This window comes from Synechocystis sp. FACHB-908 (assembly GCF_014698595.1).
In the GTDB taxonomy this organism is placed as follows: domain Bacteria; phylum Cyanobacteriota; class Cyanobacteriia; order Cyanobacteriales; family Microcystaceae; genus Synechocystis.
In genome coordinates this window covers 1-42,217 of record NZ_JACJTH010000014.1, presented here as the reverse complement: position 1 = coordinate 42,217, position 42,217 = coordinate 1, and the positions used below count along the sequence as shown (strand labels likewise).

Below are 42,217 nucleotides of genomic sequence, written 5' to 3'. Positions count from 1 at the left end.
CTTTTTTTGCCGAAATATTCTCCTGATTTAAATGATATTGAGCATGACTTTAGTGCCTTGAAACGAGCTAGAATGTACGCTCCTATTGACACGTCTCTTGATGAAATTATCCGTTCTTACTGTGGCGTTTAGCGTCTCAGCCTTATTTGAAACTACTATATGTGTCTAAATCAGGTTCATATTCAGAAAATATCAATCTAATTTTTAAGAATATATAGGACTAAAGAATTAAAATTTAAATAAAAACTATGCCTAGAAACCTCAAAGTTCACCTTTGGTTGCCTAATATTTTCCAGTTTAAAGGAGGAATTCAAGTTTATTGTGCTTTTTTGATCGAAGCTTTACAGGAAGTCTATCCAAATGCCTTCTATGATGTCTTTTTAAAACATGATACCCATTACACGCCTAATGTAAGAGTTTTGCCTGAAACTAAATTTCATTATGGAGGAAATATTCCTCTAAAATTGAGAACTTTTTATTTTGCTCTCTTATTATTTATCAGTAGCTTCCAAAAAAGACCAGATTTAATTATTTGCGGCCATGCTAATTTCACTCCTGTAGCTCATTTGGTTCAACGATTAATGGGTATTTCTTACTGGACAGTGGCCCATGGAGTAGATGCCTGGAACCTCCAAAATCCGCATATCATTCAAGCTTTGCGCCATGCTGACCGAATTCTGGCCGTTAGTCACTACACCCGCGATCGCCTCCTCCAGGAACAAGCTCTTGATCCAGAGAAAGTTGTTGTTCTTCCTAATACCTTTGATACTTCACGCTTTCAAATTGCCCCGAAACCCCAATCTTTACTCGAAAAATATAATCTCACCCCAGATCAGCAGGTTATTTTGACCATTGCCAGATTAGCTGGGGAAGAACGTTATAAAGGCTATGACCAAATTATCCGTGCTTTACCAGAGATTATTAAAACTATTCCCAATATCCATTACCTAATCGGCGGTAAAGGAGGCGATCGCCCTAGAATCGAAAAACTAATTCAAGATCTAGACTTAGAAGATTACGTTACCCTAGCAGGATTCATCCCCGACGAAGAACTAGCCGATCACTATAACCTCTGTGATGTTTTCGCCATGCCTAGTAAAGGGGAAGGTTTTGGTATTGTGTATCTAGAAGCCATGGCCTGCGGAAAACCCACCATTGGTGGTAATCAAGATGGGGCGATCGATGCTCTATGCAATGGCGAACTGGGAGTGTTAGTGAATCCCGATGATCTGGACGAAATTAGCACAGTAATTACCCAAATCCTAGAAAAGACCTATCCCTTACCAATTCTCTATCAACCAGAAACTCTCCGGCAAAAAGTGATTGAAATTTATGGATTTGAGCAGTTTAAACAAAATTTAGCTCAACTTTTATCTGCTCAATTCAACCAGTAATATGAGAATTTCACACATAATTGCAGACTTGGCCCCTGAAGCAGGGGGGCCATCCATAACTGTTACCAATTTGACTGATGCCCTTTCCCACCAGAACTTCACCGAAGTTACTCTTTTGAGCCAATGCTTAACAGATAGCTCAGTTGTTGCTCCTGCTCCAAACTCTAAAGTTAATCGAATCATTGTAAACAGCTCTCACAGAATTGCCCTATCCCTAGGATTGCCATTAAATAACCTACTCCGCTCCCGTTTAAGCTCTTACCCGTCCGACATTATCCATGGCCATGGCCTGTGGCATCCGATTAGCTATTGGAGGAGTCAAACTGCCAAGCAATATAACATTCCCCTAGTTATCCATCCTAGAGGCATGCTCGAACCCTGGGCCCTCAACTACCGTAAATTCAAAAAACGGATTGCCCTATGGCTCTATCAAAATCGTGATCTACAACGGGCTCAAATACTGTTTGCCACAGCCAACCAGGAAGCCCAGAGTCTTCGTCATTTTGGTCTGCGTCAGCCTATAGCTATTACTCCCAACGGCATTCTTTTCCCCACGCTAGAATCTCAAGCATCTCCTCCGGAATCATCACGCCACCGAACAGCTCTATTCCTCAGTCGCATTCATCCCAAAAAGGGATTAATGAACCTAATCCAAGCCTGGCATCAAGTTTCCCCCCCAGACTGGCAACTACTCATTGCTGGCCCCAACGAAAATAATCACCGTGCTGAAGTTCAAGCCCAAATCAAACAACACCAATTAGAGCAAACGATCAAAATCCTTGACTCTGTGGAGGGAGAAGCCAAAGCCAACCTTTACCGTCAGGCTGATCTGTTTATTCTGCCCACCTTTAGTGAAAACTTTGGCGTCGTAGTTGCCGAAGCCCTTTCCTATGGCATTCCCGTCATCACCACCACTGGGACTCCCTGGCAAGATCTCCAAACTTACCGTTGTGGTTGGTGGGTAGAACCGACAGTTGCGACTATTGCCGATGCTCTCCAGCAAGCAACAATTCTACATCCCCAGGAATTACGAACTATGGGGGAAAGAGGTAGAGCATACGTCAAATGCTACGACTGGAATGCCATCGCCCAGGACACCCTTGCCGTTTACCGCTGGATTCTGAATCAGGGACCAAAACCTGACTGCGTTATCTTGGACTAGAGCCATGGCAAGTTTTCTAGCTTTACTGCCCCGCTCCCTGACGACGTTTCCCTTATGAAAAAAGTAACCATGACAGTCACTCCCAAGCAAATTTATAACTATACTGTTCTTCTAGAAAAAGAGCTTGATGGCGGTTATCACGCCTTTTGCCCAATGCTCAAAGGATGCCATTCCCAAGGAGACACCTTTGAAGAAGCCATACAAAACATTACAGAGGCTATTGAACTATACATTGAAAGCTTGATAGCCGAACATCAGCCCGTTCCTAAGGAAGATTTAATTGTCAAACCATTGAGTATTTTGGTGTGAGCAATCTTCCAAGCGTCCAAGCCAAAGATTTTATTCGAGTAATCAAAAAGCTCGGATTTTTTCTGGAGCGCCAGAAAGGGAGCCATGCCATTTATAAAAATACCCAGGGTAATCGAGTTGTGGTTCCCATCCATCCCGGAAAAGATTTAAAGCAGGGGACACTGATGGGCATGATTAAAGATATTGGACTTGAAAAAGAAAAATTTTTTGACTTACTACAAAAATAGTAATTTGTGTGATCGCTCATTTGCTTAGCTTCCTCCAGGAGTACGGTGAATAAATAGGCGATCAACGTCAACGACGTGGCCCAGGCCCACGTTCTCGGATTAACTTACCTTTTGCAGGGGGGAGCTACCAACATCTTTAACCTCGGTAATGGCAATGGCTTCTCTGTGCGGGAAATGATTGCAACAGCCCAGTTAGTCACCAATCGCCCCATTCCCGTGCTACAAGGCGATCGCCGTCCGGGAGACCCCCCGATTTTAGTGGGCAGCAGTGAAAAAGCTCGGCAAATCCTCGGTTGGCAACCCCAATATCCCCTGGCAAAAGATATTCTGACCCATGCCTGGGCTTGGCACCAACAACGCCATGGCGATAATTCCCCATGCACACAACCGTAGCAATGGCGATCGCCAGTTAGCTAAACTGTAACCATGGCAAGTTTTCTGGCTTTACTGCCCCGTTCATTGACCACTTTCCTTTATGCCGTTGCGGCCCTACTGAGGTTTTATGGCAACATCGACACCACCCCCATCCCCCGAATCCCCCTCACCATCTTTGGATGGAGCTTCCTGGCGTTCACGTTGGGCACAGCGGCTCTCCTGGTTAATCTCGGCCTTGAGTGGAACACTGGAAATCGAAGCCGAAACCGAGAGATTGAAACAAGAGAACGCGAAACTCGACGAGATAATCTTGCAGACGAAGAAAGAAACCGAGCGTCTGAGGAAAGAGAAAAAGCCGATCGAGAAAGAGATCGAGCAGATCAAGAAAGAAACCGAGCAGATCAGGAAAGAAAACGAGCGGCTAGCCGTGCTCGAATCCAAAATCGAGGATTTGTTCTCCAAACACGGTATCAACTTGCCCCTAGCCCAGAAGCCAGAGCAACCCTAATCGATTTCCTTAGCTTTCTCCAGGAATACGGCGAATAAACGGCGAGCTTGATAATCTTGAATGAAATTTACCCAATATTTTTTAGCTACCAGACAAAGACCAGATCGGTTAATTATTCACTTGGAGTGGATAGAATACACTATGAACAATCCTCTCAAGGAAGAAATTCAAACAGACGGTAGAATCAAATTATGGGCTTCCATCCCGGAAATGGAAGGTAGATATCTGCGTGTAGTTTTATTGTCAGATCGAGAAACTGTCCATAATGCATTTTTTGACCGCTCCTTCAAACCATGAAGATTAAGTACTTTACTGATACAGATACCCTTTATATTGAATTTCAGTCTGCCAATATTGTCGAAACCAGGGATTTGGACGATAACACTTTAATTGACATTGACATGCACGGAAATGTCTGTGCCATAACCATTGAACACGCTCAACAAAGAACCAATATTCCTAACATCTCGTTCGAGCAGATTGTGGCATAGGGCGATCGCCGGTTAGCTAAACTAAGACTATGGCAAGTTTTCTGGCCCTACTGCCCCGGTCCTTGACCACTTTCCTTTATAGCGAATAATTCCCCATGACCCTCACCGTTGCCATTCCCCGCATTGAGATCGCCCCTGGTAGTCATTTAACTATCCCCAATGTATCCTGGGTAGACTTTATCTCTTTGCTAAAAGAACTCGGAGAAAAACGTCATTCCCGACTCGCTTACTATCAAGGCCGACTGGAAATCATGGCTCCCCTGGCCCTACATGAAAAACCAAATCGTCTGATTACCGATATCGTCAAAGCTATTTTGGAATGCCAAGAGCGCGACTGGGAAGACTTTGGCTCCACCACCCTTAAACAGCCTCCCTTCGCTGGCATAGAACCAGATAGCTGTTTTTACATCCAAAATGCATCCCAGATGCGGGAATACAAAAACCTTGATCTGAATCAATCTCCCCCCCCAGATTTAGCAATTGAATGCAATTTAAGCTCCAAAACCGTCATCGATGCGTACCAAGCCATTGGCGTTCCTGAAGTGTGGATTTATAGCAACAATCAACTACAAATTTACCTTTATTCAGAACAAGGTTATTTAGAAAGCAACCAAAGTCAAGTTTTTCCAGATTTGGCCGTAATGTCAATGATTCCCCAACTAATTCAAAAAGCTTACCAAGTTGGCACAAGGCAAATGTTGGGTGAGTTGAAGGCACAGCTAAAATGAACCTATGGCAAGTTTTCTAGCCTTACTGCCCCGCTCCCTGACCACTTTCCTTTATGCTGTGGCGGCCCTACTGAGATTTTATGGCAACATCGACACCACCCCCTTCCAACTCATCCCCCTCACCATCCTCGACTGGAGTTTCCTGGCGTTCACGTTGGGCACAGCGGCTCTCCTGGTTAATCTCGGCCTTGAGTGGAACTCTGGAAATCGAAGCCGAAACCGAGCAGATCAGGAAAGAGACAGAACAGATCAAGAAAGAGACCGAGCAGATCAGGAAAGACAACGAGCGGCTCGCCGTGCTCGAATCCAAAATCGATTCTTCCTTCGACCAACACGGTATCAACTTACCCCTAGCCCAGACACCAGAGCAGCCCTAATCGATTTCCTCAGTTTCCTCCAGGAATACGGGGAATAAATAGGCGATCGCCCAACCCTTTCCCAACATACTCATTGTTAAGATTGACTAGTCCCCCGTTGCCTGTGAAATAACCATGGTTACCCTGCTGAAATGGACAGTTCCAGACTATCACCACCTCATTGAACAGGGGCTATTGGACGGTAAGAAAGTGGAACTTTTAGACGGAGACCTAGTGACCATGGCTCCCGAAGGACCACTCCATAGCTACACCACCACCACCGTTGCCGACTATCTGCGCCAAAACCTGCACGGATTAGCTCTAGTGAGGGAAGCCCATCCCATTACCCTGAGTCAATCTGAACCGGAACCTGACATTGCCATTGTTCTAGCTCCCCAGGAGCGCTACAAAGAAAGGCATCCTCAGGCCGACGATATTTTTTGGTTAATTGAAATAGCTAACAGTACCCAAGCCTACGACCTCAACGACAAAAAACAAATCTACGCTCAAGAAGGCATCCCCGAATATTGGGTGGCAGACCTAAGCAAACGCCAATTATTTATTTTTCGAGCACCAGACAAAGAAGATTATCGCCTGCAACAAACCCACTCCGAAGGTATCATCCGTAGCCAAGCCTTTCCCGAAATAAAAATATCAGTACAAGAAATGTTCCATTGGTAGCTCTCCGACCATTGGCCAAACTGAAACCATGGCAAGTTTTCTGGCCGTATTCTTGCTCCTTTGTTTTTGGTAACCAACTGAGCGACCGCAGCATTCTCCCAAATTCTAAATAAATTCCGTTGTTTTTGCTGTCGAACCAGTTAATTTTGGCGTAAATTATTACCATGCAACTTAATCAATACCAGCAAGGAGAATATCACCCTGGAGCCCCGCTGTTTAAACAATTGCTATGGTATTCCATTGGGGATTTTTTAGTCCAAACGCCCCTACTGCCCATGGCCAGGCTGAAGGTAGCTATCCTGCGATTATTCGGGGCCAAAATTGGTACAGGAGTTAATATCAAACCCCACGTCAAGATCAAATTCCCTTGGCGGCTAACCCTGGGCAATTACGTTTGGCTGGGGGAAAAATGTTGGATTGATAACCTCGCCCCGGTTACCATTGAGTCCCATGTGTGTATTTCCCAGGGCGTTTACCTATGCACTGGCAACCACGATTGGAGTAAACCCAGCTTTGACCTAATCACCAGTCCGATTCACATCGCCGCTGGCAGTTGGATCGGTGCTAGCGCCGTTATTGGACCTGGAGTACGGGTGAATGAAAAGGCAGTTTTGACTTTGGGGTCTGTGGCTGTCAAAGATTTGGCGGCTATGACCATCTACTCTGGCAATCCCTGTCAGCCGGTCAAAAAACGGCAACTCCTCTGAAATTACGCCAGGTAAAAACTAACTTTTGTTGTTAGTACCTTTAGGGATTTGATCTAATTATTGATGAAGCTAACCATTCTTAACCAATTTTATCCCCCTGACTATGCGGCCACGGGGCAACTGCTAGAAGAACTGTCCATCGAACTGTCCAAAAAAGAGCTTGATGTGCAAATTTTTGCTGGGCAACCGGGTTATGCATTTGATCAGGAACTTGCCCCATCCCAGGAAGTCTCTCAGGGAGTTTTGATCAGAAGAACTAGGACTTCCCGCCTCTGGCCCCAGAGATTACGGGGGCGGGCGATCGCCGGAATTTTGTATTGTTTACGCGCCATCGTCAAACTCAGATTAGGGAGCAGACTGGGGGATTTGATTCTTGTTACTACAGAGCCTCCCTACCTAATGGTGGTGGCCTATATCCTGCATTTGTTATACAAAAAACCCTATATCTGCCTGATTTATGATCTCTACCCCGATGTGGCAGTGAAGTTGGGGGTGGCGAAGGAAAAGGATGCCATTGTTAAATTGTGGCGTTGGCTAAATCGTTTAACTTGGCAAAAGGCAGAGGCTATTATTGTGCTCAGCGAGAGCATGGCTAAGGTGATCGCGGACCAACAACCAGCCCTAGCAGGGAAAATTGAGGTGGTCCATAACTGGGCGGATGGAGTGTTAATCCAACCAAGGGCCAAAGCTGATAACTGGTTTGCCCAACGCCATGGCTTGGACCGGACATTTACCGTACTGTATTCCGGTAATCTGGGACGGTGCCACGACCTGGAAACTGTTATGGAAGCGGCTCGCCTACTGCAGCAAGAAGAAGTCCAGTTTGTTTTTATTGGAGCTGGTGCTAAGGCCCCAGTCTGTCAAGAATTCGTACAACGCCACCAGTTAACTAATTGTTTATTTTTGCCCTTCCAACCCAAGCCGGTTTTGCCCTTTTCCCTCACCGCCTGCGACCTGAGCTTGGTTTCCATTTTGCCCCAGGTGGAAGGGCTGGTGGTCCCGAGCAAATTCTATGGCTGTTTGGCCGCAGGCACGGCGATCGCCGCCATTTGTCCCCCCCATTCCTATTTACGGGAAATTATTGCCGAAGCTCAATGTGGAGCAACCATTGATAACGGAGACGGGGCAGGATTGGCTCAATTTATCCTTCAACTTAAGAATAATCCCCGCCGAACAGCAACCATGGGGCGTCGAGGCCGCCAATATTTTGAAGAAAACTTTACCCTGGACACCATTGCGGACCAATACCTATCTGTCATTACTAAAGTGGGCGATGAAGAAGTCGCCAAGCTCCAAGCAAATAAATTCTGTAACCATCCTGACTCAAGCTTGCTTTAACCAAAGGGTCTGACAAACAAGTCATCTGCCACCGGACAACTGAATCAATCCACTTGTTAGCTACAGTGATGGCAGGAATTTAGGGTTTATCAAGTTGCTGACCAACATTTTGACCAAAATTGCATTGAGGCTCATACTGCCAATCGTTTGCTTTACCCTGGTGGCCTGTGGGGTTTCCCCCGATGCGGTGCAAGCAGAGTCCCGCCTATTTTTACCCCTGTCCTTGGAATTTTTAGATAGCTATACCCTACCGAAACAAGCAATAGAGGATTTACCGGTTGGAGGCATTTCCGACCTTACCTATGATCGCCAACAGGATCTTTTTTATGCCGTCACCGACGATCGGCGATCGCCTCGGTTCTACACCATGCACCTCACCATAGTCCCTGGGCAAGAGGGCATCGGGATTGCCAAAGCAGAAATAGTGGGAATGACCAAGCTCAGAACCAGCGGAGGGGAAGCCTACGGTCGTCAATTGTTAGACCCAGAAGGCATTGCCCTGTCTCCCCGCCAAACCCTGTTCATCAGCAGTGAAGGGGTTTTATCGAGCCAAAGCCCGCCCTTAATTGCCGAATTTGATCCCCAAACGGGTCAGGAGTTGGAGCGATTGCCCCTGCCCAGCCGATTTTTGCCCCAAGCAGACCGACCCCAGGGCATCCGGGATAACTTCGGTTTTGAGGCTTTAACCATTGCCGCCACTAGCACCCTAGCGGACGATCCTTTTCGCCTTTTTACTGCCACGGAAAGTGTTTTAGCCCAGGACTTTGACCCGGAGAATCCCCCCCAAGAAATTCCCTTACGGTGGTTGCATTACGTAATTAACTCCGTCGGGGCACCAGTTTTAGTCAGTGAAAATCTTTACCCCCTTGATCCAGCTCCAGCGGGCACTCTGCTCCATGGCCTAAGCGCCATGGTGGCTTTACCCAGGGAAGGTTATTTTCTCACTTTAGAACGAACCTTTGGACTGACGGGATTCCAGGGCAAAATTTTCCAAACGGTCAATGCCAATGCCACCGACACCAGCCGCATAGCTAGCTTTCAGCCTGGTACCAACACCATTAACCCGATGCGCAAAGAACTACTGCTCGATCTGGAGGATTTGGGCATTGAGTTGGATAATCTAGAAGGAATCACCCTGGGGCCCCGCTTACCAGACGGTTCCACCAGTTTAATTGCCATCAGTGACGATAACTTTAGTGGGGATCAAAGCACCCAAATCCTACTTTTCCGTTTGCAGGGGGTTTAGCAACGGCGCCAAATGATCAATGACTGGTTCCCGGCCGACGGTTAGGTGGTGGGCCAGTTTTTGCGCTAGGGGCGGCACATAGACCAAGGGATGGGTGAAGCCGGTGAACAACACCAACCCCGGTAGATTAGGCATTTCCCCCACTAGGGGTAGGGTTTGGCCACTAAAGGCCACTAAACAATGGTGGGCGGTGACCGGCAGTAGGGCCAGGCGGGGTAAAATTTTGGCGATCGCCGTTTGTAGCTGCTGTTGGGCCCAGGCCAGGTCGGGATGATAGCGGGGGGAAGTCACCAGTTGGCTAATTTGACCGATGAATAATCTGCCATCGAAAAACTGCACCGCTCCGGGTTCCACAACCGTGGCGACGCAATGGTCATCGGGCCGATGCCAATCTAAAGTCGGGGCTAGGGCTTCTAAATTGGGGCGTTGCTGTAAATCCGCCGGCATAATCACACAGCGGAGATTTTCTTGGGTAGGGACTGTTTGCAGCACAGCGGCATGGGTGAAATAGAGGGGCAAATTAATACCCGACTCCGGTAGCAGAGCAAGGCTTTGACCCCCCCCCGCCAGAATAACGTTATGGGCAAAAAAGTTTCCCGCCCCAGTGTGGACCCCCTGCACCCGGTTTTGCTTGGTAATTAATCCTTGCACCTCGGTGATGCGGACTATGCCTCCTAGCCGGAGAAAGGCTTGGAGATAGGCGTTAACGGTTTTGCCGCCGTGGCAGTGGCCCTGGGGCACCACAAATCCGCCGCCAATGCCGTCCGGGCTAAGTTGGGGTTCAATGGCGATCGCCGTTAAACGGTCCACCCATTGAGGCCGAATTAAACAATGGTCAAACTGCTTAGCTAGGGCCTGGGCATCATCCTCAGGACGGAGATAGAGTAATAGCTCTAACTCTCGATATTCCGTTTCTCCCCCCAACTCCTGGCTCAAATGGGTCCAACGATAGCGACTTTCATGGCCCAATTGCCGCTGTAGAGGAGTGGCCCCAGCCCAATAGATAATGCCACCATAGCTCAGGGCCGTGGCGTTGATAGGCTGACGATGTTTTTCGAGTAATAGTACTCGTTGCCCTTGGTTTTGCAATTCATAGGCGATCGCCGCTCCGGTAATGCCGGCCCCGACCACAATGGCATCGAAATTTTCCATTAACCTTGATTAACAATTTGGCCCAAGGCGGCAAAACCCGGCACTTTCCCCGCTGAGGCGGCACCATCTTTCTCCGAAACAATGACCGCACTAATCTGATCGCTCATAATGGCCACCTTTTTCTCCGTCTGCTTTTCACAGGTGAGTTCCAACACTTGGGGGCGATCGCCCTGCATGGCAGTGACAATGGTCTGATAGAGTGCTTCCGCCCCATCCTTTTCCTTGCGCTGTACGGACACGGGCATGGGGGAATATTTAAGGGTCAAATCAATGCTGATCATAGGGGAACCGTAAACGGGAAGTGGTGAAACAGTCTTGCGACTCTCCCTATCTAGGTTATAGTTTTTTTGCCAAGAAGGGGGGAAAGCACCAGTTCCCAGGGCACTAAACCGCCAAGCTGCAATCCTCGTTTGTTTAAACAACAGCGCGACAAAGTTGAAATACCTTTTCCATGGAAGACGTAAAATTCTTGATCGGCTCGATTTTATTTTAGTTAGCCATAAAATCCTAAGGTAATGTCGGGCAGTTCTACATGGATAAATGAATAAACACTAGTCCCCATGGGAGATCTGGTGCCAGGGGGGTAACTGGATTAAATCTTCCAGGTTGGCCTGCATAGTCTGGCAAATTTGGTCTAAGGGCAGATCGTTGGCATCGTGGCCGAAGGGGTTTTCAATCTCCACTCCAATTTCTTCAATGCCGAAGACAGTGAAAGCGATAATTCCCACCACAAAAGCCGTGGCCCAATGGAGGGTATTCACAATCTGGAAAGGGGTAATGAAGCAATAGAGAAAGATTAGCTGGCGCAAATGGATGGCGTAGGCCAGGGGAATGGGGGTTTTTAAAATTCGTTCGCAACTGCCCAACACATCCACCATGGTGTCTACCAAGCGCAACATGGCGGTGAGCTGATAGGCATTAATATTGTTTTGGTCGTATTCCCGTTGCAGATAATTACTGATCCAAAAGGCGATTTCTAAGGGTGGATTATTTAGGTCCTCAAGCTTCCGGTAACCGGATTCCGGCAACAGAGCCCAAATTTCTTCATTTAGGGGTTGAGAGCGCAGGTGTAACTTTGTGGCCACGGCAAAGGCCACCAGAAGATGCAGAATTTTAATTTTGTCTTGGTGGGCTTGGGGACTGGGTTCTGCCACCGAAACCCAAATGATCCGAGAGAGGTTACGAATGGTGTTGACCATGGTGCCCCAAGCTTTGCGTCCTTCCCAAAAACGTTCATAGGCGGTGTTGGTGCGAAACACTAACAGCAATCCCAACACAATGCTGGGCACAATGCTCTCCTGGATGGGAATGGAAAATTTATATCCCCAACCATCCACCAGGGTCACCCCCAGGGAAAAGGCCATACACACTAGCACCCGGGAGGCGATCGCCGGAATAACGGAACCTTGCCAACGCAGCAGTATGTCCGTCCATATGCGGGGCGATCGGGATGGATGGTGGCTGAAAAAGCTCAAGAATTTGCTCAAAATTTGCTCTCCCCCAACTTAGATAAACATTGCCAATCTAGGGGAATAATGGCCACAGTTATCCCTGGGCCAATGCCGTCTCTTGGGGCATCAAACTCAGCATCTTGGCGATCGCCGTTTCCAAATCATTGTGCCAATGGACAAGGCTGTTGTCGTACATCTGCTGGAGATGATCTAAATTTCCCTGGCTAAATCGGATAACCACCGGTAGCACTTCCCCTGTATAGGTTTGCCGTTGGGGAACCCGTTGGCGCTGGGGCAAACTGGGGCCCGTCCCCCGTAAACTGCGGTCTTCACTGGAGAGGTTGGGGGGCAGGGGTAAAAAAGACCGTAAATCTTCCGCCAAGGCCGAGGTGTCCGTTGCTCTGGTGGCCAGGTTAACAAAAATTCCTTTTAAATTGGGGGCCTGGCTGAGGTGGTTAAAGGCCAATTCCAGTTGTTCCCCCAGGGTTATGTCACTGCGACCTTCATCCAATAAATAGGCGCCGGTGATGCCGAAGGAATTGAGCAGGTCCCACGTACTCAGGGCTAGCCCTTCACTGTTACAAATTAGGCCAATTTGTCCCTGGGCCAAGTTCCCCGGCAGCCAACTATGCCCCGTCCATTGCTCCGATCGCCAATTGATCAAATCCGGATGCCGGTTGATCGCCGTATCGTTGACTGTAATTTTGCCGTCCAGGGCCATCACCTCCCCGTCAGCACTAATACCCAGGGGATTAATTTCAATCACGTCCAAGTCATAGGTGACAAACAATTCATACATTTTGCCGATGATGCCGCTCACCGCAGTCACCAGGGGCCCGGTCAAACCCATTTTCACCGCTAGCCGTCGGGCTAGATAGGGAGAAAAGTTAGTCCGCAGGGAAACGCTCTGCATTTGCTCCAACAGGGTTTCCACATCAATGCCCCCCTCGCTGGAACCCATTAACACAGGGCACTGCCGTTGGTAGTCCAGCACGATCGCCAAAAATAATTCCGACTGGGCATCGTAGCGGGCCTCAGCCAAAATCACCTCTGGGTACTCATCCGCAATGGGCAAATGGAAAATGGCCGAAGCGGCGGCAATGGCATCAATGGTATTTTCCACAAACCTAACCCCGCCGGCCTTACCCCGGCCCCCCGCCCGCACCTGGGATTTGAGCACCATGGGGTAGGGAATTTGCAACCGTTTGAGGGCAGTGGTGTTTTGGATAGTCTGGGAAGGCAAAATGGGAATGCCCACTTGCTGAAATAGTTCCTTGGCCTGGTACTCTAACAAGTCCATAAGTGATCTCTAAAATTTACTTCTGTTCGCCGCTATGGACAATTTCTTCCACTAGCTCCGATGGACGTCGCTCCGAAAAGCCCCAAGCAAACAGTAGCCCAATTATGACGATCATCAACAATTGTGGCGGCACTAACTCAGGGTTAATGACTCTGAGCAGTAGGCGCAGACCCACTAACCCCACTGTGATAAAACCAGCATCTTTGAGGCGGGTAAAAATCTCTAACCAACGAATAAATAAACCCGCTAAAAACCTGAGGGCAATCACCCCAATGGTGCCCCCCACAATAATCAGCCATAACTGATCCGCCACGGCGATCGCCGTAGTGACACTATCGAGGGAAAAGGCTAAATCGGTGAAGGCAATCAGGGGGATCGCTTGCCAAAAGGAACTAAACTCAAAAGCCTTATGATGATTTTCCCCTTCATCGGGAGACAAAAAATAACTCCCCACCAGCCAGAGCAGGTACAATGCCCCCGCCAACTCAAACTGCCAATATTGCAACACAAAGGAAGCACTGATAATCAACAGAACCCTAAGCACATAGGCAATGACTAACCCTGCGTTCAAAGCTCGTCGTTGCTGGTCCGGATTGGGTAAACCCTGGGCGATGGCGGCTAGGGCAATGGCATTATCCGCCGATAGCACTGCCTCAAGGGCAATTAACACTAGCAACGTCAATGGGATTTTGAGGACAACAGCAAAGGACGAGTTGAATAGTAGATCGAAGTCAAACATGGACACAGGGGAAGGTGGAGGCCTGCAGAGATAGACCGGAAAAACCAGGACTCAGCAAGGTTTAGTTCCAGTCATACCATCTTCCCTCATTATTGGGGGCTTTGGTGATGGGGGTCTACCCCCCTATCAGTAGCGATCGCCGTTGATCCCCGCTAAATTTCCTCCGGGGAAAAATTTGTCTCAGTGGGGGGAGCGAGGTCAGGCCAATCGTCTTCACTGACAGCAGCAGAAGGGGGGGAAACCGACGGGGGATCCTGGAGTAGGGATTTAACCTGGTCAACTACGGTGCTGAGTTTGCCTTCATTCAACAAACCATTGAGCAGGGTGAGGCCACTGGTGGAAAGCAGTAATTTATTGATGTCTCCGCTGTTACTACCATTGCCATTGCTCCCACTTAACCCAGGGAAAGAGTAAATGCGGGATTCCCCCAAAACCCCGGGCTGGGGCGCCAACGCTTTGATTAGATCCGGCAGTTGGGTAACCAGTTCCGGCCAGATGGTTTTTAATAACTCCGCTGTGCGATTAGCATTACTTAAACTGTTATGGGCTTCGATAATGGCTTTTTGTCCCTCCGCTTCAGCCATAGCTTTGTGGCGGTTGGCATCGGCCAGGGTGCGGATGGATTCCGCTTCCAATTCCGCCGCTTGCCTGGCACTTTCCGCTTGCCGCCGCCGCCGGAATACGTCAATTTCCACCACGTTTTGTTCAGCGATGCGATGTTGTTGGGCATCCTGTTGGGCCACAATCACTGCTAATTTTTGAGCCCTTTCCGCCGCTTCCACTTCCTGGGCGGTAATTACCCCGGATTCTGCCTCGGCCCGCAGGGCTTCCGCCTCTAACCGTTCCTTCTGTTTATTGGCAATGGCGATCGCCGCTGTTTGTTCGGTGATTTGGGTTTTTTGTTCGGCCAGGGCAATTTCCGCCTTAGCTTGCAGTTGGGAAGCCTCGATGGTTTTCTTCCGTTGAATTTCCGCCACCTCCGCTTCCTGTTTTTGCAACGCCTGGGCCACTTTTAGCTCCTTATTCCGTTCCTCCAAGGCGATCGCCGACGCAATTTGACTATTTTGAATAGCTAATTCTTTCTGAATCCGTTCCTCCTCCACCGCCTGTTCCTGGAGAATTTTATTCCGTTCCTTTTTCGCCTCCTCCTTATCCTTTGCCTCTTGAATTTCCCGTTGCTGTTGGGCTTCCTGGGATTCCAATTCCTTCCGTTGGGCTAGTTTGAGTAATTCAATTTCTTTTTGTTGGGTAATATTGGCGTCTTCCTGCTCCCGTTTAATGGCTAAACTCTTTTTCTCAGCTTCCAATTCTCCCTGTTCAATGGCCACCCTGGTGGTTAACTCCACCTCCCGTTTTTGTTGGATGGATCGTTGGATCGTTTCCGTTCTTAACCGCACTCCCTGGGCATCAAAAAAGTTATTTTCGTCGTAGGTATCACTTTCTTCAATTTCGGAAATGGCAATGTTATTGAGGGTTAAACCAACTTTACGTAAATCACCTTGGATCAGGTTCAACACTTCATCAGCAAAACCCAATTTATCGGAATCCAATTCCGCCAATTTTTTCTTTTTCGCCGCCGCTCGAATGGCATCATCGGCCCGTTTTTCCAGAGCATCTTTAATATCCGCTTCCGAAATTTGCCCTTTTTTAGAAAGCCTGGCCGCCGCTGTTAAAATTTCATTGCGGTTGGGGGTAATGCAAACGTAGAAAGTCACTCGCATATTGGCCCGCATATAATCCTGGGTCCGCACAGCCAAATTCCCTGCCCGCACCACATCGATAGAAATTTCCCTTAGGGAGACCCTGGTAATTTCATGGAAACCGGGAATGACAATGCAGCCTCCGTGGAGAATCACCATTTGCTCTTTTTTAAAAACGCCGCCAGTTCTGACTAAAGCTTCGTTATTGGGGGCAATGACGTAAAAGCGGGTATAAAGAAAAATGGTCACTAAAATCAGAAAAATGACCGCAATAATTACCACCGGAAAAAATAACAGTGGCGACAAACCTCCCAAGGCAGAATTATTATTATCCAAAGTCTGATTGGGGGCTTGGGCAATGATTAACTCTCCTGAAGTTTCACCTGGACTAGCCTGTATGGCCATTACGGGAACAGTGTCCCCTGGCAGGGTGGGCAAGGTCTGGAGAAATTCAAACCAAAATTTACTTTGCATGGTGTGCCTCCGGAGGATAAAAGTTGTAGTTGCGAAACCTTAAGCGTTGGTTAACCAAAATTTGGCAATGTAGCCCAAAGCTTTAACCCCATCTCGCCAATTGATTTTCTTTCCTTCCGCAAAGGTACGGCCATAATAGGCCACCCCCACTTCATAAATTCGCCATCGCTTCGGCGATCGGGTTACCTTCATTGTAAATTCAACTTCGAAACCGAAATCATTACAGGTTAAACGTAAATCCTCCAACACTTCCCGTCGAAACATTTTGTAACAAACTTCAATGTCAGTGAGGTTAATATTACAGACCAAATCAATCAAACTGGTGATCAATTTATTGCCTAAATAATGATGGAAATAGAGCACCCGATGGGGATTGCCGTAGAAGCGGGAACCGTACACCACATCGGCCCAACCCCCATCAATTAACTTCCACATGGGACCCCAATCCTCGGGGTCGTATTCCAAATCCGCATCTTGAATAATCAACACATCCCCGGTGGCGGCGGCAAAAGCAGTGTGGAGAGCCCCCCCTTTGCCCTGATTCTGACGATGGAAAATTACTTTCACTTCCCATTCCTTGGGCATAACAAAACTGTTCCCCTGGCGATCGCCGTTGGTTTCCGCCGATTGATCAAGGGGAAAGCACTGGAATTTACCCGCTAAGTTGACGTTGGCTAAAACGGGATGCTGTTCCGGATCGCCAAAGGTATCCACCAACCATTCCCTCGTACCATCCTTAGAGCCATCGTCCACCATGACAATTTCCTTGGGGATTTCAGGCATTACCGTGGTAATTTTTTTGAGAATTTTTTCGATGGTTTGGATTTCGTTATAAATCGGAATGATAACCGAAAGCTTCATGGAAATTGGCTTAGTTAAGAAAAACAGAAGAAAATCCTTGGCAATGGCGAAGTCACAGCCCACCTCAGCACCCTAAGAGTTATATCATTTGGAGAGAGGCTATTCGGAAAATTGAAGTCTATTTTTAGTCAGAATTAACAGGAAGTAAGTTTTAGAGAATGCAATTTATTGATCAAGCGGAGATCGAAGTTCAGGGCGGCAAAGGCGGCGATGGCATGGTGTCCTTTCGGCGGGAAAAGTATGTGCCAGCAGGGGGCCCTTCCGGGGGCAATGGGGGCCGGGGTGGCTCGGTAATTTTTGAAGCGGATGCCAATCTGCAAACCCTGTTGGATTTTCGCTACGCCAGGATTTTTAAAGCGGAAGACGGCAAAAAAGGCGGCTCTAGCAATTGCACCGGGGCCAATGGCAAGGATGTGGTGGTGCAAGTTCCCTGTGGCACCATGGTGTATGACTTGGACGGGGAATGCCTCTTGGGAGATTTAGTTAGCCCTGGGCAAAGGCTTTGTGTGGCGGCGGGGGGCAAAGGTGGTTTGGGTAATCAACATTTCCTTAGCAACCGCAACCGGGCTCCGGAATACGCCCTACCGGGATTGGAGGGGGAACAGCGACAGCTACGGCTAGAGCTAAAACTGCTGGCGGAAGTGGGCATTATTGGTTTACCCAATGCCGGGAAATCCACCCTAATTGCAGCTTTGTCGGCGGCTCGTCCAAAAATTGCCGACTATCCCTTTACTACCCTGGTTCCCAACCTGGGAGTGGTGCGAAAACCCACCGGGGATGGCACCGTTTTTGCTGATATTCCCGGGCTAATCGAAGGGGCGGCAGCGGGCATTGGTTTGGGTCATGAATTTTTGCGCCACATTGAACGGACTCGTTTACTGCTCCACGTTTTAGACGTCACTGCAGGGGATCCGATCGCCAATTTTCGGGTGATTCAGCAGGAGTTGGACGCCTATGGCCGGGGGATAACGGAAAAACCCCAGATCATTGCTTTGAATAAAATTGATGCGCTGGACGGGGAAATGATTGGGGAAATTGAAACGGAATTAAAACGATTCAGTACTGCTCCCTGTTTGCACATTTCGGCGGCCACCCGGAGAGGCTTAGATGATTTGATGCAATTGGTGTGGCAATGGCTGGATGAAATGGCCGCGGCGGACGCAGAAGCCCAGAGGTTACTGGAGTTGGAATTGCAGGCCCAGGCGGCAATGAATAATCCTTTCAACTCTGACGTACCCATTGACGGGGTAACTTACTCAAGCTAAAAGGTAAAGAATTGTAAACTAAGTTAATTATCCCAGGAAATCCCATGAGTGAAGAACTACAACCGAACCAAACCCCCGTGCAGGAAGATCCCAAATTTGGCTTCAACAACTACGCGGAAAAGCTCAATGGCCGGGCTGCCATGGTGGGATTTCTCCTCATCCTGGTGATCGAATATTTCACTAACCAAGGGGTGTTGGCCTGGTTGGGACTGCGCTAGGGAGTTGGCTTATTGCTGCTTGCGTACAATCGAGATAGCTGATAGCTCTGCCTAAATCAGCTTATTTCCCGGCAAAAAGCTAGAAGTTGTCCTTCATGCCCCGGAGCTTGCCAAATACCCGAGCTGGCTCCGTCATTCCTACCCTAGCTTGAATAGCTGGATTGTCCCACCGCAGAAAGGGATTGGTGCGTTTTTCTGTGCCCAACCAAGATGGAATGGTGGCCTGGCCCCGTTGGCGATCGCCTTGCACTGTCTGGAACCGTTCCTGAAGATCCTTGTTGCTGGGGTCAACGGTGAGGGCAAATTTGAGGTTACCTAGGGTGTATTCGTGGGCGCACCACAGACGGGTTTGATCTGGTAGTTGGCGTAATTTGCCGATGGATTGCACCATCTGGGCGGGAGTGCCTTCAAACAATCGGCCACAGCCCCCAGCAAAAATGGTGTCACCGCAAAATAAATCCCCGATGGTTTCTCCTGACCCTGGAGCAAAATAGTAGGCAATGTGGCCCCTAGTGTGGCCTGGTACAAAATAAACTGTGGCTTCCCTATCAGCAAAACTGAGGCGATCGCCGTCTCGCAGAAACACCGTTTGGCCGGGAATACGTCCCTGATCTTCGACTCCCCCGTAAACTTCCAGATTGGGATATTTTGCTAACAGCTCTCGATTCGCTCCCACATGGTCCCCATGGTGATGGGTGTTATAAATGGTAACTAAATCGGCTCCTAAGGTTTCTAGACAATCCAATACAGGTTTAGCTTCCGCCGGATCCACCACTGCGGCCTGATTCCTCTGGCGATCATGGAGGAGGAAAATATAGTTATCGGCCAGGGCTGGTAAGCGGTGAATATCCATAATTTTTTTGTCTGATTAATCTCAGTGTTTGCCTGCAAGTATTTTAAAAAGCTGACCAAATTAACTTTCCCACGCCACCACTCGACCTTTTAAGCTGTGATTCCACCAAGGACTGTTGTAGGCGGAAGTTTGCAAAGTGCCCCTTTTTAGGGTCCAAGCCTGATCGGGATCAAACAAAATACGGGAATTACTAACTTCTGGTAAACCTAAGCATCGCCGGGGATTGGTGCTCAAAGCTCGCCACAATGCCATTGGAGTTATCAGATTTTTTTCCACTAACCCTTGCCATAAACAGGGCAAAACCAATTCATAACCGATCGCCCCGGGGGGAGTTTCCGCAAAGGTTTGGGTCTTTTCTTCGTAAGTGAAGGCTTGGTGGTCCACCGCAATGGCATCAATGACGCCGGATTTAACCCCTTCGATTAGCGCTAGCCGATCGCCTTCGTTACCCAGGGGAGGGTCAAAACGCAAATTGGGATCGTAGTGGGGAGTGTGGGGCGGTAAACCATGGGCGATCGCCTCATTACTGAGCAGGAGATGGTGCCAATTGACGCTGGCGGTGCAATTTAAACCCTGACTTTTAGCTTGGACAATTAATTCTACGCCCCGGGCGGTGGAAATTCGCATGAAATGCACGGGAGTCCCATAATGGGGCAACAATTCCAGCAAACTGGCGATCACCGCCGCTTCGGACATCACCGGATCCGGTGGCAGGCCCAACTGAATCGCCAAGGGCCCTTCCCGCATTACCCCATTTCCCCGCAGGGAAAGATTAAGGGGCACCAAAGCTAAAGGTTTGCCGGCTATGGCTCCATATTCCAAAGCCCGCTGTAGTAACCGCCAATCTTGAATTGCGCCCCCATCGCTGAAGCCAATTACCCCTGCTTGGTCTAGCTCTCCCCATTCCGTTAACTGCTTGCCCTGGTTCCCTTGGGTGACACTCCCCCACCAATGGCATTGGACTGGGGCCGAATCTGGCCGATTTTCCGCTTGAGGGTCTCCAGGGGGCTGATGGTGAGCATTGACCCCTTCTATCTGGTTTAACCGTTGCTTTAACCATTGCAAAGTTTGGGGTTGATCCAGGGGAGGATCGGTGTTGGGTAAAATAGCCACGTCCCCAAACCCACCGGCGATCGCCGTTTTCACCAATTGACTGAGGGTTTCCCTGTCTTCGTACCCAGGCTCACCACTGTAGCTGTACAGATCTGCCAAGCTAGGGGCCAAAAGCAAATTTTCTCCGGGTATAACCGCCGCATCCGCCGGTATCGGGTAAGAATCATCTTCAACGGCCACAATGGCCCTACCCCGTACTATTACCGTCACCCGTGTTTCCTTGCCCTGTATGGGATCTAAGCAACGAACCTGGGGTCGACATTGCGTTTCCATTTAACCTTTTAACCTCGGGGGAACGACGGCACAAAAATCCCCCTAAAATCCTAGCAAAGTTGGGCAACCTTTCCGGATTCTGGGGGTTAACTGTACTTTTGGGTTGAGCCAATCAGCGCCTAGTCTTCAAACGCAATCTCCACCCCTTTCTCGGTTTGACCATGTTCAACAATATCGAGCCCCACTTTTTCCTGGGACGGTTTTACCCGTAATATGCCCCAAAGATCCATGACGTAGAAGAGGAAAAACATGGTGATGAAGGCCCAAAAGGGAATCACCAAGGAGCCGACGATTTGAGCGCTAAGTTTATGTTCAACGTTGGTGCTAAAAATACCCACGGCGATACCGCCCCAAATGCCGCATAAACCGTGGACAGGCCAAGCGCCCACCCCATCGTCAATGCGTAGACGGTCCAACAGCTTAGTGCCCAGCACCGACAAAATGCCTGCCACTACACCAATGGCGATCGCCGACCAATTACTAACGGTGTCACAACCGGCGGTAATGCCCACCAAGCCGCCCAAAATACCATTCAGGGTTACCAGCAAATTAGGTTTGCGCTTATTCTCAGTAATCCAGTCAAAGGCCAAGGCCGCCAATCCCCCCGCTGCTGCGGACAGAGTGGTGTTCACCGCAATTAACATAGTTGTATTGGTATTTAAAGCCCCCACAAAGGCTAATTGACTACCGGGATTAAAGCCATACCAGCCCACCCAGAGAATAAACACCCCCAGGGAACTGGATGTAATCCCCTGATAACCCAGACTATTAATTTTGTTGCCCTCAAAACGACCAATACGAGGTCCCATTACCACCACCGCCGCCAGGGCTGCAAAGCCTCCCACGGAATGCACCAGAAGAGAACCAGCAAAGTCGTGGAAACCCAATTTATCAAGCCAACCCCCTCCCCACTTCCAATGGCCACTGATGGGATAGACCAACCCGGTAATCACGGCGGAGTAAATTAGATAGGCTTTGAAATACATCCTCCCCATCACCGCCCCGGACACAATGGTGGCCGCCGTAGCTGCAAAGGCTGCCTGGAACAACCAATCCACCTGGGGACTAAGCCCTTCGACATTATCCAGATTATTGGTGATGCCAAAGCCACCCCAGCCAAAAAAGCCGCCCAACACCGGGTTTTCGCCGTACATGAGGCTGTAGCCAAAAAGGAAATAAAGTAACACTCCCACACAAACATCAAAAGTGTTTTTAAACAGCACATTAACTGTGTTTTTGTGGGAAGACAGCCCGGCTTCCAACATGGCAAAGCCAGCCTGCATGAACAGTACTAAAACTGCTGCAGCTAGTAAGAATAGATTATTGATTGCATAGGTAACTTCTGCAATGGAAGTGGTTTCCGTTTGGGCTTGGGCCACCCCGACAAATAAAAATGCCAGCATGGCGCCCAGGACATAACGAGCAAGGGGAAAATTTTTCGGTTTCATCGCCTATACTAAATCAACTCCCTGGAAAAGTGAAATTTTTCTCAAGATGGCATCTTAGGAGGGAATGAATTGTTCACTGCCAACTTTTGTTACTGTTTGTCCACAATTTGCCGGCCCGGGAAAAGCAGTACTCTGATGATATTTGGGCTCCAATCTAGTGGAACGAGGAAGTGCACGGTACACTGAAAAAGAGGGGAATGAATCCTCTTCTGCAAAGCATTAGCATCGGCAGTAACGCTCTATGGGAACAGCTTCCCTTCTGGTGGCAGATGACGATCCCGATAATTTCGACGTTATCGATGCCCTCTTAGCGGACCAGGGTTATGAACTCAACTACGCCGATAGTGGCCAACGAGCTATTGACAATCTAGATACCTTTCAGCCGGACCTCCTGTTGCTTGATGTCATGATGCCGGGGCTAAGTGGCGTTGAAGTTTGTCGGATGATTCGTGCTTCGGCTCGGTGGCATGCCCTGCCAATTATTATGGTGACGGCCCTGGATAGTAAACTTAGCTTGGCTAATTGTTTGGCGGCGGGGGCAGATGATTTTATCTCCAAGCCCTTGAACGGATTGGAGTTACAGGCCCGTATCCAGGCCATGTTGCGACTGAAGCACCAGTATGATGCTTTGGGCAATTTGCTGCAACAACGGGAATCAATGGTGCACATGATTGTCCACGATTTACGCAATCCCCTCACTAATCTGATTTTGGGGATACAGGTTTTGCAGAGGAGTCATTCTGATGCTCCCTTGCCCCCGGAAAGACTTGATCGCCTGCTCCAGGCCGGGCAACAAATCCAGCATTTAGTGGATGATATGTTGGTGGTGTCTAAACAGGAACATGGCAAGATTCGTCTGGACTATCAAGAAGTCGACCTGTTGGCATTAATGGGGACTGTGCTGGATGATTACGAGGCGATCGCCAGCCAAAAACAATTAACCCTGGTACGGACATGGGAAAATAAGCCCTTAGTTGCAAAAATAGATCCCCCCATTTTTCAGCGTATTATTAGTAACTTGCTCAGCAATGCGATTAAGTTTTCCCCCACGGGCGCAAAGGTGGAGGTGGCGATCATAACGGAAGATAAGGATAAAGTCACCATCTGCTTCATTGACCAAGGGCCAGGTATTAAGGACGAACTTAAGCTCAAAATTTTTGAGCCCTATGAAGTGGGCACCATCATGCCCAACATTGCCCAAATTGGCTTGGGTCTGGCATTCTGTAAGATGATGAGCGAAGCCCATGGCGGTGCCATCACAGTCCAAGATAATCAGCCCAGGGGAGCGATGTTTTCCCTGACATTGCCCCAGCATCCTCCGGTGCCATTCGGTTGGATGCCCCATGACCAATGGAGAGGAGCAGCGGTGGATATCGGGAAATAAATGGGCCACAGGATCACCAAGGTCAATCTTGACCAAGGGCCAATGGGTTTAGATTAGATTGATTCACAATTTGACAAAAGTACTAGCAACAACCATGCCAGCGGAGGGCAGATTTTATTATGTTTAAGCATTGCCTCATTTGTACCGACTTTTCTGATGGACTACAACGACTAGCGGGCTTTGTAGAAGAACTTTCCCTCTCTGGCATCACTAAACTAATTTTTCTCCACACCGTCTCCGTTTGGGAGGATGAACACATAGCCGATGTGGACGAAAGCAAACTGAAGGAAGCCAAAACCTATCTGGAGTCCTTGGTGGGTCAGGTGCCTCCAGGGATAGAGGTCAAAGTAGAAGTATCCTCCGTGCGGTATGTGGACTTGGTAAACCAGTTGGTGGAGCAGGAAGCCATTGATCTGATTATTAATGGCATGCCGGTGCGGAGTAACTTAGAGTCAAAACTGTTCGGCAGCCATACCCTTTCCTTGGCGAAATCTACCAAAGTGCCGGTGATGATTTTACGCCCCCAATTGGTCAGCACTTACACCGTTGAAGAAATGGCTTTGCGGTGCCAACATCTCTGGCGCAATTTACTAGTGCCCTACGATGCTAGTTCTGCGGGTAATTATTTAATAGAAAGATTAAAAAGTGCCTTGGAAAAGGCTCCCCCCGGTAAGGTTGAGTCCTGTTACTTCCTCTCCATTTTGGAAGATGGTATGCGCCGTCCAGAACTGTTAGAAATCCGCCGTCAGGAGGCGGAAGCCAAGCTAGCGGAAATCAAACAACAATTTAGCCCCCTGGTGCCGAATATTATTACCGAAGTGCGCCATGGTAGCCCTGTGCAGGAAATTCTCGACACTGCCTTTGTCAATGACATTACGGCGATCGCCGTGGCCAGCCGCCGAGCTACGCTATTAGATTGGACAGTACCTAGTTTGACGGATAGTATTTTGAACCGCAGTTGGTTTCCCCTCCTGTTTTTCTCTCCCAAAGGTTAACCACAGTTAGAACGAACAGAGTCTAGCCTGCTGGATTTCCCGACATCACATATACGAAAAAATCCCCACCTCTGCAAAATTAGGAGTGGGGATATTACTTGTGGGAAAACTAGGAGCTTAAATTACAGCATTCAGATCAACACCAAAAATGCCAGCCTGGGCGATCGCCTGGGGAGAACCAGCTTCAAACACACTGGAGGAAATCCAGTTCCAGTCAGCACTAGAGTTCCAAACACCAATTTGATTAGTGTTGAGGTTTTGCCACAGCACTTGGTTAACCCCTTGTACAGTTTCCGCCGCTAGGGCTTGCCAGTTACCGAGGTTGTTGTCAAAGGCTTCCCCAAGGTATTTGATTGGTGTGGTTAAATCATCCCCAGATTGGACGTAGTAATTACCCAAGATGCCTTCCAGGAGAGTTGTAGAACCTTGGTTTTCCACGGTCGTCAGGCGATCGCCAAGGAGGTCATCGTTGTTGATGTCAATCTGGAAGGTAACTTCTGCTTCCAGAGTATTGAAGGAATTGGTAGGCCAAGTTTGCGAAGAAATCCAGTTCCAGTTGGAGTCGGCATTCCAAACACCAATCTGACCAAGGTTGGGATTTTGCCAAAGCACTTGATTGATGCCATTGACCGTTTCTGCTTCCAAAATTTGCCAATTGCCAAAGGTGCCACTGGCAAAGGGTTGATTGTTAAATTTAAGCTGTACTTCATCACCCCCAGGAAGTAGGACAAAGAAGAAGCCATTTTCGGCCATTACGCCAATTTCGTTGGCGATCGGCTCAACGGGGGAAGCAAGGTTAAGGCCGACAATTATGGGGTCATGGTCTGAGGAGCGATAGGGAACCGTACCATCAAAAATATTGACATCCCGCCCAAAGTCGAGGTTGTAGTCCAGGGCATCTGCTTCATCGGCGTTGATCCCCCATTCTGTTGCGCCAGTTACCTGTGCTGCCAAGCTAGCACTGGCAAAGGCATAGTCCAGGGTACCGGTTTGACCATCAAAGACATAGGACGTATTGGTCCCGCCACTGAACTGGGCCCCGAGATTGACATAACCAGCGCTTTCCAGAGCTTTAATGGGATCTTCCTGGGCGTAGGCATTATAGTCACCTAAAAGCAGATAATCCGAATCATTTACCCCGGTGGGATTGGTATTGAGCCATGTCACTAACTCCTGGGCAGCTTTGGTGCGGGTATCGTTCCAGAAGCCCTGACCATCATTTTGATCAGAATCGGGATTACCGGCATCGCCAGCAGTTAAACCGGAAGCACCTTTGGATTTAAAGTGATTGACCACTGCGGTGAAGGTTTCACCCGTAACTAAATCCCGGAAGGTTTGGGCCACCGTTGGACGGTTGCGGTTTTCGCCAGTGTTATTGGGGTCAAGGAAAGCCTGGGTATTTAAAATGGCAGCATCCCCGACCAGACTGACCGCACTAACTTTGTAAATCAGACCAACGGCGATCGCATCGGTGCCAAGAAACTGAGTACCGGGATTGACCCAATTGTAAGTTCCTGCGCCGGCCACCGCATTAAGCTCATTAACCAAGTTTTCAATAGCATTGCCACTGGAGCCGGGGAGAAAATCATTTTCTAGTTCCGCTAGGCCTAACACATCGGCATCGATCGCCAGTAAGGCGGTAACCAGTTTGTCCGTTTGGCGATCAAATTCCGCAGTGGTGTCTGCCCCACGGGGATCTTGACCAATGGCCGTGCTTACACCGGACAGGTCGATGGTCTTGAAGTAGTTGAGGACATTGAAGCCCGTTACCTTCAGGGAACCGCCAACATTTTCTGGTGTGACAGGGCGATCGTTCACCTTAGTAAACTGATTTGTCCCATCTACAGCAGAGCGCACCCGCCAAGTAGCTCCACTGGAAGCGTTACCTGCCCACTGGTAGCTGAGAACGCCAGTGAGGTTATTGATTGTGTCGCCCATGCGAATATCACTAGCGGTGCTGAAGCTGGAACCAAAACCATCCAGATTGCTAATTTCTGCGTTCTGCACACTCAGGCCATCATCGTAGGTAATGGTGCGAGCACCGATTTCCTCTCGGTATGCCCCATAGCCTGCCACATTAGCATCATTAAACTGGGTGAATTGTTGGGGACGACCGCCTTGGCTGAGTTTGATTTCATTAAAGCGATCGAGATTAAACATTTCCGTAATCGTCAGGGTATCAGTGAATTTCACCAACATCCCTTCAAAAGCTTCCAGATCGGGCTGGGGCGTTCCCCCCTGACTCTCGGTGGTACCGGCAGTGGGCAGGGTAATATTCGCAGCGGTCGGTAAGGTGTTGCCGGAACTAATTACCGTGATGTTGGTGATCGTATCAATCTGAGTTTCACCAAAGAATTCATCAACGGTTCCTGTAATTTGAACCTTGTCGCCAACGTTAACATCGGTAATGAAGTTGCCGTTCTCAAAGATGAAAATCCCTTCTGAAGTAGCAACATTCCCATCAACATCTGCATCTTCTTCCTGAACGTAGAAGCCCCGCAGATTGCGACTGATATCCCCATCTCCGTCTTGGAAGTCTCCCACCACGATCGCCTCAATCGTCACAACATTGTTGACTAAGGGACTCGCAGTACCAGTGCCTTGAATCTCATGGATTTTAACTATAGTGGGATCGACACCTGTGATGTAGATACTGGGGTTACCGATATCACCCCCCGTTGAGGCGTAGGAGTTTTGGGCATCATCTACTGAAGACAGCACCCAATCGGCATCAATTTCCTGATCTGCTAATTGGTCAGCCGATATCCAGCCACTGGAATTTTGAGTACGGATGGTGCCAGAAAAATCTTGATCTCCGTAGGTGAGACGATCTACTAAGTTACCGGTAGCATCGTACAGGTTAATTTCATCACTACGACCTAAATTTTGGCTAAGTCCTCCAATAATTTTAGCTGTTGCCGGCAAGTTCCAAGCTGTTCGGAATGTCTCGGCGTCTGCCTCCGTTAAAATCACCGACTCACCCGGTTGCACTACCCCAAAAGCACTCAGGTCAACTGAACCTGCAACTCGCCCACTGTCGGAAAAACTCCAACCTGTCATATCCACAGACGACGTATCAATGTTGGTAAACTCGATAAATTCGCCGTCAGCGCCAGAGTACATAAACTCAGTAATTTGGAGCCTGGAGACGGTAATGGGAGTGTCATTGTCCTCGATGTTTACCGTAGCGCTGGAGGCACTGGTAGCCACATCATAATTGGCTGTGTCCGTTAGGGTGATTACGATGGACTCTGTGGATTCGATAATCACGTCATCAATGGGATTAATCGAGATCTTGACTTGGGACTGACCCGCCGGAATCGTTACTGTTGTGGGATCAATGGCAGCGTAGTCCGTACCGTTAGCCGCATCGCCGCTAATGCTATAGGTCACATCCAAGGCGGTTGAGGTATCACCTGTGCGGAGAATGGTGAACTCCCCCGGAGTGGGGCCATTTTCGGAACCTGTAGCTCCTGTGGCTGCAATTCCCACCGTTGTATTTGAGCTGACAGAGCCGGCGATCGCCCCCGGGGAACCGTTTAAAATAACGCCTTCACCGGCATCAATCACACTGAAGGCTCCATTGCTACCCACGGTACTTAGGTTAGCGACGCTGGGGTTGCCGAGGGCATTATCGAATGTGCTAAAGGGAGAGGTGGATGGAGATGAGCCAAAGGTTACCCCTGTGATTAGTGAACCCGTGGCATCAAATAAATTAATCGCATCTCCACCAGTGCCCAAACCGGGCCCACCGTAGGTACCGATCGCCAAGCCAGCGGGGGCTGTCCCACCAAACCAAAGATCAATAAAGGCGGTGATCGTGTTGGCATCACCATCCACAAAGACCACCGATTGACCCGGGGCAATGTTGGTTACACCAGCAAGGGCGGAAGCATTGGCAAAGCTGGCGGAATCGTCATCAACCTTCCAGCCTGTGATGTCAATTGCATTGGCACCAGTATTGGTGACTTCAAACCAGTCTGCCCCCACAGAGCTATTACCACTGGACCAGGGTGCAACCTCAGAGATAATTAGGTCGGAAATTCCGGCAGTATTAGTAATATCAAGGGTGAAGGTGGTGATGGCATCGGGAGTATTGCCCAGGGTCGCATCATCCACGGCGATCGTCACTTCATAACTGGATTGGGTGGAAAAATCTAGAACAGTACCAGCCTTAAGGAACAACCCATTCCCGACAATTTCAAAGTTGCTAGCATCGGCTCCCGATAAACTCAACGTATTGGTTCCCAGGGAATCATCACCAATAATAATATTGCCGAGTTTAATCGCCGAGGTGGTATTAGCATTTTCCAATAAATTATTTACTCCATTGGCCACACTGACCGTCACCGGAGCCGCATTGTTGAAGACATAGTCCGCAGGGGCATAAACCCACACTTGGGGATGATTCCCATCGCCGCCGCCGCTTTCACTGGTGATGTAGAGCAGGCCATCATTGTCTAGGGTTACTCCCTCAAAACCTTGGTTTGTGACCGATAGGGGGTTATCGGCATCGGCATTAATCACCAATTCACTCAGGATATTACCGGAGCGATCAACTTCCACCAACCTGCCATCTTCCTGACCCAGCACCAGCAAATTGTTGGCGATCGCCCCACTGACAAAGCTGGAATTAGCCAGGGCAAAGACATCGGCAATATCGGTCATCCCGAGGAGAGCCGGATCAAATAAATTGCTGGAGTCCTGTGTGGTAGGAGAACCATTGCTGGCTGTACCGGCACCGAAATCAATGGTGGTTTGGAAAATGCCTTGGGGATTAACTTCCTTGACGAAAATAAAACCACCGGTTACGGGATCTTTGGAAACTCCTTCTAAACCAATGTTGCCCACCGTGGTGCCCAAGGTGACCGCCTGGACATCGGCCCGGCTTAGGGTTCCTCCCGCCGCATAGGTAAATAGATTGGCTTGGCGTAGCCGCTCTTCCACCAGCACAAACTGACCATTGCCCACGTAGGTTAATCCTTCGGGGTCAGCAAAGTCCCCCGCCGTCAAGGTCATGGAGCTTATCAGTTGACCTCGCTTATCAATCTCAACGATCGCCGTTCCTTCATCCCCCAACACAAAAAGGGTGTTGGTATCGGGATTGTAGGTAATGGCGGAAACCTCCAGGGCTAGCTCACTGCCAGCAGGGGGGGCCACTGTCCGGGTGGGAACAGGGAGGTCATAGCGACCAATGCGGACATAGGTAGACAAGTCTAGTCCATTAGTTCCACCAGCACTAAAACTGGCGATCGGCCAAGATGGTGTAGCAGTTGCATTCACATTTGCCGCGTCATCATCCAGGGCATCTACTCCACTAAAAGTCCACTCAGACGCATTGAAAGTGCTGCTCGGAAGGGCGCCATTGTTGCGATAGGCCCAACCGTCAAGGTGTTCCCAGGGCCTGCCAGTACCGTCTATACCAATTTCGCCAAATACATCAACAATTGAACCATTTTCAAAAAGAATTATTGTATCGTCCCCATTTATATTCGCTACACCATCGGTAAAGTTGGGATTAAACCCAAAAAAGCTATTAAATCCTGATGTCTCACTGGCAACGTAAATGTAATCCCCTGCCGTTGCAGAGCCGGAGAGGGTAAATTCTGGGCCGGTGCTCGCATTGCCATTGGTGGCGGCTTCAATGCCATACATACTGAGATCGGCAATGTCAGCTAGGACGTATAACTCGATCGCCTTCGGGAGTCCACCGGGCAGTGGTCCGTCAATAATACCGGTAATAATTAAGTTAGACACGTCAAAAATCTCCTCCAATAGTAGTCAAGTTCTAAGTGAAAATGTCAGTTAATGTGGGCAAAACGGAAAACTCCCTGGTTATTAAGCTAAAAATGCTTGCCAGGGAGTATGGCTCTAATCGTTTTGATGATTAGACTAAAACGGAGTCAGCCGTGGTTAGGACGGTAGTTGGGATACCAAAAATTTCAGCTTGGGCGATCGCCTGGGGAGAACCAGCTTCAAATACATTGGAGGAAATCCAGTTCCAATCAGCACTAGAGTTCCAAACACCGATTTGGTTGGTGTCGAGATTTTGCCACAGCACTTGATTAACCCCTTGTACAGTTTCCGCCGCTAGGGCTTGCCAGTTACCGAGGTTGTTGTCAAAAGCCTCCCCTAGGTATTTGATTGGTGTGGTTAAATCATCCCCAGATTGGACGTAGTAATTACCCAAGATGCCTTCCAGCAGACTGACGTTGCCCTGGTTTTCCACGGTCGTCAGGCGATCGCCAAGGAGGTCATCGTTGTTGATGTCAATCTGGAAGGTAACCTCTGCTTCCAGAGTATTGAAGGAATTGGTAGGCCAAGTTTGCGAAGAAATCCAGTTCCAGTTGGAGTCGGCATTCCAAACACCAATCTGACCAAGGTTGGGATTTTGCCAAAGCACTTGATTGATGCCGTTGACCGTTTCTGCTTCCAAAATTTGCCAATTGCCAAAGGTGCCACTGGCAAAGGGTTGATTGTTAAATTTAAGCTGTACTTCATCGCCCCCAGGAAGTAGGACAAAGAAGAAGCCGTTTTCGGCCACTACTCCAATCTCATTGGCGATTGGGTCAACGGGCCCAGTGGAATCAATAACAGTATCCACACGGAAGGCTAGATTTTGGATTCGGACATCAAATTCCGGGGAAGTGTCTGCCTGATTAAATGCAGTCTCCAGGCTATTGAAGTTGGCTGCTAAATACTCCGCTAGGACATCTTGCTCGGAACCATCGGGGGCAAAGGTGGCCAGGCCGGTGCGGGGAGCATCCGCTGGCAGAACCAAATCCACCAAATCAACAGATTCACCACTGGGGAAAGGATAGCCATCACCACCATTGGCCAAAAATCCCAGGGTGACCATGCGGAAGGTGCGGCTAGGATCTCCGACCAATTCACCATTACGCACAACAACATCCAGGTCATTGCCGGCCTCATCTTCGATCGCCAGGGAAAGAACACGATCGCCAGGGGCACGGTTGAGGTCAAAACTGAAGGCAAAGCCACTGACTTGGGGAAAACGACCCTGTTGGTTGGTGCCATCACTGGCCGCTACCCCGTGTTCCACCAGGGCTAATAATTCAGCCGCAGTAACGGTGATCAAGCTCAAGCCATTGTTAAAGCTAAGGGCATTGGCAATGTCGGTTTCAGAAATACCGCCTGCGGGTTTAACAATATTGCCCTCTGCATCGGTAACAGCTTCGTTGGGAAGTCGCTCTGGTTCTCCGGTACCGCCGGTGGGGACTAGAATCCGACCGATATCATCCCGAATACCGCCCCCATTTTTCAGGGAGATAACCACAGAGGAATCGATGGTTTTGGCGATCGCCAGGTTGGCATCGGCGGTGAGGTTGCCTAAGTTGGTTTCCTGTTGGCGAATGGCCGGGCGTGAACCTTCAAGATAGACATTACTAACGCCAAAGACATTACTTTCCTTGGCAACAATGACTTCCCGCAGTTGGTCGACAATGGCTTGAATTTCTGGGTCGATCAATCCAGCGGCATTGAGATCCGCTACCCCTTGGTCGTCGGTGGCGTAGGCTCCACTGATATTGGGATCATAGCTCTCAGGAATAATGATCCCGTTTTCATTGAAGTCAATGACTAAGCGACCAAGATATTTGTAGTTACCATCGGTGTTGACCACTGCTACAGGGTTACCGTCGGCATCGGTTTTGATAATAGGGTAAATACCTTGGGCACTGTCCCCAGCCCGGAGGCGATCGTTTTCATCCAACAGACGGGTGTTGGAACCACCGGCTACAATGATGTCAACATGCTTCAACCGAACAGCTAATTCCTGCTCAATGGCAATTTGTTGCATGTGGGCCAGAAGCACCACTTTATTCAGACCGGGATTAGCAGCGAGTAACCCATCAACGTCCGCTTGAATTTCCGCCGCCAAAGCATCTAGCTGTTCAGGGGTTGGAACACCGTTAAAGGGTTGAGGATTAACCGTTACGCCACCGGGGCTAGAAATAGTAGTAATGGTGGGGGTAGTGGCCCCGACAATGCCAATTTTTTCGCCATTGACATCAATTACCGTAGTGGCGGCGATGCTGTTGGGCTGAGGGGCTTGATGGTCAGGCACCACTAAACCAGAAAGATTGCCATCGGTGGTGAAATCAAGGTTACTGCTCAGGTAAGGGAAGTTAGTACCGGGGAAGTTATCTTCACCATTACCACCGATCAAATCCTGGATTAATGCCGTCCCCAAATCGAATTCATGGTTACCAAAGGCGATCGCCTGGAATCCTAATTCGTTTTGAATCAAAATATCGGCCCGACCCACACCGCCAAACACATCTTCCGAAGCGGATAGGAACAAACCAGGAATGTAGGCATCGCCGGAGGAGAGAATCAAGGTGTTGGCAAAGCCCGCAGTACCGTCATTATCAATGTCTTGCTGGACAAGAGCATTGAGTACAGCGGAAAAACGGGGAATATCATCCAATGCGGGAACTCCGGCTTCTTGGTCAGCAGCATGGAATAACTGCAACCGGAAGGGCTGGGGAGTAGGTACGTTAACTTCAAAAACAGCAGTCGTGTTGCTAACCTCATTAGTCACCACCAGCAATGGTTTGCCATTGGGACTATCGGCGGCATTAATGAAAATCAATCCTTCTGGGCCGGAATCGGTCAGATTGGACTCAGGATCAACAGTAAAGTCCCGGGGGTTAATATATTGAACAAACTCAGGGGATTGGGGGGTGGTCACGTCATAAACCATCACACCGCCAATGCGCTCTAGCCCCACAAAGGCGTAGGTACGGCCATCAATGGTGCCCACTGTTACCCCTTCCGGTTCGGGGCCTTTATTATCACTACGATTGTCTAGGTCATTATTGTCGTTACTGGCATTGAAAAAGTCGGGGATGGCTTCGGCAATAATGCGCTCAAAATCTTCGCCACTGTCGTAAACCAAATTGCCGCTGCTGTTCCAAATGGAAAAGGAACGAGAACCATAGACATAAAGTTCATCAAAATCCCCGTCCCCATCGGTGTCCCCTAACTTGGTGGTTACCGTCAGACGGCCAATGGCGGGATCGGCCTGCAACTCAGCGGCATTGGGAAAGGCGATGGGATCTAGAACTAAATCTTTAATCCGGGCCTCTTCAATAAAAATATCTCCTTCGCCATCAAAGGGAGGGGGTAAAAGGTCATCATCAGAGGGACGATTGCGGGCATCCCCTTCGTTGGCAGTGATGTAATAGGTCTGGTCACCAACGGCGAAAGAAGCAATGCTATCGGGCATGTACATCCCGAATATGGGCCAGTTTTGAATATTGATCCCACCATCACGATCACTGGCATCCAATCCATTACCGGGCAAGCTATGGTCTTTAAAACCGAGGGGCAAAATCGCTTCCACGGTGGTGGTGGCAATATCAATTAGAGCGACAGAGTTATTCTCCTGTAAAGTTACCCAGGCTTTGGTTCCATCACCGCTGAAGGCAATATATTCGGGCTCTAAATCCTCCGCTACGGTACTTTCTCGGACAACGTTACCGTCAGCATCAAAAATTTGCCCCAAAAATCTGACGCCGGCGGATTGTAATTCGGCTTTTTGAGCATTAAAACCGTCAAAAGTGGCATTCTGGGCAACTAAATTAGTAAATCCCCCGGTAATATCAACAATACTTACTGAACCAACGGGGTCAACTGTGTAGCTTTCGTTAGGTTCCCCTTCGTTGGCAGTCAAAATTTTGGTTCCATCAGGGCTGAAGGTAACCATGTCCGGCAGAAAGCCCACTGAGACTTTGCCCAAAAAAGCCCCTGTGGTTGCATCAAAAAACTGCACTTGACCAGCTTCTTGGTTATTCAAATCATCTCGAATTGCCAGAGATACAGCCACAATTCCCGCACTGGGAGTGCCGGCCTTACCCACTGCCACACTGTTGGGCACAGGACTGAAACCAGGGGGAATGCCATCGAAATTTAGGGCTAAATCTTCAATCTTGACGGGGTTAGTGGGGTCGGCTAAATCTAGAATTTCAATCACGTCACCGGCGACCACAAATAGGCGCTTAGTACCGGGGTCGAAGGCGGGAATTTCTGCCCCGTTGCTACTGGCAAAGCCGCCAATTTTGCTAATCAAACTAACGCCGCTGTTAATGGTCATAATTGCTTTAGAAATTTCTCAATCAGGAAAAAGTGGGGCAAAACCTTCAATCGGTGCTGGCGATCGCCAACGGACAGCAAAATTCCCCATCGGTGAAGGACGATCACTTGGCCCCGCTCCAGTTTTTCATAGAGAAATTAAGAAAAACTTATGGTTAGACTATGAAAAGGTTAAGCAAATTTGCTAACTCTAGGGAAAGTTGAAGTAAAACCGCCATTGTCAACGGGGAACGAAAAAGCTAAGCTCAAGGGCGGCACTTTACTGTGCAAATTCTGCGAAAAATCCTCGGCGGGATCGACAATTTTTGAAAAATTCCTAGATTATCTATGCAACAACGTGGCGTAACAATTTGGTTAACGGGACTGAGTGGAGCGGGGAAAACCACTATTACCCACGCATTGGAAAAGAAATTACGGGACAGCGGTTACCGTCTGGAAGTGCTAGACGGTGATGTAGTGCGTACCAACTTGACCAAAGGACTCGGTTTTAGCAAGGAAGACCGGGACACCAATATTCGCCGTATTGGTTTTGTGTCCCATTTGCTCACCCGCAACGGTGTGATCGTCTTGGTTTCCGCCATTTCTCCCTACGCAGCCATCCGTCAGGAAGTGAAACACACCATTGGGGATTTTCTCGAAGTGTTTGTCAATGCGCCCTTGGCTGTTTGCGAGGAGCGGGATGTGAAGGGTTTATATGCCAAAGCCCGCAGTGGAGAAATTAAAGGTTTCACTGGCATTGATGACCCCTATGAGCCCCCCACCAATCCCGATGTGGAATGCCGCACCGACCTAGAGGAACTGGATGAAAGCGTGGGCAAAATCTGGCAGAAGCTAGTAGATCTAAAATATATCGAGGGCTAAGGCGAACTTAACACCGGTCAATCTCTCTAGGTGGGAGAATGCTTGCGTTAGGATTGTCTGTGGTTAAGCCCGATCGCCAAGGGATTAGTCCCTTATTTCCCCGTAAAGTTGAATACTTTTCTAGTCGCACATATTGCAATGGAGGCAATGAATAGCAGTGAATCCCATTGAGTTGATGCAAAAGGGCGGCGTGGCCATGTGGCCCCTGCTTCTCCTATCGATTTTGTCCGTCAGCACCATCATCGAGAGGTTGTGGTTTTGGGGCCAAGTCATTCTCAAAAGCTCCCAAACGGCTTCCCGTATTTTAGACACGGCGGCCCGGGATTGGGATACGGCCATTCGAGTCGCCCAGGACAGTCGTCGTTTTCCCATTGCTAAATATCTGTTGGCTCCATTGCGTTTGCCCCACCCAGACCCAGAGGTTTTTCACCTGGCGTTGGAGTCGGCGGCGGACGATCAATTGGCTCTCATGCGGCGGGGAGACAAAATTCTGGAAGCCATTATTGCCCTGTCCCCCCTATTGGGACTGTTGGGTACCGTGTTGGGTTTGATCCAATCCCTTAGTTCCATCCAAATTAGCGATTTGGGTACAGCTTCCACCGCTGGAGTCACCCTTGGTATTGGGGAAGCACTGATTTCCACAGCGGCCGGTTTGATCATAGCCATTGTTAGTTTGGCCTTTTACCGTGTGTTTCAGGGGCTATGGTTCAACCAAATGCGAGTCTTCCGTAAAGTAGGCAGTGAACTAGAGGTGCTCTATCGCCAACGCTGGTTTGAAGAGGAAATGGCCTACGATGACGGCCTAACCCCCAGCCCGGAAGCGGAAAGTTTGCCCCAATAGTTTTGCTGGAATCAACTTTTCCAGGCTTGTTAGGATTGGGGAGGTTGATTGAGCCTATTTTTAGGCATCTTCCCCAGGATTGAGTCCGGTTTTTTCTCCTTCCCATCACCATGGCATCTTCCCCTAAAGCCCCCAAGTCCCACCGTAAATTCCAGTCCATTTACCATCCCACCCGTCCCCTGTCCCTCTGGCAGGATAACCAACATGACCAGGGGGAAGTGCGCATTGAGATTATTCCCCTGATTGACGTTGTTTTCTGTATTCTGACCTTTTTTATCCTGGGGGCGGTGGGGCTATCCCGACAACAAGCCATTAGTTTAGATTTACCCCGAGCTAGCACTGGGGCTCCCCAAATGCGGGAAATGTTTATGGTGAGCCTGGACGATCTGGGGCAACTTTATGTGGAAAAACAGCCGGTAAGCCAGGAGCAGATGGTTAGTGCCCTGCAAAATTATCACCAATACAATCCCAGCGGTTTGATTGTGCTCCATGCTTCCCGCAATGCCAGTTATAACGATGTGGTGCAATTACTGGATACTCTGCGAACCGTGGGCGGCGATCGGGTGGCTTTAGCGACTTTACCCGGCGATGGCCAAACTCCCTCGGGCATGAACCCCAATAGCTTTAATAATCCTAATTTGGGATTACCGGGCATGACTCCGGGCAACGCATTCCCCAATGGTGCCAATCCGGGAATGTCCAATTTTAATAACTCGAATCCTGGGGGTTCCGGTGCGGGCGTCCCTAATTTTAGTAACACTCCCTTACCAGGTATGCCCGATGCCAATGGCAATGTGTCTCCCAATCCTGGTATGAATCCTGGTTTTCCCGGTGGAGGCGCCATGAGCCCTGACCCCAACTCCCAATCGCCCAATTTACCTGGGATGGGTAACACCGTGCCCAGTGCCCCCCAACAGTAATTGATTGATAGTAATTGGCTGAAACTGCATTGCCTATGATTTCGGCTCGACAATTGGCCTTTTTGATTCTGCGAGACATCAATCGCCGGGATAGTTACACTGATGTGGCCATTGACCGGGCTTTGCAAAAACATCCATTGTCTCCCCCCGATCGCCGTTTTTGTACGGAATTGGTGTACGGAGTGGTACGCAGACAAAGAACCCTAGACTGTTTAATTGAACAACTTGGCGATCGCCCCATTGGTAAGCAACCTCCGGATTTAAGACGGATTGTGCAACTGGGACTATATCAACTGCGTTACCTAGACCAGGTACCGGCTTCAGCGGCGGTCAATACCGGTGTGGATTTGGCCAAGGCCAATGGCTTAAAGGGATTAAGTAAAGTTGTCAACGGTATGTTGCGTCGCTACCAACGGGCGGAGGAACAGGGAAAGAACATTTTAGACCAGGAAAAAATCAGTTTGGGGGAGCAATATAGTTTTCCCGATTGGTTAATGGAGTTATTCGAGCAAACCTGGGGCAAGGCAGAAACGGAATCTCTCTGTGCCTATTTCAATCAAAATCCTTCCCTAGATCTACGCATTAACCCGTTAAAAACTAGCAGAGTAGAAGTGGCCCAAAGCCTAGCGGAACTTAATCTAACCACCACGGCAATGGCAGGTTTGCCCCAGGGTTTAAGATTGGGCGGAAAAACCGGGGCCATCACCCAACTGCCAGGGTTTGCGGAGGGTTGGTGGACAGTGCAGGATGCCAGTGCCCAATGGGTGGCCCAAATCCTTAATCCCCAACCGGAGGAAACTATTTTTGATGTTTGTGCGGCCCCCGGCGGCAAAACCACCCACATAGCCGAGTTGATGGGAGATCAAGGACAAATTTATGCTGGCGATCGCCATGGTTGGCGGTTACAAAAATTGGCCGTTACCCAACAAAGATTGGGACTAACCAGCATTAAAATTTGGGAAGGAGATTTAACTCAACCGGGAGTCAAACCTCCTGTGGAATTGGTGGATCGAGCTTTGCTGGATGTGCCCTGTTCTGGCCTAGGAACTCTCCATCGCAATCCGGACCTGCGGTGGCGACAAACTCCCGCTACCATTGCCACCCTTCTGCCCCTCCAGCAGGCTCTATTAAAGGCGATCGCCCCTCTAGTGAAATCCGGTGGCACCCTGGTTTACTCCACCTGCACCTTGAATCCGGCGGAAAATGAAGCTCAGATTGAACGGTTTTTGCAAGATCATGAAGATTGGCGATCGGAGCCTTTTGAGTGGACTAGTCCCCAAGGTCAAACTAACTCGGTAACATCAGGGATGCTGACTATCTTGCCCCATCACCACCACCAAGATGGTTTTTTCATTGCAAATTTGAAGAAAGCTTAACAATCCTAACGGCGATCGACTCTTCCCCCCCACAATAGAAACAGTGAATCAAAATTCTGGCCAGGGGATCAACGCCTCAAAAGTAATATATGGGACTTATTTCTTGGTCGGGAACTTTAGCTGAGTTAACTGTACCATTCCATCCCTGGGGGGTAATGCGCCATGACAAAAACTGCTAAAACTAAACAACTACTCAAAATTCTGATTGGGGCCGCCTGGCTAGATGGGGTAATCGAAGTCGAAGAAAGGCAATATCTACGCCGCTTAGCGGCAGGATATGAACTAGAAAATGATCTGGAATTACAGACCCTTTTGTCAGAACTAAAATCCGTAGAAGCACCCCAATGTTATGCCTGGGTAAATGAGTATTTAGGAGATTATCCCAGTGAGCAGGAATATTCCGAATTGCTAGAAGCATTAAGTGGTCTGCTCTATAGTGACGGCGATATTCAAACCCAAGAAGCCCAGTTGCTTGCCTCCCTGCAGGAATCAGATCCTGGCCATGGCCACCCCAAATCGTCCCTTGATAAATTTCTCGGTAAGGTCCAGCGGCTTTACCTTCGGGCCGTACAAAAGGCAGGTTAGGTTTTTTCACTTGGGCTTATTGAGAGCAAACATGATGACTTGGTTGACCATTCCGTTTTTAATTCTGGGGTTAGGCATTTTAGTGGCGGGGGCAGAAATTTTAGTCAAAGGGGCTTCCCGCATTGCCTTGATGGCGGGGCTTTCTCCCTTAATTATTGGTTTAACCATTGTGGCCTACGGTACGAGTATGCCGGAAATGGTGGTTAGTCTCCAAGCGGCGATCGCCGGCCAGGCCGATATTTCCATTGGCAATGTGGTGGGCAGTAATATTTTCAATGTGTTGTTGATACTGGGGGTCTGTTCCATCATTACACCCCTTATTGTGGCCCAACAGTTAATTCGCTTAGATATTCCCATTTTGATTGGGGTCTCTGGACTGTTGCTAATGTTTGGTTGGGATGGGCAAATTAGTCGAGTTGATGGCGTAATTTTAGCCAGTGGAGCCATTCTCTACACAACTTTTCTGATCCGGCAAAGTAAAAAAGAAAATAACCCCGATGTCACCGAAGAATACCTCAAAGAATTTGGGGAACCTGTGCCTAAAACCGGCAAACAGATATTCATTCAAATTGCTTATGTTGTAGGGGGCGTTGCCCTGCTTGTGTTGGGGTCTAGCTTATTAGTGAAAAGCTCCGTGGCCATTGCCAAAAGCCTAGGCATCAGTGAATTAGTAATTGGTTTAACCCTAATTGCGGCGGGGACTTCTTTGCCAGAATTGGCCACTTCTGTAGTGGCTAGTTACCGGGGGGAGCGGGATATTGCGGTGGGTAATGTGGTGGGCAGTAATATTTTTAATATTTTGGCCGTATTGGGTTTTGCCGCCATTTTTTCCCCCAACGGTATCCAGGTTTCTAACTCTGCTTTTAACTTTGATATTCCTGTGATGTTTGCCGTTGCCCTAGTTTGTTTGCCTGTCTTTATTACCGGCAGATTAATTGACCGCTGGGAGGGCTTTTTATTCCTGTTCTATTACATTGCCTACACTGCCTATTTGGTGCTTGATGCTACCCACAATCAGAATTTACATATATTTAATAATGTGATTCTTTTTGTGGTTATTCCCGCAACGGCGATCGCCCTAGGACTATCCCTTATCCCCGATTTAGTGAGGGGGAAAAAAAACGATACCGGAATCTAATTTCCACCAAAGCCCATTGGGCACCGGATAATTTGCCTTGACTGATATGCTCCCACCCGTTTAAACGATTGACAATCCAACGATTAAACCTTTGACCCTAGTAAGGGTTCTGTTTTGACCTTTCAGATAGACCAGGGGGAATGGGCAACACAGGGAACTTCAGGGGTAAAAACGTTAAGCTAAAACAGAACTGGGCACTCTGCCTGGGGTTGACTGTTTGGGAGCAAATTGGTTGCCATGTTACGTCTCATCACCCAGTCCGGTGACATTGTTCAGGAGTTGCGACGTTTACATCATCGTCCCGTTCCTTCCCCCTGGCCGGTCATGGCCCAGGTGGTGGCGGCGATGGAGCATTGGGCTGCCATGGACCAGGATGCTCCCCCCAGAGTTAGTGGAGCGGAGTTGGATGCGGCTTATCAACGCATTAGCCAGGAAAAATTGTCGGTGATTCGCCAGGCTTGCGCTGCCCTGGAGCAGGTTTACCGCCCGCAACTGCCCAAGACCCAAGTAAGCTTTCCGGAAGATGGCACAGTGCGGGGACAAAGGTTTTATCCGGTCAGAAGAGCTGGTTTTTATCTAGAAGCAAAAAGGGGCGATGCCCTGGGCAATTTACTCCGCCAGGGGATGTTGGCCAAGACTGTGGGGGTGGCGGAACGGGTTTTGGTGACGGAAACCATTAGTTCGACTATTTTGGTGGCGGCCCAGGAAATGGGCATTGAAGAAATTTATCTGGCCGCTGGGGTGCCGGCGATCGCCATGCTGACCTGGGGAGCAAAAAATATTGCCCCGGTGGAGTCCATTACAGGGGCAGGCTGCCCAAGGGTGATGGCGGCTAAACAATTGGTGAGTGGTGTGGTAACCATTGACCAAACCCTGGCTAGGACAAATTTAATGGTGCTAGCGGACGGTGAAGCTAACGGACAATGGCTAGCCCTGGATTTGTTAGCCCATGCCGAACAATATCCCAATGCCAGCGCAGTGCTACTGACCGATCGCCTGGAGTTGGGGGAAGAGGTGATTCAATCAGTCAATCGCTATTGTCGGGAGCAGGAACATTCTGTACATACGGAAAAGGCTTTGGCCCATTACGGCCTAGTGGCGATCGTCGAAGACCTAGAGGCCTGTGGAAGTTGGATCAATGAGTTTTGCCCCCATATTTTACTGTTAGCCATGGAAGACCCCTGGACCATGGTGGAGAAAGTTCAGCGAGCCAGGGAAATTTACATCGGCCACCGCAGTCCGAGCATTTTGGGTCATTACCTCAGTGGGGCCAACCGTCTGCAAACCCAGGATGGGGCCATGGCCACCGCTAGTGAATTGGCATTCCATTGTTTTCTGCGCTCCAGTCAATTACTCGACTACGGCAATAATCCACCGCCCCCTTGGTTAAAGGATTTGGTCAATTGGCAAGGCCTGACGGCGATCGAGGAACGCTTGGGGCAATTGGGTCGACTCAAGGAAAGTTAGAAAAGTATAGTAGTTTCAAATAAGGCTGAGACGCTAAACGCCACAGTAAGAACGGATAATTTCATCAAGAGACGTGTCAATAGGAGCGTACATTCTAGCTCGTTTCAAGGCACTAAAGTCATGCTCAATATCATTTAAATCAGGAGAATATTTCGGCAAAAAAAG

At 49.1% G+C, this 42,217-nt stretch carries 39 protein-coding genes; 26 read left to right on the top strand and 13 right to left on the bottom strand.

Annotation, left to right across the window (positions count from 1 at the left end):
• The 14 genes from H6G46_RS05605 to H6G46_RS05540 form a co-directional block, all read left to right on the top strand.
• Positions 1–132 (top strand): transposase (locus tag H6G46_RS05605; RefSeq protein ID WP_190759818.1); only part of this gene is annotated, 132 nt, incomplete at its 5' end.
• Positions 133–248: 116 nt separating this feature from the next.
• Positions 249–1,394, top strand: coding sequence for a glycosyltransferase (locus H6G46_RS05600; protein WP_010871557.1), 1,146 nt, complete (start codon positions 249–251; stop codon positions 1,392–1,394).
• A gap of 1 nt (position 1,395) precedes the next feature.
• Complete coding sequence (locus H6G46_RS05595) at positions 1,396–2,556, top strand: glycosyltransferase (RefSeq protein WP_010871558.1); 1,161 nt, start codon at positions 1,396–1,398, stop codon at positions 2,554–2,556.
• A 54-nt stretch (positions 2,557–2,610) separates the two neighbouring features.
• Complete coding sequence (locus H6G46_RS05590) at positions 2,611–2,865, top strand: type II toxin-antitoxin system HicB family antitoxin (RefSeq protein WP_010871559.1); 255 nt, start codon at positions 2,611–2,613, stop codon at positions 2,863–2,865.
• A complete protein-coding gene (locus H6G46_RS05585; protein ID WP_010871560.1) occupies positions 2,862–3,092 on the top strand; it encodes a type II toxin-antitoxin system HicA family toxin in 231 nt (76 codons plus the stop codon). The genes H6G46_RS05590 and H6G46_RS05585 overlap by 4 nt, the downstream gene beginning before the upstream one ends.
• Before the next feature lie 75 nt (positions 3,093–3,167).
• Positions 3,168–3,485, top strand: a complete 318-nt coding sequence (locus H6G46_RS05580) for a UDP-glucose 4-epimerase (RefSeq protein ID WP_010871561.1) — start codon at positions 3,168–3,170, stop codon at positions 3,483–3,485.
• Between the two features lie 33 nt (positions 3,486–3,518).
• On the top strand, positions 3,519–4,013 hold the full coding sequence (locus tag H6G46_RS05575) for a hypothetical protein (protein WP_010871562.1): 495 nt from the start codon (positions 3,519–3,521) through the stop codon (positions 4,011–4,013).
• 255 nt (positions 4,014–4,268) lie between these two features.
• Positions 4,269–4,466, top strand: a complete 198-nt coding sequence (locus tag H6G46_RS05570) for a DUF2283 domain-containing protein (protein ID WP_010871563.1) — start codon at positions 4,269–4,271, stop codon at positions 4,464–4,466.
• A 95-nt stretch (positions 4,467–4,561) separates the two neighbouring features.
• Positions 4,562–5,194, top strand: coding sequence for a Uma2 family endonuclease (locus tag H6G46_RS05565; protein WP_010871564.1), 633 nt, complete (start codon positions 4,562–4,564; stop codon positions 5,192–5,194).
• A gap of 4 nt (positions 5,195–5,198) precedes the next feature.
• Positions 5,199–5,609 (top strand): hypothetical protein, encoded by a 411-nt coding sequence (locus H6G46_RS05560; protein ID WP_010871565.1) that lies wholly within the window; start codon positions 5,199–5,201, stop codon positions 5,607–5,609.
• 76 nt (positions 5,610–5,685) lie between these two features.
• Positions 5,686–6,231: a Uma2 family endonuclease gene (locus H6G46_RS05555; RefSeq protein ID WP_010871566.1), complete on the top strand. Its 546-nt coding sequence runs from the start codon at positions 5,686–5,688 to the stop codon at positions 6,229–6,231.
• A gap of 164 nt (positions 6,232–6,395) precedes the next feature.
• Positions 6,396–6,938 carry a WcaF family extracellular polysaccharide biosynthesis acetyltransferase gene (locus H6G46_RS05550; protein ID WP_014407068.1) on the top strand — a complete coding sequence of 181 codons (543 nt, stop codon included), beginning with the start codon at positions 6,396–6,398 and terminating at the stop codon, positions 6,936–6,938.
• Positions 6,939–7,001: 63 nt separating this feature from the next.
• Entirely contained in the window at positions 7,002–8,276 is a 1,275-nt protein-coding gene (locus H6G46_RS05545) for a glycosyltransferase family 4 protein (RefSeq protein ID WP_010871568.1), read from the top strand.
• A 109-nt stretch (positions 8,277–8,385) separates the two neighbouring features.
• Positions 8,386–9,522 carry an esterase-like activity of phytase family protein gene (locus tag H6G46_RS05540; RefSeq protein ID WP_223211331.1) on the top strand — a complete coding sequence of 379 codons (1,137 nt, stop codon included), beginning with the start codon at positions 8,386–8,388 and terminating at the stop codon, positions 9,520–9,522.
• Here H6G46_RS05540 and H6G46_RS05535 read toward each other — a convergent pair.
• The 7 genes from H6G46_RS05535 to H6G46_RS05505 form a co-directional block, all read right to left on the bottom strand.
• Positions 9,496–10,674, bottom strand: a complete 1,179-nt coding sequence (locus H6G46_RS05535; protein ID WP_010871570.1) for an FAD-binding oxidoreductase — start codon at positions 10,672–10,674, stop codon at positions 9,496–9,498. The genes H6G46_RS05540 and H6G46_RS05535 overlap by 27 nt on opposite strands.
• The gene (locus H6G46_RS05530) at positions 10,674–10,955 is read right to left on the bottom strand and encodes a hypothetical protein (protein ID WP_010871571.1); all 282 of its coding nucleotides are present in this window, start codon (positions 10,953–10,955) and stop codon (positions 10,674–10,676) included. Before H6G46_RS05530 ends, H6G46_RS05535 begins: the two co-directional genes overlap by 1 nt.
• A 270-nt stretch (positions 10,956–11,225) precedes the next feature.
• Complete coding sequence (locus tag H6G46_RS05525; protein WP_228670066.1) at positions 11,226–12,161, bottom strand: bestrophin family protein; 936 nt, start codon at positions 12,159–12,161, stop codon at positions 11,226–11,228.
• Between the two features lie 58 nt (positions 12,162–12,219).
• Positions 12,220–13,425: a succinate--CoA ligase subunit beta gene (locus H6G46_RS05520; protein ID WP_010871573.1), complete on the bottom strand. Its 1,206-nt coding sequence runs from the start codon at positions 13,423–13,425 to the stop codon at positions 12,220–12,222.
• Positions 13,426–13,441: 16 nt separating this feature from the next.
• The gene (locus H6G46_RS05515) at positions 13,442–14,170 is read right to left on the bottom strand and encodes a membrane protein (protein WP_010871574.1); all 729 of its coding nucleotides are present in this window, start codon (positions 14,168–14,170) and stop codon (positions 13,442–13,444) included.
• 146 nt (positions 14,171–14,316) lie between these two features.
• Positions 14,317–16,338, bottom strand: coding sequence for a flotillin family protein (locus tag H6G46_RS05510; RefSeq protein WP_010871575.1), 2,022 nt, complete (start codon positions 16,336–16,338; stop codon positions 14,317–14,319).
• 39 nt (positions 16,339–16,377) lie between these two features.
• Positions 16,378–17,199, bottom strand: coding sequence for a glycosyltransferase family 2 protein (locus H6G46_RS05505; protein WP_223211332.1), 822 nt, complete (start codon positions 17,197–17,199; stop codon positions 16,378–16,380).
• A gap of 158 nt (positions 17,200–17,357) precedes the next feature.
• Between H6G46_RS05505 and obgE the strand changes: the two genes are divergently transcribed.
• Positions 17,358–18,464: a GTPase ObgE gene (obgE, locus tag H6G46_RS05500; RefSeq protein ID WP_010871577.1), complete on the top strand. Its 1,107-nt coding sequence runs from the start codon at positions 17,358–17,360 to the stop codon at positions 18,462–18,464.
• Between the two features lie 44 nt (positions 18,465–18,508).
• Positions 18,509–18,682 carry a chlorophyll a/b-binding protein gene (locus tag H6G46_RS05495; protein ID WP_010871578.1) on the top strand — a complete coding sequence of 58 codons (174 nt, stop codon included), beginning with the start codon at positions 18,509–18,511 and terminating at the stop codon, positions 18,680–18,682.
• Between the two features lie 79 nt (positions 18,683–18,761).
• Here the strand turns inward: H6G46_RS05495 and gloB are convergent, their stop codons facing one another.
• The 3 genes from gloB to H6G46_RS05480 all read right to left on the bottom strand — a co-directional run bounded on the left by gloB (position 18,762) and on the right by H6G46_RS05480 (position 22,369).
• Positions 18,762–19,535 carry a hydroxyacylglutathione hydrolase gene (gloB, locus tag H6G46_RS05490; RefSeq protein WP_010871579.1) on the bottom strand — a complete coding sequence of 258 codons (774 nt, stop codon included), beginning with the start codon at positions 19,533–19,535 and terminating at the stop codon, positions 18,762–18,764.
• Between the two features lie 60 nt (positions 19,536–19,595).
• Entirely contained in the window at positions 19,596–20,921 is a 1,326-nt protein-coding gene (locus tag H6G46_RS05485) for a dihydroorotase (RefSeq protein WP_010871580.1), read from the bottom strand.
• A gap of 119 nt (positions 20,922–21,040) precedes the next feature.
• On the bottom strand, positions 21,041–22,369 hold the full coding sequence (locus H6G46_RS05480; protein ID WP_010871581.1) for an ammonium transporter: 1,329 nt from the start codon (positions 22,367–22,369) through the stop codon (positions 21,041–21,043).
• A gap of 241 nt (positions 22,370–22,610) precedes the next feature.
• On the opposite strand from H6G46_RS05480, the gene H6G46_RS05475 reads away from it, so the two are divergent.
• Together H6G46_RS05475 and H6G46_RS05470 are read left to right on the top strand one after the other, a co-directional pair.
• The gene (locus H6G46_RS05475) at positions 22,611–23,753 is read left to right on the top strand and encodes a hybrid sensor histidine kinase/response regulator (RefSeq protein WP_010871582.1); all 1,143 of its coding nucleotides are present in this window, start codon (positions 22,611–22,613) and stop codon (positions 23,751–23,753) included.
• Positions 23,754–23,872: 119 nt separating this feature from the next.
• The gene (locus tag H6G46_RS05470) at positions 23,873–24,748 is read left to right on the top strand and encodes a universal stress protein (protein ID WP_010871583.1); all 876 of its coding nucleotides are present in this window, start codon (positions 23,873–23,875) and stop codon (positions 24,746–24,748) included.
• Between the two features lie 117 nt (positions 24,749–24,865).
• Here the strand turns inward: H6G46_RS05470 and H6G46_RS05465 are convergent, their stop codons facing one another.
• Together H6G46_RS05465 and H6G46_RS05460 are read right to left on the bottom strand one after the other, a co-directional pair.
• Positions 24,866–30,505, bottom strand: coding sequence for an ExeM/NucH family extracellular endonuclease (locus H6G46_RS05465; RefSeq protein ID WP_010871584.1), 5,640 nt, complete (start codon positions 30,503–30,505; stop codon positions 24,866–24,868).
• 130 nt (positions 30,506–30,635) lie between these two features.
• Complete coding sequence (locus H6G46_RS05460) at positions 30,636–34,865, bottom strand: choice-of-anchor I family protein (protein ID WP_010871585.1); 4,230 nt, start codon at positions 34,863–34,865, stop codon at positions 30,636–30,638.
• A 32-nt stretch (positions 34,866–34,897) separates the two neighbouring features.
• On the opposite strand from H6G46_RS05460, the gene H6G46_RS18625 reads away from it, so the two are divergent.
• The 8 genes from H6G46_RS18625 to H6G46_RS05430 all read left to right on the top strand — a co-directional run bounded on the left by H6G46_RS18625 (position 34,898) and on the right by H6G46_RS05430 (position 42,052).
• Positions 34,898–35,023, top strand: a complete 126-nt coding sequence (locus H6G46_RS18625; protein WP_255345277.1) for a hypothetical protein — start codon at positions 34,898–34,900, stop codon at positions 35,021–35,023.
• Between the two features lie 168 nt (positions 35,024–35,191).
• Positions 35,192–35,725 (top strand): adenylyl-sulfate kinase, encoded by a 534-nt coding sequence (gene cysC / locus H6G46_RS05455; RefSeq protein WP_010871586.1) that lies wholly within the window; start codon positions 35,192–35,194, stop codon positions 35,723–35,725.
• A gap of 157 nt (positions 35,726–35,882) precedes the next feature.
• Entirely contained in the window at positions 35,883–36,566 is a 684-nt protein-coding gene (locus H6G46_RS05450; protein ID WP_010871587.1) for a MotA/TolQ/ExbB proton channel family protein, read from the top strand.
• Positions 36,567–36,676: 110 nt separating this feature from the next.
• Complete coding sequence (locus tag H6G46_RS05445) at positions 36,677–37,486, top strand: biopolymer transporter ExbD (RefSeq protein ID WP_010871588.1); 810 nt, start codon at positions 36,677–36,679, stop codon at positions 37,484–37,486.
• A gap of 35 nt (positions 37,487–37,521) precedes the next feature.
• Positions 37,522–38,862 carry a 16S rRNA (cytosine(967)-C(5))-methyltransferase RsmB gene (gene rsmB, locus H6G46_RS05440; protein WP_010871589.1) on the top strand — a complete coding sequence of 447 codons (1,341 nt, stop codon included), beginning with the start codon at positions 37,522–37,524 and terminating at the stop codon, positions 38,860–38,862.
• A 162-nt stretch (positions 38,863–39,024) separates the two neighbouring features.
• Complete coding sequence (locus tag H6G46_RS18290) at positions 39,025–39,447, top strand: TerB family tellurite resistance protein (protein ID WP_010871590.1); 423 nt, start codon at positions 39,025–39,027, stop codon at positions 39,445–39,447.
• A 34-nt stretch (positions 39,448–39,481) separates the two neighbouring features.
• Positions 39,482–40,585 carry a calcium/sodium antiporter gene (locus H6G46_RS05435; protein ID WP_020861429.1) on the top strand — a complete coding sequence of 368 codons (1,104 nt, stop codon included), beginning with the start codon at positions 39,482–39,484 and terminating at the stop codon, positions 40,583–40,585.
• Positions 40,586–40,822: 237 nt separating this feature from the next.
• Entirely contained in the window at positions 40,823–42,052 is a 1,230-nt protein-coding gene (locus H6G46_RS05430) for a histidinol dehydrogenase (protein ID WP_010871592.1), read from the top strand.
• A gap of 33 nt (positions 42,053–42,085) precedes the next feature.
• Here the strand turns inward: H6G46_RS05430 and H6G46_RS05425 are convergent.
• On the bottom strand, positions 42,086–42,217 hold a 132-nt coding region (locus H6G46_RS05425; RefSeq protein ID WP_190759818.1), incomplete at its 5' end, for a transposase.

Coding starts and splice junctions, on each gene's coding strand:
- H6G46_RS05600 (WP_010871557.1), top strand. CDS start 249: ATGCCTAGAAACCTCAAAGTTCACCTTTGGTTGCCTAATATTTTCCAG.
- H6G46_RS05595 (WP_010871558.1), top strand. CDS start 1,396: ATGAGAATTTCACACATAATTGCAGACTTGGCCCCTGAAGCAGGGGGG.
- H6G46_RS05590 (WP_010871559.1), top strand. CDS start 2,611: ATGAAAAAAGTAACCATGACAGTCACTCCCAAGCAAATTTATAACTAT.
- H6G46_RS05575 (WP_010871562.1), top strand. CDS start 3,519: ATGGCAAGTTTTCTGGCTTTACTGCCCCGTTCATTGACCACTTTCCTT.
- H6G46_RS05570 (WP_010871563.1), top strand. CDS start 4,269: ATGAAGATTAAGTACTTTACTGATACAGATACCCTTTATATTGAATTT.
- H6G46_RS05565 (WP_010871564.1), top strand. CDS start 4,562: ATGACCCTCACCGTTGCCATTCCCCGCATTGAGATCGCCCCTGGTAGT.
- H6G46_RS05560 (WP_010871565.1), top strand. CDS start 5,199: ATGGCAAGTTTTCTAGCCTTACTGCCCCGCTCCCTGACCACTTTCCTT.
- H6G46_RS05555 (WP_010871566.1), top strand. CDS start 5,686: ATGGTTACCCTGCTGAAATGGACAGTTCCAGACTATCACCACCTCATT.
- H6G46_RS05550 (WP_014407068.1), top strand. CDS start 6,396: ATGCAACTTAATCAATACCAGCAAGGAGAATATCACCCTGGAGCCCCG.
- H6G46_RS05545 (WP_010871568.1), top strand. CDS start 7,002: ATGAAGCTAACCATTCTTAACCAATTTTATCCCCCTGACTATGCGGCC.
- H6G46_RS05535 (WP_010871570.1), bottom strand. CDS start 10,674: ATGGAAAATTTCGATGCCATTGTGGTCGGGGCCGGCATTACCGGAGCG.
- H6G46_RS05530 (WP_010871571.1), bottom strand. CDS start 10,955: ATGATCAGCATTGATTTGACCCTTAAATATTCCCCCATGCCCGTGTCC.
- H6G46_RS05520 (WP_010871573.1), bottom strand. CDS start 13,425: ATGGACTTGTTAGAGTACCAGGCCAAGGAACTATTTCAGCAAGTGGGC.
- H6G46_RS05510 (WP_010871575.1), bottom strand. CDS start 16,338: ATGCAAAGTAAATTTTGGTTTGAATTTCTCCAGACCTTGCCCACCCTG.
- H6G46_RS05505 (WP_223211332.1), bottom strand. CDS start 17,199: ATGAAGCTTTCGGTTATCATTCCGATTTATAACGAAATCCAAACCATC.
- obgE (WP_010871577.1), top strand. CDS start 17,358: ATGCAATTTATTGATCAAGCGGAGATCGAAGTTCAGGGCGGCAAAGGC.
- H6G46_RS05495 (WP_010871578.1), top strand. CDS start 18,509: ATGAGTGAAGAACTACAACCGAACCAAACCCCCGTGCAGGAAGATCCC.
- gloB (WP_010871579.1), bottom strand. CDS start 19,535: ATGGATATTCACCGCTTACCAGCCCTGGCCGATAACTATATTTTCCTC.
- H6G46_RS05485 (WP_010871580.1), bottom strand. CDS start 20,921: ATGGAAACGCAATGTCGACCCCAGGTTCGTTGCTTAGATCCCATACAG.
- H6G46_RS05480 (WP_010871581.1), bottom strand. CDS start 22,369: ATGAAACCGAAAAATTTTCCCCTTGCTCGTTATGTCCTGGGCGCCATG.
- H6G46_RS05475 (WP_010871582.1), top strand. CDS start 22,611: ATGGGAACAGCTTCCCTTCTGGTGGCAGATGACGATCCCGATAATTTC.
- H6G46_RS05470 (WP_010871583.1), top strand. CDS start 23,873: ATGTTTAAGCATTGCCTCATTTGTACCGACTTTTCTGATGGACTACAA.
- H6G46_RS05460 (WP_010871585.1), bottom strand. CDS start 34,865: ATGACCATTAACAGCGGCGTTAGTTTGATTAGCAAAATTGGCGGCTTT.
- cysC (WP_010871586.1), top strand. CDS start 35,192: ATGCAACAACGTGGCGTAACAATTTGGTTAACGGGACTGAGTGGAGCG.
- H6G46_RS05445 (WP_010871588.1), top strand. CDS start 36,677: ATGGCATCTTCCCCTAAAGCCCCCAAGTCCCACCGTAAATTCCAGTCC.
- rsmB (WP_010871589.1), top strand. CDS start 37,522: ATGATTTCGGCTCGACAATTGGCCTTTTTGATTCTGCGAGACATCAAT.
- H6G46_RS18290 (WP_010871590.1), top strand. CDS start 39,025: ATGACAAAAACTGCTAAAACTAAACAACTACTCAAAATTCTGATTGGG.
- H6G46_RS05435 (WP_020861429.1), top strand. CDS start 39,482: ATGACTTGGTTGACCATTCCGTTTTTAATTCTGGGGTTAGGCATTTTA.
- H6G46_RS05430 (WP_010871592.1), top strand. CDS start 40,823: ATGTTACGTCTCATCACCCAGTCCGGTGACATTGTTCAGGAGTTGCGA.